Annotated in this window: 48 protein-coding genes (1 of these 48 cut by a window edge); 31 read left to right on the top strand and 17 right to left on the bottom strand. The window is 65.9% G+C overall.

The window, feature by feature from the left end; all coding sequences use genetic code 11:
- Positions 1–262, bottom strand: partial view of a 3-keto-5-aminohexanoate cleavage protein gene (locus ACQE2J_RS13515; RefSeq protein WP_426936475.1) — the 5' end (the start) only. The gene continues 506 nt to the left of window position 1, outside the view; the window shows 262 of its 768 coding nt (coding positions 1–262); it begins with the start codon at positions 260–262; its stop codon lies beyond the left edge, outside the window.
- 68 nt (positions 263–330) lie between these two features.
- On the opposite strand from ACQE2J_RS13515, the gene ACQE2J_RS13510 reads away from it, so the two are divergent.
- The 5 genes from ACQE2J_RS13510 (at position 331) to ACQE2J_RS13490 (ending at position 4,654) form a co-directional block, all read left to right on the top strand.
- Positions 331–1,323: a zinc-dependent alcohol dehydrogenase gene (locus ACQE2J_RS13510; RefSeq protein ID WP_135538039.1), complete on the top strand. Its 993-nt coding sequence runs from the start codon at positions 331–333 to the stop codon at positions 1,321–1,323.
- A 121-nt stretch (positions 1,324–1,444) separates the two neighbouring features.
- Entirely contained in the window at positions 1,445–1,828 is a 384-nt protein-coding gene (locus ACQE2J_RS13505; protein WP_135538041.1) for a 6-pyruvoyl trahydropterin synthase family protein, read from the top strand.
- Positions 1,825–2,835, top strand: coding sequence for a glycosyltransferase (locus ACQE2J_RS13500; protein ID WP_135538043.1), 1,011 nt, complete (start codon positions 1,825–1,827; stop codon positions 2,833–2,835). Before ACQE2J_RS13505 ends, ACQE2J_RS13500 begins: the two co-directional genes overlap by 4 nt.
- Complete coding sequence (locus ACQE2J_RS13495; RefSeq protein ID WP_135538045.1) at positions 2,832–3,791, top strand: class I SAM-dependent methyltransferase; 960 nt, start codon at positions 2,832–2,834, stop codon at positions 3,789–3,791. The genes ACQE2J_RS13500 and ACQE2J_RS13495 overlap by 4 nt, the downstream gene beginning before the upstream one ends.
- Positions 3,788–4,654 carry a lysylphosphatidylglycerol synthase transmembrane domain-containing protein gene (locus tag ACQE2J_RS13490; protein ID WP_135538047.1) on the top strand — a complete coding sequence of 289 codons (867 nt, stop codon included), beginning with the start codon at positions 3,788–3,790 and terminating at the stop codon, positions 4,652–4,654. Before ACQE2J_RS13495 ends, ACQE2J_RS13490 begins: the two co-directional genes overlap by 4 nt.
- Here ACQE2J_RS13490 and ribA read toward each other — a convergent pair.
- Positions 4,572–5,942 (bottom strand): GTP cyclohydrolase II RibA, encoded by a 1,371-nt coding sequence (gene ribA, locus ACQE2J_RS13485; RefSeq protein WP_135538049.1) that lies wholly within the window; start codon positions 5,940–5,942, stop codon positions 4,572–4,574. The two genes, ACQE2J_RS13490 and ribA, sit on opposite strands and share 83 nt — an antisense overlap.
- A 31-nt stretch (positions 5,943–5,973) precedes the next feature.
- Complete coding sequence (locus ACQE2J_RS13480; protein WP_167854353.1) at positions 5,974–6,702, bottom strand: CDP-alcohol phosphatidyltransferase family protein; 729 nt, start codon at positions 6,700–6,702, stop codon at positions 5,974–5,976.
- Positions 6,703–7,007: 305 nt separating this feature from the next.
- Between ACQE2J_RS13480 and ACQE2J_RS13475 the strand changes: the two genes are divergently transcribed.
- The 3 genes from ACQE2J_RS13475 to ACQE2J_RS13465 all read left to right on the top strand — a co-directional run bounded on the left by ACQE2J_RS13475 (position 7,008) and on the right by ACQE2J_RS13465 (position 10,021).
- Positions 7,008–7,151 carry a GPGG-motif small membrane protein gene (locus tag ACQE2J_RS13475; RefSeq protein ID WP_167854354.1) on the top strand — a complete coding sequence of 48 codons (144 nt, stop codon included), beginning with the start codon at positions 7,008–7,010 and terminating at the stop codon, positions 7,149–7,151.
- A gap of 100 nt (positions 7,152–7,251) precedes the next feature.
- On the top strand, positions 7,252–8,385 hold the full coding sequence (locus ACQE2J_RS13470) for a formylglycine-generating enzyme family protein (RefSeq protein ID WP_346763072.1): 1,134 nt from the start codon (positions 7,252–7,254) through the stop codon (positions 8,383–8,385).
- Between the two features lie 130 nt (positions 8,386–8,515).
- Positions 8,516–10,021 carry an acetyl-CoA hydrolase/transferase family protein gene (locus ACQE2J_RS13465; RefSeq protein WP_135538055.1) on the top strand — a complete coding sequence of 502 codons (1,506 nt, stop codon included), beginning with the start codon at positions 8,516–8,518 and terminating at the stop codon, positions 10,019–10,021.
- A gap of 36 nt (positions 10,022–10,057) precedes the next feature.
- Here the strand turns inward: ACQE2J_RS13465 and ACQE2J_RS13460 are convergent, their stop codons facing one another.
- Entirely contained in the window at positions 10,058–11,329 is a 1,272-nt protein-coding gene (locus ACQE2J_RS13460; RefSeq protein WP_135538057.1) for an SLC13 family permease, read from the bottom strand.
- Between the two features lie 425 nt (positions 11,330–11,754).
- On the opposite strand from ACQE2J_RS13460, the gene ACQE2J_RS13455 reads away from it, so the two are divergent.
- The 4 genes from ACQE2J_RS13455 (at position 11,755) to ACQE2J_RS13440 (ending at position 16,410) form a co-directional block, all read left to right on the top strand.
- Positions 11,755–13,122 (top strand): purine-cytosine permease family protein, encoded by a 1,368-nt coding sequence (locus ACQE2J_RS13455; RefSeq protein ID WP_426936474.1) that lies wholly within the window; start codon positions 11,755–11,757, stop codon positions 13,120–13,122.
- A gap of 89 nt (positions 13,123–13,211) precedes the next feature.
- Entirely contained in the window at positions 13,212–14,474 is a 1,263-nt protein-coding gene (locus ACQE2J_RS13450; RefSeq protein ID WP_425120021.1) for a histidine kinase, read from the top strand.
- Complete coding sequence (locus ACQE2J_RS13445) at positions 14,471–15,145, top strand: response regulator (RefSeq protein WP_426936473.1); 675 nt, start codon at positions 14,471–14,473, stop codon at positions 15,143–15,145. Before ACQE2J_RS13450 ends, ACQE2J_RS13445 begins: the two co-directional genes overlap by 4 nt.
- A gap of 113 nt (positions 15,146–15,258) precedes the next feature.
- Positions 15,259–16,410, top strand: coding sequence for a fatty acid desaturase family protein (locus ACQE2J_RS13440; protein WP_426936472.1), 1,152 nt, complete (start codon positions 15,259–15,261; stop codon positions 16,408–16,410).
- A gap of 10 nt (positions 16,411–16,420) precedes the next feature.
- On the opposite strand, the gene ACQE2J_RS13435 is transcribed toward ACQE2J_RS13440, so the two are convergent.
- The gene (locus tag ACQE2J_RS13435) at positions 16,421–17,197 is read right to left on the bottom strand and encodes a hydrolase (RefSeq protein WP_426936471.1); all 777 of its coding nucleotides are present in this window, start codon (positions 17,195–17,197) and stop codon (positions 16,421–16,423) included.
- Positions 17,157–18,518, bottom strand: a complete 1,362-nt coding sequence (locus ACQE2J_RS13430; protein WP_426936470.1) for an ABC transporter permease — start codon at positions 18,516–18,518, stop codon at positions 17,157–17,159. Before ACQE2J_RS13430 ends, ACQE2J_RS13435 begins: the two co-directional genes overlap by 41 nt.
- Positions 18,519–18,610: 92 nt before the next feature.
- Between ACQE2J_RS13430 and ACQE2J_RS13425 the strand changes: the two genes are divergently transcribed.
- Positions 18,611–19,249, top strand: a complete 639-nt coding sequence (locus tag ACQE2J_RS13425) for a TetR/AcrR family transcriptional regulator (RefSeq protein WP_426936469.1) — start codon at positions 18,611–18,613, stop codon at positions 19,247–19,249.
- Here ACQE2J_RS13425 and ACQE2J_RS13420 read toward each other — a convergent pair.
- Together ACQE2J_RS13420 and ACQE2J_RS13415 are read right to left on the bottom strand one after the other, a co-directional pair.
- On the bottom strand, positions 19,246–19,983 hold the full coding sequence (locus tag ACQE2J_RS13420; protein ID WP_426936468.1) for an MgtC/SapB family protein: 738 nt from the start codon (positions 19,981–19,983) through the stop codon (positions 19,246–19,248). The two genes, ACQE2J_RS13425 and ACQE2J_RS13420, sit on opposite strands and share 4 nt — an antisense overlap.
- Positions 19,984–20,070: 87 nt before the next feature.
- Positions 20,071–22,464: an ABC transporter permease gene (locus ACQE2J_RS13415; protein ID WP_426936467.1), complete on the bottom strand. Its 2,394-nt coding sequence runs from the start codon at positions 22,462–22,464 to the stop codon at positions 20,071–20,073.
- 214 nt (positions 22,465–22,678) lie between these two features.
- Here ACQE2J_RS13415 and ACQE2J_RS13410 point away from each other — a divergent pair, with 214 nt between their 5' ends.
- A complete protein-coding gene (locus ACQE2J_RS13410; RefSeq protein ID WP_425120623.1) occupies positions 22,679–23,335 on the top strand; it encodes a TetR/AcrR family transcriptional regulator in 657 nt (218 codons plus the stop codon).
- Positions 23,336–23,435: 100 nt separating this feature from the next.
- On the opposite strand, the gene ACQE2J_RS13405 is transcribed toward ACQE2J_RS13410, so the two are convergent.
- Complete coding sequence (locus ACQE2J_RS13405) at positions 23,436–24,521, bottom strand: Rv2578c family radical SAM protein (protein WP_135538069.1); 1,086 nt, start codon at positions 24,519–24,521, stop codon at positions 23,436–23,438.
- 85 nt (positions 24,522–24,606) lie between these two features.
- Positions 24,607–25,137: a flavin reductase family protein gene (locus ACQE2J_RS13400; protein ID WP_135538071.1), complete on the bottom strand. Its 531-nt coding sequence runs from the start codon at positions 25,135–25,137 to the stop codon at positions 24,607–24,609.
- A gap of 318 nt (positions 25,138–25,455) precedes the next feature.
- On the opposite strand from ACQE2J_RS13400, the gene ACQE2J_RS13395 reads away from it, so the two are divergent.
- From ACQE2J_RS13395 to ACQE2J_RS13370, 6 genes are all read left to right on the top strand, one after another.
- A complete protein-coding gene (locus ACQE2J_RS13395; protein WP_426936466.1) occupies positions 25,456–26,787 on the top strand; it encodes an MFS transporter in 1,332 nt (443 codons plus the stop codon).
- A 55-nt stretch (positions 26,788–26,842) separates the two neighbouring features.
- A complete protein-coding gene (locus ACQE2J_RS13390) occupies positions 26,843–28,222 on the top strand; it encodes an LLM class flavin-dependent oxidoreductase (RefSeq protein WP_426936465.1) in 1,380 nt (459 codons plus the stop codon).
- A gap of 89 nt (positions 28,223–28,311) precedes the next feature.
- Positions 28,312–29,625 carry an MFS transporter gene (locus ACQE2J_RS13385; protein ID WP_425119485.1) on the top strand — a complete coding sequence of 438 codons (1,314 nt, stop codon included), beginning with the start codon at positions 28,312–28,314 and terminating at the stop codon, positions 29,623–29,625.
- Positions 29,626–29,733: 108 nt separating this feature from the next.
- Positions 29,734–31,215 carry an MFS transporter gene (locus ACQE2J_RS13380; protein ID WP_425119484.1) on the top strand — a complete coding sequence of 494 codons (1,482 nt, stop codon included), beginning with the start codon at positions 29,734–29,736 and terminating at the stop codon, positions 31,213–31,215.
- A gap of 199 nt (positions 31,216–31,414) precedes the next feature.
- On the top strand, positions 31,415–32,932 hold the full coding sequence (locus ACQE2J_RS13375; RefSeq protein ID WP_425119483.1) for an NCS1 family nucleobase:cation symporter-1: 1,518 nt from the start codon (positions 31,415–31,417) through the stop codon (positions 32,930–32,932).
- Positions 32,933–32,942: 10 nt separating this feature from the next.
- On the top strand, positions 32,943–33,680 hold the full coding sequence (locus ACQE2J_RS13370) for an aspartate/glutamate racemase family protein (protein ID WP_135538079.1): 738 nt from the start codon (positions 32,943–32,945) through the stop codon (positions 33,678–33,680).
- A 67-nt stretch (positions 33,681–33,747) separates the two neighbouring features.
- Here the strand turns inward: ACQE2J_RS13370 and ACQE2J_RS13365 are convergent, their stop codons facing one another.
- Both ACQE2J_RS13365 and ACQE2J_RS13360 read right to left on the bottom strand, forming a co-directional pair.
- Positions 33,748–34,467, bottom strand: coding sequence for a GntR family transcriptional regulator (locus ACQE2J_RS13365; RefSeq protein ID WP_135538080.1), 720 nt, complete (start codon positions 34,465–34,467; stop codon positions 33,748–33,750).
- An 11-nt stretch (positions 34,468–34,478) separates the two neighbouring features.
- On the bottom strand, positions 34,479–36,155 hold the full coding sequence (locus tag ACQE2J_RS13360) for a DUF885 domain-containing protein (protein WP_135538082.1): 1,677 nt from the start codon (positions 36,153–36,155) through the stop codon (positions 34,479–34,481).
- Positions 36,156–36,274: 119 nt separating this feature from the next.
- Here ACQE2J_RS13360 and ACQE2J_RS13355 point away from each other — a divergent pair, with 119 nt between their 5' ends.
- From ACQE2J_RS13355 to ACQE2J_RS13340, 4 genes are all read left to right on the top strand, one after another.
- Positions 36,275–37,471 (top strand): MFS transporter, encoded by a 1,197-nt coding sequence (locus tag ACQE2J_RS13355; RefSeq protein ID WP_135538084.1) that lies wholly within the window; start codon positions 36,275–36,277, stop codon positions 37,469–37,471.
- A gap of 188 nt (positions 37,472–37,659) precedes the next feature.
- The gene (locus ACQE2J_RS13350; RefSeq protein WP_135538086.1) at positions 37,660–38,457 is read left to right on the top strand and encodes a nitrilase-related carbon-nitrogen hydrolase; all 798 of its coding nucleotides are present in this window, start codon (positions 37,660–37,662) and stop codon (positions 38,455–38,457) included.
- A gap of 210 nt (positions 38,458–38,667) precedes the next feature.
- Positions 38,668–39,375: a TetR/AcrR family transcriptional regulator gene (locus ACQE2J_RS13345; RefSeq protein ID WP_135538088.1), complete on the top strand. Its 708-nt coding sequence runs from the start codon at positions 38,668–38,670 to the stop codon at positions 39,373–39,375.
- Positions 39,372–41,165, top strand: coding sequence for an MDR family MFS transporter (locus ACQE2J_RS13340; protein WP_426936464.1), 1,794 nt, complete (start codon positions 39,372–39,374; stop codon positions 41,163–41,165). The genes ACQE2J_RS13345 and ACQE2J_RS13340 overlap by 4 nt, the downstream gene beginning before the upstream one ends.
- A 211-nt stretch (positions 41,166–41,376) precedes the next feature.
- On the opposite strand, the gene ACQE2J_RS13335 is transcribed toward ACQE2J_RS13340, so the two are convergent.
- Complete coding sequence (locus tag ACQE2J_RS13335; RefSeq protein WP_240689604.1) at positions 41,377–41,790, bottom strand: hypothetical protein; 414 nt, start codon at positions 41,788–41,790, stop codon at positions 41,377–41,379.
- A complete protein-coding gene (locus ACQE2J_RS13330; RefSeq protein WP_135538092.1) occupies positions 41,787–43,367 on the bottom strand; it encodes an acyl-CoA carboxylase subunit beta in 1,581 nt (526 codons plus the stop codon). Before ACQE2J_RS13330 ends, ACQE2J_RS13335 begins: the two co-directional genes overlap by 4 nt.
- Positions 43,368–43,434: 67 nt before the next feature.
- On the opposite strand from ACQE2J_RS13330, the gene ACQE2J_RS13325 reads away from it, so the two are divergent.
- Both ACQE2J_RS13325 and ACQE2J_RS13320 read left to right on the top strand, forming a co-directional pair.
- On the top strand, positions 43,435–44,307 hold the full coding sequence (locus ACQE2J_RS13325; protein WP_135538094.1) for a biotin--[acetyl-CoA-carboxylase] ligase: 873 nt from the start codon (positions 43,435–43,437) through the stop codon (positions 44,305–44,307).
- Positions 44,307–46,058, top strand: coding sequence for an adenylate/guanylate cyclase domain-containing protein (locus ACQE2J_RS13320; RefSeq protein WP_240689605.1), 1,752 nt, complete (start codon positions 44,307–44,309; stop codon positions 46,056–46,058). Before ACQE2J_RS13325 ends, ACQE2J_RS13320 begins: the two co-directional genes overlap by 1 nt.
- A 23-nt stretch (positions 46,059–46,081) precedes the next feature.
- Here ACQE2J_RS13320 and ACQE2J_RS13315 read toward each other — a convergent pair whose 3' ends face one another.
- The 3 genes from ACQE2J_RS13315 to ACQE2J_RS13305 form a co-directional block, all read right to left on the bottom strand.
- A complete protein-coding gene (locus ACQE2J_RS13315) occupies positions 46,082–48,874 on the bottom strand; it encodes a DNA gyrase/topoisomerase IV subunit A (protein ID WP_426936463.1) in 2,793 nt (930 codons plus the stop codon).
- A 148-nt stretch (positions 48,875–49,022) separates the two neighbouring features.
- Positions 49,023–49,577 (bottom strand): TetR/AcrR family transcriptional regulator, encoded by a 555-nt coding sequence (locus ACQE2J_RS13310; protein ID WP_135538098.1) that lies wholly within the window; start codon positions 49,575–49,577, stop codon positions 49,023–49,025.
- 272 nt (positions 49,578–49,849) lie between these two features.
- Entirely contained in the window at positions 49,850–52,522 is a 2,673-nt protein-coding gene (locus tag ACQE2J_RS13305; protein WP_426936462.1) for a GNAT family N-acetyltransferase, read from the bottom strand.
- A gap of 98 nt (positions 52,523–52,620) precedes the next feature.
- Between ACQE2J_RS13305 and ACQE2J_RS13300 the strand changes: the two genes are divergently transcribed.
- The 5 genes from ACQE2J_RS13300 to ACQE2J_RS13280 all read left to right on the top strand — a co-directional run bounded on the left by ACQE2J_RS13300 (position 52,621) and on the right by ACQE2J_RS13280 (position 57,418).
- Positions 52,621–53,208, top strand: coding sequence for a DUF5998 family protein (locus ACQE2J_RS13300; RefSeq protein ID WP_135538102.1), 588 nt, complete (start codon positions 52,621–52,623; stop codon positions 53,206–53,208).
- Positions 53,208–54,386, top strand: a complete 1,179-nt coding sequence (locus tag ACQE2J_RS13295; RefSeq protein WP_426936461.1) for an alkaline phosphatase family protein — start codon at positions 53,208–53,210, stop codon at positions 54,384–54,386. The genes ACQE2J_RS13300 and ACQE2J_RS13295 overlap by 1 nt, the downstream gene beginning before the upstream one ends.
- Before the next feature lie 14 nt (positions 54,387–54,400).
- Positions 54,401–55,603 carry a 5-(carboxyamino)imidazole ribonucleotide synthase gene (locus ACQE2J_RS13290; RefSeq protein WP_426936460.1) on the top strand — a complete coding sequence of 401 codons (1,203 nt, stop codon included), beginning with the start codon at positions 54,401–54,403 and terminating at the stop codon, positions 55,601–55,603.
- 104 nt (positions 55,604–55,707) lie between these two features.
- On the top strand, positions 55,708–56,232 hold the full coding sequence (gene purE / locus ACQE2J_RS13285) for a 5-(carboxyamino)imidazole ribonucleotide mutase (protein WP_426936459.1): 525 nt from the start codon (positions 55,708–55,710) through the stop codon (positions 56,230–56,232).
- A gap of 37 nt (positions 56,233–56,269) precedes the next feature.
- On the top strand, positions 56,270–57,418 hold the full coding sequence (locus ACQE2J_RS13280) for an acyl-CoA dehydrogenase family protein (RefSeq protein ID WP_135538110.1): 1,149 nt from the start codon (positions 56,270–56,272) through the stop codon (positions 57,416–57,418).
- The last annotated feature ends 253 nt before the right edge of the window (positions 57,419–57,671 follow it).

Raw genomic sequence — 57,671 nt, 5'->3', positions numbered from 1 at the left:
TCTCGGCCGCGGTACTCACGGAGATCGGAATCCCAGGGCAGGCGGCACGCACCGCGCGGATCGTGGTCGCGACCGCCGCAGCATCGAAGGTCTGCCGCCCCATCTCATCGAAGGGGTGGAAGTGGACCACCTGCGCACCGGATGCCACCGCGGCAGCCGCCTCGGCGGCGATCGTCTCCGGTGTGCGGGGAGTCACCGGATGGTCGCGATCACCGTTGACAGCGGCGTGCAGCAGCGGTTCGTTCGGGGCGTGTGCGCTCATCTGCCCACTGTCTCGCATTCCCAGCGGGGAGTACAGGCCTGGGGCGGGCTCACCTGTACGATCGGAGTATGGCTTGGCAGTACTGGACCGAAGCCGCCCGACGAGGGGCCTGGCGTGAGGTGCCGACCCCGCACGTCGACCCCGATGCGGCGGCACAGCTGCGGATCCGCACCACCGCCTCGGCGGTGTCGAAGGGCACGGAGACACTCGTCCACACCGGGCGGATCCCCGACCGGGTCACCGCTCTGATGCGCGCACCCCACCAGATCGGGGACTTTCCATTCCCCGTCTCCTACGGGTATCTCAGTGTCGGCATCGTCGACGAAGGACCCTCGGACTGGATCGGCCGCCGGGTGTTCGGTCTCCTGCCGCACCACAGCCACCACATCGTCACGGTCGACGACGTCCACGAGATCCCTGACGGCGTCGATGACCACCGCGCACTGCTGGCCGGGGCAGTGGAGACCGGGATCAACATCCTCTGGCAGCAGCCCCCGCGCTTCTCCGACCGGCTCAGCATCATCGGCGCCGGAATGATCGGCGCCTCCACCGCGCTCCTGGCATCTCGGATGCCCTTGGAACGTCTCGAAGTCATCGACGTCAATCCCGACCGCCGCGCAATGCTCGAGTCCCTGGGACTGTGCGCCCTGGCTCCCGAGGAGGCCTCGGTCGACAGCGACATCGTCATCCACACCTCCGGCCACGAAGCCGGACTCACGCGCGGGCTCGAGATCACCGGCGACGACGGCACCCTCGTCGAAGCCTCCTGGTACGGTTCGTCCAGCCCGACGGTGCCGCTCGGCGCGGACTTCCACGCCCGCCGGCTGACCATCATCGCCTCCCAAGTCGGAGAGGTGGCGGCCGGACACCGGGCTCGTCGTACCCGCGGGCAGAGGCTGCAGGCAGCACTGAGGGCCCTGGCCGATGACCGGTTCGACGCCCTCATCACCGGCACATCCGCGTGGCAGGAGCTGCCCGGGATCATCGACGAACTCGCCTCAGACGGCCACCTCGCCGCCGACACCCTGTGCCACATCATCGACTATCCTCAGCCCGGTTGAGCACCCGACGACCGGCCCCACCGGCCGGCCCATCGACCGGCCCACCGGCCGGCCGATCGACCGGCCGGGAACCGACCGCGACCGCACGCAACGAAGTGACCGCAGCGACAAGGAGACACCGATGTTCAGCCTCACCGTCAACGATCACGTGATGATCGCCCACAGCCTGCCCAACGAGTTCTTCGGCCCCGCCCAGGCCATGCACGGCGCCACGCTTGCCGTCGAGGCCACGTTCTCCCGGGAGAACCTCGACGAACATGCGGTCGTGCTCGACATCGGGGAGGCGATGAGCCTGCTCGATGCGGCCCTGACACCGCTGCGTTATGCGAACCTCGATGAGCATCCGGACTTCCGCGGTCGCCTGAGCACCACCGAAACCGTCGCCCAGTACATCGCCGACCGCCTCGCCGACTCCCTGAGCGGCCGTCCCCATATCGGCATCCGCGTCGATCTGCAGGAGAATCCGCGGGCATCCGTCACCTACACCGTGCCCGACCGCCCATGACCCTCCACCTCATCGAGCCCGTCCTCGGCCGCATCAGCGGGGGACTGGCGTTCAACCGGGCGCTGACCGAGGCATCCGAACGACGGATCGTTCGCCACCCCGTGCCCGGCGACTGGACCCGACCGGGAGAGGCGGAAGCGGCCGCGGTCGCCGACGCCATCCGCGCGGGGGCCGGGCCGATCCTCCTCGACGGTCTCATCGCCGTCGGACTGCCCGGAATCGTCGAATCGGCCGGTTCCGGTCACCCGCCCCGACCGGTGCATGTGATCGTCCATTCCCTGGCCGGAGACAGTCCGGAACCATCGGCAGAGGCCGAGCGGGAGCGACGTGCGCTCTCATCCGCGGCCGGTGTGGTCGCGACCAGCCGTTTCACCGCAGCGCGGCTGTCTTCGCGTTATGGGATCCGCGCCGAGGTGGCCCGACCAGGCAACCGGGTGCGTGCCCAGTCGGTCGGTGAGACCGGAGAGCACCTCCTGTGCATCGGAGCGATCACCCCGAACAAGGGCCAGCTGCTCCTCGCCGAGGCGCTGTGTGACCTCGGCGAGACTCCCCTCGACTGGCGCTGCAGCTTCGCCGGCCCCGTCGCCGACTCCGCCTACGAACAGCGGCTGCGCACCGCGTGCACGCTTCTGCCCACACACAGCACCGAGATCCTCGGTGAGCTGCCCGCTCCTGACATCGACGCGCTCCTCGGCCGAGCCGATCTTCTGCTGCTGCCCTCGCGAGCGGAAGCCTACGGGATGGTCGTCGCCGAGGCGGCCGCGGCCGGTGTCCCAGCATTCGTCACTGCCGGCACCGGTGCCGAAGAGCCTCTGCAGGCGGGCATCGCCCTCCCGCACGAACCCGCTGCCTGGACCCGGGCCCTGCACCGGTGGGCCGAAGACTCGCAGTTCCGGACACGCCTGCAGTCCGAGGCACGCGACCAACGGACACAAGCGGTGCGCAACTGGGCAGAGACCGTCGACGAGGTGATGGCCGCGGTGTCGACCCCCGGAGGAGACCCATGACCGCGGCCGATGCCGACTGGCTGGACCTGCGCGTCCCCGTCGACGACGCAGCCAAACAGCAGTCCCTGCATCTGCTCGACCACGCGGTGAGGGTGCTCACCCCGGCCTCGGCAGATGCAGCCCCGGCTTCGGCCGACGCGGCTCCAACGGATGCCGTCTCACCCGGTGCTGCCCCACCGGACGGCGATCACGAGCCGCTGCTCGTCATCGACATCGGGGCGGGCACCGGGAACTCGGCCCGATGGTTCGACGACCGACTGCGCGAACGCATGCCCGGCCGCGAGCTCGACTGGGTCTTCATCGACGCTGATCAGGCTTCCCTCGACCAGGCGGTTCGAACCATGCCGAAGGCCTCAGCGATCTGCGCTCAGATCTCCGAGTTGCCCGCCCTCACCGCCGACCTCCTCAACACCGCCGAGGCCGGCACCGCCGGTTCCCCAGCTTCAGGGAACGGCGAATCCGGCGCACCGCGACTGCTGCTCACCTGCAGCGCGGTACTCGATGTGCTCACCCGCTCCGACCTGGAGACGATCAGCGACACGCTCGTTCGCTTCCGCGGCATCGGGCTCTTCCTCCTCAGCATCACCGGCGGGTGGACCCTTGACCCGCCCCATCAGCACGACACGATCCTGAACGACGCGTTCACCGCCCACCAGCACCGCTACGGCAGACTCGGCTGCGATGCACCGGAGGCCCTGGCCCGTCTGGCAGCGGATCGCGAAGCGACGATCACGTCCGGGCAGAGCCCCTGGCTGCTGCACGCCCCACACGATCATGAGTTCCTCACCCGCTTCCTCAGCGAACGCATCGACGCTGCCATCGGCGCTTCCCCGCACCTGGCGCAGACAGGCCGGGACTGGCTCACCGCACGGCACTCTCAACTCCGTACCGGCCTGAGTGTGCGAGTCGACCACGCGGACCTCCTCATCGACGCGAGCGGAACCCACCGACCGTGACCTGGACCAAGAGGATCCTCATGGTCCTCATCACCGTCGCCCTGCTCCTGCTGACAGCGCGCGTCGTCGGTGCCCAAGCGCTTCTCGACGGATGGAGAGTGCTCAATGTCTGGACGGTTCCGACGGCACTGGCCTGCGGGTTCGTCATGACCGGGGCCCAGGCTCTGCGCTGGAAGCTGCTCCTGTCATTCAAAGGCACCGACATCGCCTGGCCCACGGCGCTCGCCGACTGCTATTCCTCGAGTCTGCTCAACATGGTGCTGCCCGGCGGACTCGGCGGCGATCTCGCACGCGTCGCGGTCTACCGACGCACCGGGCCCCGCAGATGGCTGTCCCCACTCACCGCCGTCGGCGCCGAACGGCTGAGCACGACGACTCTGCTCTTCGCAACCGCCTCGGTGAGCCTCATCGGAATCTCACCGTCCCTGGCAGGGGCAGCCGCAGCCGTCTCTGCGGCGACACTGGCGATCTCCGTGCTCGGGATGAGGGGGATGGACTGGCGTCTCGGAGTCATCGTGTGGGCATCATCGGCGCTGGGCATGCTCGCACTCTTCCTCCTCTTCCTCAGCGCCATGGTTGCGCTCGGAGGACCGGTGGTGCCGGTGCTCGCCGTCGTCGGTCTCGCCGCCATGAGCATCCCCATCGGCGTCGGCGGCTGGGGTGTGCGAGAACTGGCGATGAGTCTCATCGCCGGCGGGGTCGCAGTCTCGATGGAGACCGCAGCGACCGCGGCGACCGGCTACGGCCTGCTCGCGATGATCTCCACTCTGCCCGGACTGTTCACGGTGTGGACGGCGGGCAGGAACCGGTCCGCACCGGCCGAATCGGATCGTGCTGGGAATGATCGAGCGCGGCAGGACTGAGCAGGTACTCGGTGCAGATGTCCTCACCGAACTCCAGGCGACGGAACGGGGTGCGCAGCGCCTGCGCCATCACCTCAGAACCCTGGAAGCGAATGCCGGGCACACCGTCTCCGATGAAGACCGGTGCGGTGGTGAGGAACAGCCGGTCGAGGACACCGGCGGTGAGGAAACTCGACACGGTGCGGCCGCCGCCTTCGATGAGGAGGGACCCGTCGACCTCGTCGCGGATGAGGGAGACGACCGTGCGGGGATCCACAGGCTCACCGGCTGCGGCCGGCGGCAGGCGGAGAACCCTCACATGAGCGGCGATGCCGGGCGGTACGGCCGCCTCGGTGCCGATCATCCACAGCGTCGGGGTCGGGCCGGTCGCCAACACCGTGGCGGTGGCAGGCACCCGCGCGTGGGGGTCGAGGACGACGCGGACGGGATTCTCACCCTCGACCGCCCGCACCGTCAGCTGCGGATCATCGGCGATGACGGTCCGTGCGCCGACGAGGACAGCGCCGACACTGGCGCGGATGCGATGGAGATGGGTGCGGTCTGCCTGCCCGGACACGAAGCGGGCATCGCCGGTGCTCGTGGCGATGAAACCGTCCTGACTCTGGGCCAACTGGGCCACGACCTCGACCTCGTTCACCAGAGTGACATAGACATCGCCCGAGCCGGCGGACTCGGGCGGGAGATCATGGTTCATCCGCTGCCGCTTGCTGGTCAGGTACGCCCTGTTCTCGGGCCGGTCCTCCACCGGCAGTCGAACCCGGGAGACGACCTCGATGCCGGCGGCTTCGAGCGCATCCTGTTTGCTCGGATTCGAACTGAGCAGGCGCACGCGGGGACAGCCGAGGTCGGTGAGGATCGCAGCGGCAGCGGAATAGTCCCGGGCATCATCGGGCAGGCCCAGGGCCCGGTTGGCGCTGACCGTGTCGAGTCCTCCGTCCTGCAGGGCGTAGGCCTCGAGCTTGGCGGCCAGACCGATTCCGCGTCCTTCGTGTTCGGACATGTAGATGATGATCCCGGTGCCGGCCTCGGCGATGGCGGCCAAAGCGGCCTCCAGCTGGTCACCGCAGTCGCAGCGATGAGAGCCGAGCGCATCCCCGGTCAGACATTCGCTGTGGACGCGGGTCAGAGGAGCACCTTCGGACTCTGGGGAACCCATGCTCAGCACGGCATGAGCGATGCCGCAGTGAGTGAATGAGCGGATGGTGAAGACCCCGTGCTTCGTCGGCAGCGAACTGGGCGGTCCCGCCAGAAGCCTGGTCGTGCCGGTGCGGCCATGCATCGAAGCCATGGTTGCAGTATAGGCAGGTTGCCTGCGGTGATCAGGGATGCCGACCCGGTCCAGCAGCGTCGTGAACAGCAGAGTGGTGGCGTTCGAGCCAGACGATGTCACGCCCGAACGACCAGCTCAGCGCCGTCACAGCAGCACCCGCACAGGCGAAGCCGAACCATGGATGGGCCTGCGCCGGGGGAGAGCCCGCTGCGATGAGCAGAATGCCCTGCGCCGCTGCCACGACCTTGCGCATCCGCGAATACGGAAGCTTCTGCTGCCATTGCGTGCGCACGGCAGTGATCGCAGTGAACACGTAGTAGTACAGTCCCGGCAGCACCGTCCACACACCCCACAGCGGGATGAGGGCGAGGGAGAAGAGGAGGACGAACAGGGCATCGACGGTCTCATCGAAGGCCGCTCCCGCCTCGGTGGCCCGGGTGCGGCGGGCGATGTACCCGTCGAGGGCGTCGAGCGCCAGCGCCGCGGACCCGACGGCCACAGCAGACCAGCTCAAGCCGGGACCATCGGTGAGGAGCAGAGAGACGCAGACGACGGCGAGTCCCAAGCGCGTGGCCGTGACCGCGTCGGCGGGGGTCCACGGCGCACCGCGGCGCAGGCGGGCGACGCCGCCGATGGCCAGGACCGCCAGTGCCGCAAGTCCGCAGAGCAGAGACGGCTCGATGAGTGCGGCGACGATCACCGAGGCGGCCAGCAGCGACCACGGCAGAGGACCGTCCACGACGGCATCGGCACCGGTCGTCGTCCGTGTCCGCAGCACCGTCGTCCCCGTTCTCGTCTGGCGTTCGCCCGTCGGTTCGACCCAGACACTGCGGTCGCAGATTGCGATCGCCCGGGCAGGCTGTCCGTTCTCACCCTAGACGATGGGATGACCCGAATCGGCGCTGCCGAAACGATTGCCGGAGGAGACCGGACCGGTCATTCGCCGGTCACGGCTCAGACACACGACGATCACTGTCGAATGCGACACGGCGTGTTGCCGAAGAGGGGCTGGGCAAGCGTGCTGTGCCGTGTCAGGATGGACGAACCTCGAATGAGGTGTTTCAACAGAACTAGGAGCTCATCATGGCTTTCATCCTCTGGATCATCGCAGCGATCCTCGTCATCTCCGGCATCTTCGCGATCTTCCGCAAACAGCTGCTGTGGGGCATCGTCCTCATCGTCGTCGGCTGCCTCGTCGGCCCCGGCGGAGTCAGCGTCTTCACCTGAGTCGCACACGTCGGACTGTCCCCGGCACCGACTGAAGTCATAGGGTGATCCCAGAACCTGCACCATGTCGGCAGGACCAGAGCGAAAGGGGCACTCACACGTGACGAAGAGCGGAGACCCGCAGGCGGCCGGGGACCGGGTCATCACCCGGGACCCCAGTGCTGCCGAGGAATCGAACGGGGCCGGGGAGCCGAGCGGGCACGCATGCTGTGCCCCAGCCGCCACCCGTCGCGTCCCCGGCACGAACGCCGAGGCGACCGCTCCGTCCGACACAGATGTGGACTCCGCGGCCCGCCATGAGGAGCCCGCACCGGGCGAGGCCCTCGGTGAAATTCGGGGCAGCACCCCAGCTGCGTTCGCCGGGTTCGCCTTCGATTTCGTCAGCGCCGGAGGCGACTTCGACATGGGGGACCCCTACGGCGACGGCCACCCGGCAGACGGGGAGGGCCCGCGCCACAGGGTGAGTCTCAGCGCATTCGCCATCGCCACGACGAGCGTGACGAACGACGATTTCGCCAGGTTCGTCGCCGACACCGGATTCACCACCACAGCTGAGCGTCTGGGCACCTCGGCCGTGTTCGCGATGCTGCTCGAATCGAACCCGCAGGCACACAGCCACGTTCTCGGACAGGCCCCGGGCGTGCCCTGGTGGGTCGAAGTCTCCGGAGCGCACTGGGCGGCACCCGAGGGCCCCGGATCATCGATCGAGGGCCGTGGTGATCATCCCGTCGTCCAGATCAGCTGGGACGACGCACAAGCGTACTGCGCCTGGTCGGAGACTCGACTGCCGACCGAGGCCGAATGGGAATGCGCCGCCCGCGGCGGACTCAAGGGCCGACGCTACCCCTGGGGAAACCGTCTGCTCGTGGACGGACAGTGGAACTGCAACATCTGGCAGGGTGATTTCCCCCGCACGAACACCCTCGACGACGGGTTCATCGGCACTGCTCCGGCCCGCCATTACGAACCCAACGGGCTGGGCGTATTCAACACCGTCGGCAACGTCTGGGAATGGTGTGCCGACTGGTTCGAACGCGACTACTATCGGCGCTCGCCCCAGACCGATCCCCAAGGTCCCGAGACGGGGGAGAAGCGGGTCATGCGCGGAGGCTCGTTCCTCTGCCACGACTCATACTGCAACCGCTACCGAGTCGCAGCGAGGTCATCGAACACCCCGGACTCCTCGGCCTCGAACATCGGGTTCCGGGTGGTGCGCGACATCGATTCGGTCTGAGCGCCCGGCATCGGCACAAGCTGAGCGGCGAACAACGCCCCCTGCCGCCGGGCACCGGCTTCGGTCCCTCCCAGGCAGTAGGAACGACCTCGGCGACGGCCGCGGGAGTGCGCCCGATAGACTGCAGGCCATGTCGAGAATCACCTGCCCCGAACTGAGCACGAAGACCGTCCCCGCTGAGACCGCCGCCCGTCATATCGACAACGGCCAGCGCGTGGCGATGAGCGGATTCACCGGTTCGGGCTATCCGAAGGCGGTGCCCGCAGCGGTGGCCGACCGGGCACGTGCCGCGCATGAACGCGGAGACGACTTCAGGATCGAACTGTGGACGGGCGCCTCGACGGCCCCGGAGCTCGACGGAGTGCTCGCCGAGGCGCAGGCGGTGAGCAAACGACTGCCCTTCCAGTCCGATCCGGCCATGCGTGCGGCGATCAACTCCGGTGACACGGCCTATGTCGACACCCATCTCAGCCACTCCGCCCAGCAGGCCTGGTTCGGGTTCTACGGCAACCTCGATGTCGCGGTCGTCGAAGTCGCGGCGATTCTGCCCAACGGAATGCTCGTGCCCGGCAGCTCCGTGGGCAATTCGAAGACCTGGCTCGACCTGGCCGACAAAGTCATCCTCGAAGTCAACGACTGGCATCCACGCGGATACGAAGGCTTCCACGACGTCTACTACGGCACCCGCCGCCCGCCCGAGCGGCTGCCCATCCAGCTGCTCGAGCCCATGCAGCGCATCGGCGACCCGTACCTGCGCGTCGACCCGGCAAAGGTCGTCGCCGTCGTCGAGACGAATGCGCCCGACCGCAACCTGCCCTTCAAACCCGCGGACGAGGATTCGAAGGCGATCGCCAGCCATCTTGTGGACTTCCTCCGCCATGAGATCGCCGCTGACCGACTGCCGCCGGAGCTGCTGCCGCTGCAGTCGGGAGTGGGCAATGTCGCCAATGCTGTGATGGGCAACCTCGCCGACAGCGAATTCGAGGGTCTGACCGCCTATACCGAGGTCATTCAGGATGGAATGCTCGACCTCATCGACAGCGGCAGACTCGCCTCGGTATCGGCGACGGCGTTCTCCCTGTCCGCCGAGCGAGCCGCGGAATTCAACGAGAAGATCGAATCGTACAAGGGGCGCATCCTCCTGCGCACCCAGGAGATGTCGAATCATCCCGAAGCCATCCGCCGCCTCGGCATCATCGCGATCAACGGGATGGTCGAAGCCGACATCTACGGCAACGTGAACTCCACACACGTGAGCGGTTCGTCGATCATCAACGGCATCGGCGGGTCCGGCGACTTCGCCCGCAACGCCTACCTCAACTTCTTCGTGTCGAACTCCCAAGCCAAGGGCGGGGCGATCACCGCGATCGTGCCGTTCGCCAGCCACATCGACCACACCGAACACGACACTCAGATCCTCGTGACCGAACAGGGGCTGGCGGATCTGCGCGGGCTTCCACCGGTCGCACGGGCGCGCAGGATCATCGACAGCTGCGCCCACCCGGATTATCGTGACCGGCTCACCGACTACCTCGATCGGGCGATCGTCGCGAACCCGACGGGGCGGCACACTCCGCATATCCTCGGCGAGGCTCTGTCCTGGCACGAGAAGTTCCAGACGAGCGGGCACATGTAGGCCGGCGTATCGGTCCCCTCCGACGAGGGGCCGATATCAGCTGCCGATCGCCGTCGGCACGGCTGCGACTGCCCACGCCAGACCGGGCCCGATGAGGCACATGAGTCCGGCGTAGCCGATCATCTGCTTGTAGTAGTGGTCGCGAATGCTCGAATGGACGTTGGCCAGCAGCATCGCGCCGTTCGTGGAGAACGGGCTGATGTCGACGATCGTTGCGGAAATCGCAAGAGCCGCGACAAAACCGCCGACGTGGACCTCGCCTGATTCCAGAAACGGCACAGCAAGGGCAATGACGACCCCGATGATGGCCAGAGACGAAGCCAGGGCCGAAATCAGGCCCGACATATAGAACAGGAGCAGTGCCGCCAGGAGCGGCACGCCGATCGCCGAAATGCCAGCGGACACCCATTCGACGGTGCCGGCCTCCTGCAGCACTTCGATATAGGTGAGCACACCGCAGATGAGAATGACGATCGGCCAGGACACTCGCGTCATCGCGGCTTTGCCTGCGGCCGGATCGATGGCAGCGAGTGCAATCGAGATCGTGATCGTCACGAGTCCGACGTCCCAGCCGAAGACGATCACGGCCAGAGCCATCGCGGTGAGCCCGATCAGCGTCGGAATCTGGGAACGTGTCAGTCGGGTGGTCGGATCGACAACCGTCTGCGCGGTGGAATCAGCCTGGTTCAGGGCGTCGTCTGCCTCCGCGCGCAATCCCGGCCTGCGCCGGAGGACGAGGAAGACGACCACGGCAAAGGCGACGTTGAAAGCCAGTGGGGCAAGGAACAAGGACAGCGGTGTGGCAGTGAGCCCGTTCTTCGCCAGATAGTCGTTGATGAAAATGCCGTAGACGCTGATCGGGGAGAAGGCCCCTGCCAATGCCCCATGCACGACGAGCAGACCGACCATGAACTGATTGATCCGATGCCGGCGTGCGAAGGACAGCGCCAAAGGAGCAATGATGGCTACGGCGAAGAGCGCCCCGAGGGAGATGAGGATCGCAGTGAGCGCGAAGAAGATCCACGGCATGAAACCGACGCGCCCACCGACGAGCTTCACACACCAGTGAACGATCACTTCGATGGCTCCATTGTTCTGCGCGAAGCCGAAGAGGTAGGTCAAGCCCACGAGGGTGAGAAACAGGTCGACGGGAAAACCGGCAAGGAATTCCTCAGGGGCCTGATGCAGGACGAGGCCGCCGACTCCAGCCGCTGCGATGAATCCGAGGAAGCCCATATTGATGTCCCTCCACGTTCCGATGACGAACATCAATCCGAGGACGACCACGCAGATCAGTTCTGGACTCATAGACTCAGCTTCTCCTTCGATCTTCAGCCGGCGAGGGCCGTCCGTCGCCGGGCACCCGGCTCAAATTAGTACATGTCACCTGGCGCGAACATCCATATTCGCCATGTGAACTCATCACGCCAGCTCGGAGGCGGTGCTGCAGCTTTTGAATCACCACTGTGGACAATCAGGAGCCGAATTCATACACGACGGATAGTGCGGTCGATCACAAACTCGTTAGTGTGGCAGTCAGCCTCATCCGAACGTGCGTGAGACCCACCGGATCCGCGCGCTGTCCACTGTCCCTCCGCCTGCGAAAGGTCGCCGTCGACCATGAACGAATCCACACCGGCCTGCGCCGACCGCCGGGACCATGGCCACACAGAACCTCACGAGCACGATGTGCTCACGACGGTCTCGGCCACCGGCACCGAGGAGGCTGCACAGTGAGCTGGTACCGCCGACTCGAGAACCGCCTGGAGACCGGGCAGGATTCCGGTGTCATCCGCGGCACCCTGAGCGGGAGACGGATGTTCATGATCTGGCTGGCCGCGAACCTCGTCGTGACCACGATGCTCACCGGCACGCTGTTCGTCCCCGGCGTCGACTTCTCCACCGCGGTCGTCGTCATCGTCCTCGGCACGGTCCTCGGCACGATCGTGCTCACCCTCATCGGCAACATCGGCACCCGCACCGGGCTCGCCACTATGGCGATCACCCGCGGAGCCTTCGGCGCCAAGGGCAGCTATCTGCCGGTGGCGGCGAATGTCATCATCCTCATGGGGTGGAGCTGGGTGCAGGCCATGCTCGCAGGAATCAGCGTCGACTACGTCGTCGCTCAGACCACGGGATTCTCGAACCCGATCCTCTTCTCCGTCCTCTGTCAGGCGCTCGTCGTGGGCCTGGCGATCCTCGGGCACGAAGGCATCGAGAAGGCCGAGCCCTGGTTCGCCCTCCTCATCCTCCTCGTCATGGCCTATGTGTTCGCTGTCGCGTTCACCGGCCATTCGACCGCAGAGTATCTGCAGATCGAGAAGGACCCGGGCCTCGGCTTCACCCCGGTCCTCGCCCTGGACATCGTCATCTCCACCGCGATCTCATGGACCGTGCTCTCCGGCGACCTCAACCGCTTGGCCGGCAGTCAGCGCTCGGGGATCGTCGGTTCGGGACTCGGCTACATCACCTCGACCGTGTTGGCAATGCTCCTCGGCCTCACGGCCTTCACCTTCATCCTCATCGACGAGGGTGCGCCGGCACCCTTCGACCCCACGGCGCTCGCCGAAGAGTTCGGATGGGCCCTGGCGATCGTCATCTTCCTGTCCGTGATGGCGACGAACACCATGGTGGTCTACGGAATGGTCAACTCCGTCGTCGGAGCGCAACGCAGGACGAAGCTGAAGTTCCTGCCGGTGGCACTCATCCTCGGCGCGATCTCGGTGATCGGGTCGACCTGGCTGGCGCTGCTCGACCAGTACACGGACTTCCTCACCATGATCGGCGCCTTCTTCGTCCCCGTGTTCGCGATCCTCATCGTCGACTACTACATCATCAAACGCGGGGTCTACACCCGGGACATCCTCCGCGACTCCGGGGGACTCTACGCCTATGCCCGCGGAATCAACTGGGTCGCCGTCGGCGTGTGGGTCATCGGCGCGTGCGTGTCCTACCTGCTCACCTACGTCTTTCCGAGTCCGACCGGGGCGACCATCCCATCGTTCTTCATCTCGTTCCTCCTCTACCTCGGACTGTCATGGTCGAGTCGCGCCCGGTTCGCCGGCGCCGAGGCGGGACACCTGGCACGCATCAGCGGCTGAGGTCCGCTGTTTGCTATTGTCTGTGACAAGAGCGCGCCAGGTTCGCTGATCACAGCAGTCGACCGGAAGCACGGAGGGAGCCGCTGCCTATGGTCGTCAACCAGATGTTCGGTCGGTTCCTGCCCGCGAACCGCCGGCTCAACCCTGCGGCTCTGGGATGGATCGCCGTCGTCATCACCGCGATCGGCATGGTCGCCATCGAATCCTCGATCGCGGTCGGCATCTACGAAGCGCCCGTGGCCCTGGCCTTCGGCCTCAGCCTCATCCATGCCGGCACGATGCCGTTGTCGATGCTCCGTCCGCTCTTCGGGGCCATCCTCTCGTCCTTCGCCTGCGCCGCCCTGCCGCTGGTCGCGTCCCACATCTCCGGAGCTCCCTGGCCATGGATGGTGCCCGCGCTGATCACGCAGATCCTCGTCATCCTCATCATCGGTCTGCGCGCGCACTGGGGCATCGCTCTCTCCGCCGTGCTCGGCAGCATCGGCGCATCCGTCCTGGCTGTGGTGATCGGGCGCTGGCTGTTTGGCCACGAATCCTCCGATTCCGCGATCATCAACATCATGATCTACGCCTGCATCGCCGGGGGAATCTACGTCGCGGCCGTGGTCGTTCAGCAGTGGAATCTCATCCGCTCCCAACTCCTGCAGGAGCAGGAGAACACGGCAGCAGAGCACTCGAAGCGCGTCACCATCGAGGAGAAGGCCCGGATCGCCCGCGAGCTGCACGACATCGTCGCCCACAGCATGTCCATCATCAACATCCAAGCCTCCAGTGCACCATTCCGCCATCCCGGCATCGACGCGGACGTGACAAAGGAATTCGAAGACATCTCGACCTCGGCCCGTGCTGCGCTGACCGAGATGCGCGGTCTGCTCAGCGTGCTGCGCAATGATGATTCGACCCACGAGCTCGCCCCGCAGCCGAAACTCTCCGACGTCGAGGCCCTCGTCGACCATGCCCGTCACGCCGGGGTCCACGTATCCCTCGAACGCAGCGGAGAACCGGTCGAGGCTCAGCTGCGCGAAAGCACCGGACTCGCCGGTTATCGCATCATCCAAGAAGCGCTGAGCAACGCCATCCGGCACGCTCGGAACTCGCACATCACCATTCGCATCGGCAGCGGCGGCGGTGCGGTGCGGATATCGGTGACCAACACTCGGGGCGACGGTCCCAGCGAGGTCGCCCAGCACGAATCGCACCGCGGGCAGGGACTGGTGGGGATGCGCGAACGCGCCGGCTCCGTCGGCGGCGAGATCCGCAGCGGCGAAACCGGCACGGGCGGGTTCGAAGTGGAAGCGGTGCTGCCCCTGAGCCTGACCGAACCCCAATCGAAGAGAGACGAGCGCGCATGATCCGCATCATCATCGCCGATGACCAGGCCATGGTCAGGGCGGGGTTCGCAGCGCTGCTCGACGCCCACCCCGACCTCGATGTCGTCGGCCAGGCCCAAGACGGTCGCGAATGCGTGGCGCTGGTTGCCGAGCAGCGGCCGGACATCGTCCTCATGGACGTGCGGATGCCGACGATGGACGGCATCGAAGCGACCCGGACGATCGTCGCGGATTCCCCGGCCACCTCGGCGACGGGACCGCGGATCATCATGCTCACCACCTTCGACATCGACGACTACGTCTTCGATGCGATACGGGCCGGCGCCAGCGGATTCCTGCTCAAGGACGCTCCACCCGATGAACTCGCCGAGGCAGTCCGCATCGTCGCCTCCGGCGAGGGCCTGCTCGCCCCGAGCGTGACGAAACGGGTCATCGAACACTTCGCAACGATCCCACAGACGCCTCAGCCGCCGAACCTCGCAGAACTGCCGGACCTGACCGATCGCGAGCGGGAGATCCTCGTGCGTGTCGCCCGCGGGGAATCCAATACCGAGATCGCCGGTGCACTCGTCATCGCCGTGCAGACCGTGAAGACGCACGTCTCCCGCATCCTGTACAAACTCGACGCTCGCGACCGGGCCCAGGCCGTCATCGCAGCCTACGAATCAGGTCTCGTCGTTCCCGGCAGCTGAGTCCGAGTTCCGAGGTTCCACAGTCCCCTGCTGTCACCCCCTACCCGGGTAGGGGGCCGAAACGGCACCGTAGGGTGACGCGCAGGCAGGCAGCGCACTATAGCGTTGAGGATATGAACTCCTCCGACATGCTCACCACCTCCCTCCCGACGCCGGCCGCGAATCCCGCCGCCCGCGCCGAGGTGCTCGAACGGAGGCGTGCCAAGCGCGGCACCGCGGAGCAGGAATTCACCAGCGACTTCAGCGCGCTCATGGCCCAGGTGAAAGAGGCCGGACTGCTGGCCCGGCGCCCGGGCTGGAACGTGCTGCGATTCAGCCTCCTCGCAGTGGCCTACATCGTCGGCTTCGCCGTGCTCTTCCTGCTCGGCGACAGCTGGTGGCAGATCGCGACCGCGGTCTACTTCGGCGCGCTGTTCACCCAGACGGCCTACGTCGCCCACGATGCTGCCCACCGTCAGATCTTCACCAACGGCAAGGTGGGGGAGTGGGTGTCGACGATCATCGGCAACCTCTTCATCGGGCTGAGCTACGGCTGGTGGCTGAAGAAGCACAATGCTCTCCACCACGCCAACCCGAACAAGGCCGGTGTCGACGGCGACATCGCACCGGGAACTCTCGTGTTCGTGGCCGAAGATGCGCAGAAGCGCACCGGCTTCGCCAAATGGTTCGCCGCTCGGCAGGGATGGGCCTTCTTCCCGCTGCTGACTCTGGCTGGACTGCAGCTGCATGTGCAGTCGGTCCAGGCCATCCTCAAGGGACAGTCATCGATCAAGCGTCGTTGGACAGAGGGCATCCTCATCGCCGTTCGGATCATCGGGTTTCCCGCCCTCGCGATCTGGGCCGCCGGTCCCGTGGTCGGCAGCGTGTTCTTCCTCGTCCAGCTCGCGGTCTTCGGCATCCACATGGGCGGTTCCTTCGCCCCCAACCACAAGGGCCAGCCGATCGTTCCCAAAGACGTCAAGATCGACTTCCTGCGCCGTCAGACACTCATGTCACGCAACATCTCCGGTGGACGCCCGATGGGCTTCCTCATGGGCGGACTCAACTACCAGATCGAACACCACCTGTTCCCGAGCATGCCGAGCGTCAACCTGCACAAGGTCCAGCCCATGGTTCGCGAGTACTGCCGTGAGAAGGGCATCAAGTACACGGAGACGACGCTGTTCGAGTCCTTCGGCATCATCGTCCGCTACCTCAACCGAGTTGGTCTCGGCCAGGCGGATCCCTTCGACTGCCCGGTCACCGCGCAGTTCCGCTCACGTTGAGCACCCGGCCTCAGGTGAGGTCGTCGTGGGCGCCGGAGACCCACGCGGCATAGCGCTGCGCCGAGGTCTGGACCGCAGAATGCGCCCCGGCCGAGATGACTTGGCCGAAGTTGCCGTACATCCGATCGAAATCGAGATCCGCCACCGAGGCGGCGATGCGTCGGACGACATTCGCCGACAGCGGCAGATAGTTTGGGAAGCTGCGCATGAAGGTCACCCATCCCTGCTTGGCCACGGGACCGATCGAATCGCCGCTGAGCATGACCCCGACACCGTCGTGGCCGCGCCATAGTGCGATCGCGCTGCCGGCGAAATGTCCGCCCACGCGCTGCAGAGTGACTGTGGGCAGTGGTCGGGTCTCGTGATAGTACTTCCAGATCCTCTCATCTGTGCGCTGGAGCCACTCGGCATCGGCTCGGCAGACGAAGACGGGTGCCGCACCGAACGCGGCACTCCACTCGAGCTGGAGTCCGAACATGTGCGGGTGGCTGGCCGCGATGGCCTGCACTCCGCCGAGCTCGGCCACCGCAGTGACGGCCTCGGCGTCGATGTACGGAGGGACATCGAAGAGGAGATTCCCCTCAGCGGTCTGCGCGAGGTAGCAGGTCTGGCCGATGCCGAGCTTCGGCTCGACCCGCAGCGCATAGAGTCCGGGCTCGCGTTCGGAGATGGAGACGCGGTGGCCCTCGGACTCGAGCTGTTCACGGGTCGTCCAGATCTGTCCCTGATCGGGCATCCATTGGCGCTCATCGGCGCAGATCGGACACTGCTGCGGCAGAGGAGTCATCGTCTCCACCCCGCAGGTCCTGCAGATCGTCACATCGGTCAGTGCGCTCATCTCCGTGCCACCTCCTGTCTCGAGGATAGTCCCCGTTGCCGCTGTCCACGAGGATAGTCCCAGGACCGCTGAGCTTCTTCGCATGCGCGCGGAGATGGCCGACGATGATGAGGACGATGCCGAGGGCGAACCATCCGAGGAGCACCCACCACTGCGTCGCCATGGGCGAGTCGGGGAAATAGGAGAGATCGCGCAGAAGCGTGCCCGCCGCACCCGGTACGAAGAACTGCCCGATATCGCCCCAGGCGCCGACGAGAAACTCCTTCGGCTGCTGCAGCGATGAGATCGGGTTGCCGATGAACATCGTGAGGATCGCACCCACAGCGATGCCGGTCGTCCCGATGAGTGAGACGAATCCGTTGATGAGTGCTGCAGTCGATGCGACTGCGAGACCGGCGGCGAGGACATTGAGCCCGAAGCTGCCCTGGAGGATTCCGAACCACGACTGGAGGATGAGGGTCAGTGCCAGACCGCCGACGGCTCCGTAGACGACGACGGCGACCGCCCGCATCCGTCGCGAGTGGACGAGCATGCAGGTGAGCACGCCTCCGATGATGCCGCCGATGGTCAGCGGCAGCCCGGCGATGGCCAGTCCCGCCCCGGTCGAATCCTCATCGGACAGCGGCACGACATCGGTGACTTCGACCTGAGGAACCTCGATCGCCGAGGCATCGGCGGGCTGCCGGTCGGCTTGCGGCCCCTCACTCGGCTGTCCGGGCTGTGTTCCGGCGCCAGGCTGTGAGGCCGCCTTGAGTGCGTCCTGCATCTGCTCAAGCCCGTGCTGCATGCCCGAAATCGCCTGCTTGTCGATCTGCTGCTGCATCGTCGAGGCCATCGCCCGCAGCTGCTGCGCGACAGCGGGCGAGGCCGCTGATGAGACGAGGATCTCCGGCTCGTCGCCGAGGACGAGGGCGCCGTAGACGTCCCGGTCTCGGATCATCGTCTCGGCCTCGGCCCGGGTATCGGCGTCCTTGAGATCGAGCATCCCGTCCGGTGCGTTTTCGGTCACTTCGTCGATCTGCTCCTGATCTCCGACCGCGGCGATCGGCAGATCCTTCGGATCCGAGGTGACGGTCGGCCAGCTGAAGGCGAGGAGGATGAGGCTGACGATCGCCGCGGCGAATACGGCGATACCGATCGCGCGCCCGATGCTGTGCTCGGGCAGCCTCGAATCGGCCTCGGCGGACAGGCGGTCGGAAGTGTCGTCATCGCCGCGGCCAGCGGCGGGGAGGCTCGTGCTCTCCGAACTGCGGAGAATTCTCGTGGCCATGAGAGTGTCCAATCATCGAAAACGAATGCTCGTTCTTTTTACGCCTTCCGGTATGATTTATCAAGAATGGTCGTTCGTTTTTGGGGGGAGCAGTGCCGAAGGTCACCGAAGAGCACAGACAGGCGATGCGCCTGCGGATTCAGGATGCGGCGTTGGCGTGCATCGCCCGCAAGGGGTTCAGCGGGACCTCAATGGCTGATATCGTCAAGGAGGCGGACCTCTCCGCCGGCGCTGTCTATGTCTACTATTCCTCGAAGGCCGAGCTCACGACCGACGTCGGGCGTCGCGTGATGGAGCAGCGTGTGGCAGAGCTTGAGGACTTCGGCGATGCCGCGGAGGTTCCGGCACCCCGGGAGGTGTTTCCGCCCCTGCTCGACTCCCTTCTCGACGACAACCCCCTCGCCCCGACCCTGCTTCAGATATGGGGCGAGTCCGCCCATGACAAGGAATTCGCGGAGATAGCAGGAACGATCTTCGAATCTCTGTTGGGGTTCTTCACGGACTACCTCCGAGCCTATTTCCGGCGCTCGGCAGCCATGGACGGCGACGCTGCGGAGCTCAGGGCCCGTGAACTGGCTCCCGCCATCCTGGCGATGATGCAAGGCGCCGTCGTGCAGACCACGGTCTTCGGGCCGAGCGCGCGGGCATCTGTCGGCGCCGGGTTCAGGGCGATGCTCGCCCACCTCGAATGCAGTGCATCACCGGAATCCCTCGACCCCGGTCTGCGCTAGACGGAGTCGCCGTCGGCATCGACGGAGTGCACGCGGTCTTCGCGCATGCTCACCTTGTCCACCCCCGGCAGCTCGATGAGCTGCGGAACGAGGAGGTGCAGCGGTGGTTTGCCTTCGAACTTGCCGTCGATCTGGACCATCCGCACTCCGTTCTCGTCCTCGAAGCGCTTCGTGTCGACGATGGTGTTCGAGAATCCCATCGAGCTCGCTACCCCGAGGATGTCGCGCAGCACTCCGGATCCGTCTTTGTAGGTGATCCGCAGCAGCTTCTTGTGGTCGCTGTCGGGGATGCGCCGGATGAGTGGGGCGATGACGAAGAGGGTGAACAGATGGAGAGCGGTGAGCATCGTGGCCAGTGACAGCATGCCGGCACCGCAGGCCATGCCCACGGCGGCGGTCACCCATATCGTCGCGGCGGTGGTGAGGCCGCGCACCATGTTTCGACCCTTGAAGATCACCCCGGCACCGAGGAAGCCGATGCCCGAAACGATCTGCGCCGCGATCCTCGACGGGTCGAGCCGGATATCGTTTTCGAGCACTCCTGCGAACCCGTAGGCCGAGACCAGGGTGAATGCGCAGGTGCCGATGCCCACCAGCACATGCGTGCGGTAGCCGGCGCTCTTCTGCCGGAACTGCCGCTCGAATCCGATGAGGGAGCACAGGACGAAGCTCACCAGAAGGAACTCGGCTTCCTGCAGGCTCGTGGAGCCGAAGAAATCTGAGACACTCATCATTCACCTCACATTAGTCGGGTACGAACACGACCGACAGCCCGGGACTGTCGGTCGTGTTCGATGAGGCGCTCGTGGGCGGTCCCGAGCTCAGACGGTGGAGGGGATCCGCTCCTGCTCATCGGCCGCCTCGGAGGTGGGGCGTTTCAGGCCGTCACCCGCGGTCGGCGCGTGCGAGGGGCCGGGCTCGGGTGCTGCCTCGTCCTCGACGATCGAGCCCTGCACGGTCTCGGATTCCCACTCTCCTGGGTGCTGCCCCGACTCGAGCGCACGCTGGCGGCCCTCCTTGTTCCTCTCCCTTTCGCGTTCCAGGTGCAGGTTTCCGAAGTCATGCTCCGTGCGCGGGGGGTTGATGCCGTCGATGAGGAACACCAGAGCCAGGGATACGAGGCCCCAGAGGCCGAGGACCTGCAGATGCTCGGCGACGACGTCGCCGTCGAAGTAGAGGACCGAGCGGATCGTCTCAACCGACGCGGCCATCGGCAGGAAGTCGTGCAGGGTCGCGAAGAACGAGGGCACCATGTACTTCGAGAGGGCCCCGTTCGACGCGGGCACACCGGCGAACATGAGGGTGCCGATGACGGGGATGACGGCGAACATCCCGATCAGCCGTTCGAAGACCATCGCGAACATCGAGATGCACGGAATCGCGACGATTCCCGCACCCCACAGGGCCGCGAAGTGGCCGTCGACCGCGCCGGTGATCGGGCCGGCGATGAGAGCGACGACCAGTGACATGAAGGGGGCGTAGATGAGGATGATCGGGATCATCCGTTTGAGCGGGCGGGTCCAGGGGTTCGCGTTCGCGGCCACGATGATGACCATGAATCCGGCGAGGATCCACCCCATGGCCACATACATGACGACCACGCCGTTCTTGTCTCGGTCGGGCAGCGGCTTGACGTCGTCGACCGTGAGGTCCATGTCCTGCGCCGAGGCGACCTGCTCGAAGATCTGGTTGACCACCCGGAAGGACGCATTGTTCCCGGCCTGATTCGCGATCAGGCCGAATTCCGGAGTGTCCTCGGACGGCAGTACGAGAGCGGCGACGTCCTCCCGGTTCTCCACCAGCGCCCGTGCCTCGTCCTCGTCGGTGAGTGCTGTGAAGTCGAACATTCCCTCCATCTGCGCATTGAGCTCATCGATGGTGTCTTCAGCCTGCTCGGTCGACGAGCCGACCACGGCCACGGGCATGTCCTTCGGGGACGGGGAGTGCATCGCGCCGAGCATGAACGAGATCATCATGGTCACCATCGCCAGCGGGAAGATGATCAGTGAGATGTACCGGATGACCTTCGAATCGGGGCGACGTCCGCCGTGGATCGACGGGATGTTGACGTCGAGCGGTTCGGGATTCGGGTTGCGTCGGTGCGAGAGGAAGTCATAGCCCTTCGTCAGCAGGAGACCGACGACGGCTCCGATCGCGAGCACGAGCAGGTGTCCGGTGACTCCGCTGCCGTTGAAGTAGAGCACGGAGCGCAGCGACTCTCCGATCGCCGGCATCGGGAGGAACTCGTGGGTGAAGCGGAAGAACTTCGGCATCGTGTATACGGGCATCGCCATATTCGATGAGGGCATTCCGAGGACCATGAGGAAGAGGATGCCGAAGATCACACCCATGGCTCCGACGAGACGGGTGATGAACAGCTGCACGCAGGAGATCGCGAACACGCCCAACCAGGCGATGCCGAGCACCGCGACGGTGTCCTCGGCATCGACGACGTTGAGGATCGGGCAGGTCACCGTCCAGACGAGTCCGGCGATGAGGGCCGCCCAAGCGCCGAGGATCGGGACGATGCGCTTGAACTTGAGCAGCTCGGGGGAATTCGACCGCAGCACGCTGAACGGCAGATAGCCGGCCATGACGATCGCGGTCATGAGGAACATTGCGGCCAGTCCGGATGGGTCGCTGTCCGGCAGCGGAGCGAGATCCTCGGTGCTCACCGTGAGTCCCTCATCCTGGAGGGCGGGCATGATGAGGTCGGTGACCAGCGTCGACTGCTGCATGCCTGCTCCGCTGGCCGTGTACAGGGTCGCCTTCTTGCCGTCGACGACGACGGCCGCCGAGGCGTCGCGATCGGAGACCATCTGGCGGGCCGTGAATGAGTCGTCGACGACGTCGACATCGAGAGCATCGGGTTCCGAGCCGTTGAGTGCGAACTTCACATCCGAGGCCTTCGAGGGGGACCCGGCCACGACGACCGGCTTGTCGTCGGCGGTGGGGGAGTGCATGGTGCCGAGATAGCTCGTGATCATCATGCCCACGAAGATGAGCGGCATGATGAAGATCGCAAGTGTGCGGCCGATGAATTCGGCCTTGGCGCGCTTGGCCGCTGCCGTCGCGTCCTGATCCGACGCCGAGGCGGAGGGAGCGGCAGAGTCGTCGTTTCCAGACTCAGAGGGTTGAGCGGAACTCCGGTTCGAATCCTCGAGCGCGTCGAGTTCGCGAGCCTCTCGGCGCGTGCGCGGCGGTGGGGTGGTCACTGTCGTCCTCCTGATGTGTGGAAGTCGCGTGATCGCCGTTGACCACCTTGAACTCGACTAGTTTAAGACACGTGACTTAGAATTGTGAAATCGCCTCCCGTTTGCCACAGTGATGGCAGTACTCGCCGAGCCGGGTCCCTCCCTCGGCGGCGCACCGATTCCTTCGGAAGGGCGATTCGGCTGAGGGACGACGACGCTGATGAAGGACGGGTTGATGGGCAGGCAGAGTGACAGGGCACGCGAGGCGCTGCTCAATGCGGCCGAGGAGCTGTTTGCTCGGTACGGCATCGATGCGGTGTCGAATCGGCGGATCGTCGATTACGCTGGAGCCGCGAATCATTCGGCGATCGCCTATCACTTCGGCGGGCGCGACGGTCTGCTCGGTGCGCTCGTCACCCGCCACCTCGACGAGATGGCGGAGCGCAGGGACGCGCTCTTGGCCGAGCTGGGAGAATCGCCCGGAATCCGTGAATATGTTCAGTGCCGTCTGCGTCCGCTGTTCGAACTCCTTGACGACCAGCCCCGTCCGAGCTGGCGTGCGCAGTTCCTCTCCCAGCTGCGATCGGTGCCCTCGGCGGTCGATGTCGCGAAGGCGGTGATGGACGAGTTCGGCGTCCCCGATGACATCAGGTTCATCAACGGCGAGGTCGAGGGCATCCCGGAAGGCGTTCTGCGCGGACGCGCCTATCTGCTCGCGCACATGGTCATCGGCGTGTGTGCGGACCAGGAGGAGAAGATGGCCGAGGGATCTCACCAGGGCACCTGGGAGCAGGTCGGGCGCTTCCTCATCGATGCGGCTGCGGGCATGCTCGCCGCCCCCGTGACCGCCCCCGACGGGCTCGTCCGCTATCCTGCGAAGCCCTTGATCTGACCGGGACGAAGTTCGGCAGGAGCCCTCGGGTGACGGCTGTGCGGTGCCTGCCGGTGACGCAGGTGGTCGTGGAGGCCTGCGCTCCAGGGGCGGTTTCCGATTAGAAGAGCGCTTCCTGCGGCGGGGGAGTCCAGCTCGCCGGTGAAATCGCGAGTCTTCTCCCGGGCGCGGATTGCGTCTCCTCGTGTCCGCGGGTCCCCGTCGTCTGTGCCTTCTGCGTCGCGGGATGGTCATCATCGCTCGACCCCCGCAGTCGGTAGTGGTCAATGAGTGGGTTGATGCGCTCGGCGAGCCACCGACGGTAGTCCTTCGACGCGTAGGAGGACGTGGCGTACATGCGCCGGTAGCGGGGGAGGAGTTCGGGATGTTCGCGTTCGAGCCACTCGAAGAACCATTCGCGTGCGCCCGGCCGCAGGTGCAGTGCCCCGTAGACGACCCGGGCGGCACCGGCGTCTCGGATCGCTCTGAGCGCCGCGTCCAGATGGTCCAGCGAATCGGTGAGTTTGGGCATCACCGGCATGAGGAAGACGGTGACGTCGAATCCGAGTTCGGCTGCCGCCCTCACTGTGGCCAGCCGGGCGGCGGTCGTCGGGGTGCCCGGTTCGATCGTCTGCTGCAGCGCGTCGTTGTGGACGGCGAAGGACATGCTGATCTCCACGGGGACGTCTTCGGCGGCGCGGGACAGGAGCGGAAGGTCTCGGCGCAGCAGCGTGCCCTTGGTGAGGATCGACATCGGGGTGCCGTGCTCGGCCAGCCCGCTGATGATTCCGGGCATCAGACTGTATCGGCCCTCGGCGCGCTGGTACGGATCGGTGTTCGTGCCCAGAGCGACGAGTTCGCGGGTCCACTTCGGCTTCGCGAGTTCTGCGGTGAGCACCTCGGGGGCATTGATCTTGACGATGACCTGGCGGTCGAAGTCCGTCCCGGGGTCGAAATCGAGGTAGCGGTGGGTGTTGCGGGCAAAGCAGTACACGCAGGCGTGGGAGCACCCGCGATACGGATTCACCGTCCAGGCAAAAGGCATCGAGCTGGACTTCGGCACCTTGTTCAGAGCCGACTTCGCGAGCACCTCGTGGAAGGTGATGCCGGCGAACTCCGGTGTCCGCACGCTGCGCACGAGTCCTTTCACTCCGAACAGGTCGGGAGCACTCGGGCCAGCGTCATCGGTCAGTTCGTTCCACCTCATGGCCCAATTCGAACACGAGTTCGAATGAGCGTCAAGAGTGAGGCCCGGCGAGCGGCCCGGTGAGGCCGGTGCCGCAGGGGAGGTGTCAGGGAGTGCGCATGCCCTTGAAGGCGCTGCGGTGGAAGACCAGTGCCTCGGGGCCGTCCTCGTTGGAGGTGCCGAGGATCTCGAGCAGCGCGATGGTGTGGTCGCCGGCTTCGACTTCGTTGTAGAGGCGAGTCCAGAGGAATGCCGAACTGTCCGGGATCGTCAGCCCGCCGGCGGCGGTGACTTCGGGGTCGACCCCGGCGAATCGACGGCTGCGATCCTTCGAGGCCAGTTGCCGGGCCAAGGATTCCTGGTCCGTGCCGAGCAGTGAGATGCCCAGTTCCGGGGCGCGGCGCAGGGTGGGCCAGGTCGTCGAGGAGTTCTGCACGGCGATGCTGACCAGCGGGGGAGTCAGCGAGACGCCGACGGTCAGGGTGGAGGCGACGAGCCCGAGCGGGGTCCCGTCGACTTCGGCGCCGAGGAAGGCGACCCCCTGCGGGAAGTGGGAGAACGTCTCGCGAAGTGCTTCCGGGGTGACCTGGTTCGCCCTCGACGGATGTGTGGTGGTGGGGTCTGCCAGGATCGTCATTCCTTCACCTCTGCTGCTCTGTTGAGCAATGCTCATCGGAGTTTCCCGCGAGTGCGGGCTCCGGCGCGGATCGCTCGGTTGACTGTCGGTTCTGCGTGACGGCCCCTGTGTGAGGCCGTCGGAGACGATCATCGCAAACTGTGACGCCAGATGCAGCGGTCGAGGTCATATGACGACGACGTGTGACCCCATGTGACGGACGGTGTCGGGTCGTGACGACGTGCACGGCGGACCCCGAGCCGCAAAGCATAGATTGCTCAGCGAAACCGACACTGAACACCGATACGACATGCCCATTCGGGCGCACAGGAGCAGGCCATGACACAGAGTCCGGTCACCGAGCCGATGACGCAGGCCCCGCCTCGGCGGCTGCTGGCGGGAAAGAAACGGGTGTTGGCTTCGGCCTTCGCCGGTACGACGATCGAATGGTACGACTTCTACCTCTACGGCACCGCTGCGGCGCTGATCTTCAATGTCCAGTTCTTCCCCTCCGACAGCGAACTCGGCAGTCGCCTGGCCTCCTTCGCCACCCTGGCGGTCGGGTTCTTCGCCCGTCCGTTGGGCGGCATCATCGCCGGCCACCTCGGCGACCGGGTCGGACGCAAGGCCCTCCTCGTCGTGTCCCTGCTGTCGATGGGCATCGCCTCGACTCTCATCGGGCTGGTGCCGAACTTCGCGACCATCGGCTGGTGGGCGGCCGGGGCCCTCGTCGTGCTGCGTATCGTCCAAGGTCTGTCGGCCGGAGCCGAATGGGGCGGATCGGCGCTGCTGTCGGTCGAACATGCACCGGCACGCAAGCGCGGACTCTTCGGCTCATTCACCCAGATCGGCTCGGCGGCGGGAATGCTGCTGGCGACCAGCGCCTTCTTCCTCGTGCAGAACCTGCTGAGCACGGAGCAGTTCGAATCCTTCGGCTGGCGCATCCCGTTCCTCGCCTCCGCCCTCCTCGTCGCCTTGGGACTGTGGATCCGCCTCGGCGTCTCCGACGCCCCGGAATTCCAAGAGCTCAAGGACTCCGGCCAGGTTGCGAAGGCACCGCTGCGTGAAGTCCTCACCGCCCACCCGCGCGTCCTGCTCGTCACGATCGGACTGCGACTGGCGCAGAACAGCGTCTTCTACCTCATCACCGTCTACATGCTCAGCTACCTGACCGAGAACCGCGGCGACTCGACCTCGGGGGTGACGGCCGTGATGATCGCCTCGGGCGTCGGACTCGTCACGGGGCCGGCCTGGGGCTGGGTCTCCGATCGACTCGGCCGGAAGCCGGTGACCATCGGCGGCATCATCGGCGTGGCCGTCTTCGGGTGGCTCTTCTTCGCCTACCTCGACGCAGGTCCGCTGAGCCTTCTTCCCCTCATCGTCATCCTCGGCATGAACCTCGCCCACGATGCGATCTACGGGCCGCAGGCCGCATGGTTCGCTGAGCAGTTCCCCATCGAGGTCCGCTACTCGGGCGTGAACATGGGCTACCAGCTGGGCACCGTCATCGGCGGTGGAATCATGCCGATGGTCGCAGCCCTGCTCTACGTCGCCGGCGGCTACACTCCGTGGCTCATCTGCGGATACCTCACCCTGCTGTGCCTGCTCTCGCTCATCGCCGCCGTGGCGGCGAAGGACCCGGCCCGAGAGCTCTCCCGCACCCCGGCCTGAACAGGCGACACACATCTGCACCAGCACCACGAATCACCGACACAGGAGACTCTCGATGACGAAACCGATCCAGCTCAACGCCTTCGACATGATGACCCCCGTCCACCAGTCACCCGGACTGTGGCGCCATCCGGAATCGCGCGTCGAGGACTTCACTCAGCTGTCCTACTGGACCGACTTGGCACAGACCCTCGAAGAAGGCGGGTTCTCGTCCCTGTTCCTCGCCGACATCCTCGGCGTCTACGATGTCTACGGCGGCAATGCTGATGTCACCAACCGCGGGGGAGTCCAGTTCCCGCTGCTCGACCCGCTGGTCGCCGTGCCCGCCATGGCCGCAGCGACGACGACGCTCGGCTTCGGCATCACCGCATCGGTGACGTATGAGAAGCCCTACCTGCTCGCCCGCACCCTGACCACTCTCGACCACTTCACGAACGGACGAGTGGCATGGAACATCGTCACCAGCTACGTCGAATCTGCCGCCCGCAACCTCGGGCTGGACGGGCAGATCCCGCACGACGAACGCTACGACCGAGCCGATGAGTTCATGGAAGTCATGTACAAGCTCTTCGAAGGCTCGATCACCCCCGAGGCGCTCACGGCCGACGCCGAGGAGAACGTCTTCGTCGACCCCGCCGAAGTCCGCGACATCGGCCACGACGGCAAGTTCTTCACCGTGCCCGGTCAGGCGCTCGCCGTCCCGGGCCCGCAGGGCACCCCGCTGCTGTTCCAGGCCGGAGCCTCGAAGCGCGGACAGGAGTTCGCCCTCGACCACGCCGAGGCGATCTTCTTCTCCGGTCCGACACCGCAGATCCTGCGCAGCTGGGTCGACAAGGTCCGTGACGGACTCGAGGAACGCGGACGGGACCGAGACGCCGTGAAAATCTTCGCCCTGGCCACCGTCATCGTCGACGAAACCGATGAAGCCGCAGAGGCTCGGCTGGCCGACTACCGCCGCTATGTCGACACCGAATCCGCGCTCTCCCTCTTCGGCGGGTGGACCGGCGTCGACCTCTCCGGGGCCTCGCCCGACGACACCCTCGAATATGTGGCCACCGATGCCAACCAGTCCGCGCTCGCCTCCTTCACCACCATGGCCGGAGACAAGCCGTGGACCATTCGCGACCTCGCGGAGTTCGTCGCCCTCGGCGGCCGCGGACCGGTCATCACCGGATCGCCTGCCACGGTCGTCGACGAATTCCAGCGGTGGATGGACGAAGCTGATATCGACGGCTTCAACATCGCGGCCGCCGTCCGACCGGCCGACGCCGAACGTTTCACGAAATACGTCTCACCCGAACTGCGCCGCCGCGGCCTCCTGCCCGAACCCGTCGCCGGAGCCACGGTGCGTGAGCAGCTCACCGGGTCCGGGCCACGACTGGCCGACGATCACACGGGAGCTCGGTACCGCCTCGGGGAGGGTGCGCGCGTCTGACCGCGACGGAGTGAGCCGGGTGCCGGAAGCGGCCGTGGGGCATAATGGTCTGCGGCCGTTTTCCGATCCGTCGACCGAACAGAGACCGCATGAGTGCATCGACGCCGCTGACCACCACCGACAACGCCGAGGATCGCGGATACCGACGCAAGGCGCTGTTCGCCGCCGCCGTCGGCTACGGACTCGACGGCTTCGACCTCCTCATCCTCAGCTTCGCTCTCTCCGGCATCATCGCCTCCTTCGGACTCAGCGACGTCGAAGCGGGATCTCTGTCGACGATCACTCTGCTCGGCGCCGTGGTCGGAGGAATCGTCTTCGGCGCGCTGGCCGACCGACACGGTCGAGTCAGGGTGCTCACGTGGACGGTGCTCATCTTCGCCGTGTTCACCGGGCTCTCAGCCCTGGCCCAGGGGTACTGGGATCTTGCGGCGTACCGGTTCGTCGCCGGAATCGGCATCGGCGGTGAGTTCGGCATCGGGATGGCCCTGGCCGCCGAGGCGGTGCGAGCCGACCAGCGTGCCCGGGCCACCTCATGGGTCGGGGTGGGATTCCAGCTCGGTGTGTTCGCTGCCGCTGTCGTCTCTGCTCCCGTCATCGCCTGGTGGGGGTGGCGGGCGCTGTTCGTCATCGGACTCTTCCCCGCCGTCTACGTCTTCTTCGTCCGCCGCGGCGTCGGCGAACCCGAGGCCTTCGTCCGGGCGCAGGAGCAGACCGCCGAAGCCGACGTCGATGAGGAGGCAGGTTCCGGGGCGGGGCCCGCGGCCTCCTCGCGGGAATCCTCGGCAGCAGTCCGAGAGTCCTTCGCCGCGAAGATCGGCGCCCTGGCGAAAGACCGGGAGACAGTGACGATCACCTTCGCCCTGACGGTCCTCACCAGCGTGCAGAACTTCGGGTACTTCGGCATCATCACCTGGCTGCCGAACTACCTCTCGGAGCAGATGGGACTCGGCATCACGAAGGGCTCCCTGTGGACGGGCGTGACCGTGATGGGCATGCTCGCGGGAATCCTCATCTTCGGACAGTTCGCCGACCGCCTCGGGCGTCGACCCGCCTTCTGGATCTTCCAGTCCGGGGCGATCGTCACGATCCTCGTCTACAGCCAGCTCAGTGACCCGACAGCGCTGCTCGCGGGAGGGTTCTTCATGGGCGCTTTCGCCAACGGCATGCTCGGCGGCCATGGGGCGCTGCTCGCGGAGATGTACCCGACCGAAGTCCGCGCCACGGCCCAGAACGTCATCTTCAACATCGGCCGAGCCCTCGGCGGCCTGGCCCCCGTCGTCATCGCTGTGCTGGCCGGATCCCTGGGCTTCGGATTCGCACTGGCGCTGCTGCCGACCATCTACGTCATCCAGTTCCTCGCCATGTTCCTGCTTCCGGAGAAGCGCGGGCACGCTCTCGTCTGAGCCGGCGTCGGTGAAGAACCGCGGGGGCCGGCCGTGCTCGTCGCATCGGTGACGAAGTGTGACGGCCGGAACCGACCCTCAGCGACGACGGAGTCATACTTGGCGACTGTGACTTCGACAGATCCCGCCGCCGACGCGGCTCAGACAGCATCAGCAGCTCCGGCGCCATCGGCCGCCCAGCCCCCGCGGATCGTGGCCTCCGCCGCCGACATCCACTCGGTCCTCGCCGAATTCGGGTCCCAGGGCACGAAGACGACGGCGGTCATCATCCTCGCCCTCGGCGGCATCTTCATGGACGCCTACGACTTCTCCTCCCTGGCCTTCGGGATCACCGCGATCCAAGAGCAGTTCGGTCTCAGCGGCTTCATGACAGGTCTCGTCAATGCCTCGATCATGGTCGGTGCTGTCATCGGCGCGCTCTTCGGCGGATACCTCGTCGACCGGTTCGGACGCTACAAACTGTTCATGGCCGATATGGTCTTCTTCGTCGTCGCGGCAATCGGCTGCGCGCTGGCGCCGAACGAGTGGGTGCTCATCGCCTTCCGCTTCGTCATGGGAATCGGCGTCGGACTCGACCTGCCGGTGGCGATGGCCTTCCTCGCCGAATTCTCCAAACTCAAGGGCAAAGGCAACCGCTCACAGCGCGTCAACGCCTGGTCTCCGGCCTGGTACTTCGCCACCGGCGTCGGCTATCTCGTCGTGCTCATCATCTTCATCACCCTGCCGTACGACCAGCACACGATCCTGTGGCGCATCGTCGTCGGCTTCGGTGCCGTACCGGCCCTCATCGTGCTCCTCGTCCGTCGCCGCTACCTGGCCGAATCGCCCGAATGGCTGGCCAATCAGGGGGATCTGCGCGGAGCAGTCGAAGTCATGCGCAGCCACCACAACCTCAATGTCGAGCTCGCTCCCGCCGAGGATCGCGAGGCCGCGACCTCGACCGACACAGTCAAGGGCGGACGGTGGAGTGGCTTCGCCGAACTCTTCTCTCCTCGCTACCGTGTGCGCACCATAGTCGCCCTCTGCGTGTCCGTGTTCTCGACGTTCGGCTACAACGCCGTCGCCTACGGCACCCCGCTCATCATCACCACGCTCTTCCATCAGACGCCGCTGATCACGATCATCTCCTCGCTGATCATCAACCTCGGCTTCGGCACGATCGGCGGTCTGCTGGGGATGAGCATCGTCAACCGCTTCGGCACCCGCAGGATCACTCTCGTCGGATTCATCATCCAGGCGGCTTCGCTCGGGCTGCTGGCGATCGTCGGCATCCCGAACGGGGCACTGGTCATCGTCGCCGTCGCCATGCTCTCGGCCTTCGTCTTCGCTCAGGCCGGCGGTCCGGGAGCGAACCTCATGAACTACGCGACGCTGTCGTATCCGACGCGGCTGCGAGGAATCGGCATCGGCTTCAACCAGTCCGTGCTGCGTGCCTTCTCGATCGTCTCGCTCATCATGTTCCCGATCCTCGCCGCTTCGCTGGGCACCGGCGTGTTCTGGATCGTCGCCTGTGCCCCGCTGGCCGGTGCGATCGCCGTCGGCGTCGTCGCCTGGGACCCGACGGCCAAGGACGTCGAAGACGAAGCCTGAAGCCAGTCCGCGCCGCCGAGGCAAACGGGAATGGTATGCCATTCCCGTTTGCCTCGGCGGCACACTTCTCTTTGTGATCTGCATTGCCAATCGCGTGTGAGCCAGGTTACGCTGAACGAGTCAGATTTCGGCACTACAGCGCTGTGTTCCCACTTTTGGTATCCCAGCGTGGGGTGCGTTGGAACCGAGGAGTGGACGCATGAGGAAAACCGAGACGGCGGAGGCGGCAAAGCCCGCACGCCTGGGGCCCAGCCCCGAACAGCTGACAGCGCATGGGATCAGCCCTCGGTTCTACAATGCCGACCTTGCTCCGGCGCGGAAGGAAGGGCGCAGCTGGACGGCGTACAGCGTCTTCAGCCTGTGGGCCAACGACGTCCACTCGCTCGGCAACTACGGCTTCGCGCTCGGACTCTTCGCCCTCGGCCTCGGTGCCTGGCAGATCCTCGTGGCTCTGCTCGTCGGTGCCGCACTGCTGTTCTTCCTGCTCACCCTCTCCGGGTTCATGGGATACAAGACGGGCGTGCCCTATCCGGTGATGAGCCGGATCTCCTTCGGCGTCCACGGCGCGCAGCTGGCCGCCTCGGTGCGCGGAATCGTCGCCATCGCCTGGTTCGGCATCCAGACCTATCTGGCCTCGAGCGTGCTCAACGTTCTGCTGCTCACGATCATCCCGGGCCTGCAGCCGTGGGCCGATGCCGAGTTCCTCGGTCTGTCGGGCCTGGGCTGGTTCTCCTTCTCCCTGCTGTGGATCGTCCAGGTCATCATCGTCAGCTACGGCATGGAGATGATCCGACGCTACGAAGCCATCGCCGGACCCATCATCCTCGTCACCTTCCTCGCCCTGGCGATCTGGATGCTCGTGCGCGTCGACTTCTCCATCGCCTGGTCGACCGATGACGCCCTGTCCGGGTGGCCGATGTGGATGCACATCCTCGGCGGCGGCTCCCTGTGGGTGGCCATCTACGGCACCTTCGTGCTCAACTTCTCCGACTTCACCCGGGCTGCGAAGAAGAAGGGGTCGATCGTCGTCGGCAACTTCTGGGGCATCCCGGTGAACATGCTCGTCTTCGGTCTCGTCGTCATCTCGCTCGCCGGAGCCCAGTACAAGATCGACGGCACCGTCATCACCTCACCGGCCGATATCGTCCAGTCGATCGGCAACCCCGTTCTGCTCGCCCTCGCCTCTCTGTCTCTGCTGCTGCTCACGGTCGCCGTCAACCTCATGGCGAACTTCGTCGCCCCGACCTACGCACTGACGAATCTCTTCCCGCGCCACCTCGATTTCCGCAGCGCGGCGATCATCTCCGCAATCATCGGATTCGTCATCCTGCCGTGGAACCTCTACAACTCACCGGTGGTCATCGTCTACTTCCTCGGCGGGCTCGGGGCGCTGCTGGGACCCCTGTTCGGCGTGATCATGGTCGACTACTGGGTCATCCGCAAGACCAAGGTCAATGTCCCGCAGCTGTACACGGAAGCCAAGGACGGTGAGTACTTCTACCATCGCGGCGTCAACTGGCGAGCCATCGGCGCGTTCATCCCGGCCTCTGTGATCTCACTGGTCTTCGCCCTCGTGCCCGCCTTCGCCGGATTCTCGGAGTTCTCGTGGTTCTCCGGCGCCGCGATCGCCGCCCTCATCTACTTCGTCATCGCCCGCCGCGACTTCACCTTCCGTGAGGTCGACGGTGAGGAGATCGCCGTCCCCACCCAGCACTGATCGGAGCGCCATGAGAATCCTCGTCGTCAACGTGAATACGACGCAGACCATGACCGAAGGCATCGCCGAGGCGGCCCGGCAGGCCGCTTCGGCAGGCACGGAGATCATCGGCCTGACCCCCGAATTCGGGGCGGAATCCTGCGAGGGCAACGTCGAGAGCTATCTTGCCGCCCTCGGCGTCATGGATGCCGTGCTCAAATACTCCGGCCAGTTCGATGCCGTGATCCAAGCCGGGTACGGAGAGCACGGAAGGGAGGGTCTGCAGGAGCTCCTCGACGTGCCCGTCATCGACATCACCGAGGCGGGGGCGGCTCTGGCGCTGTTCCTCGGCCACCGCTTCTCCGTGGTCACGTCGCTCGATCGAACCGTCCCGCTCATCGAGGATCGGCTGCTGCTGGCCGGGCTCGATGCGCACTGCGTGTCCGTGCGGGCTTCGGGGATGGCCGTGCTCGAGCTCGAGGAGAATCCCGATGCTGCGGTCTCCGCGATCGTCGATCAGGCCGCCGCGGCGGTCGAGAAGGATCGTGCCGAGACCATCGTGCTCGGCTGCGGCGGCATGGCCGACCTCGGCGAGACGATCCGCGAACGCTGTGCAGTCCCCGTCGTCGACGGCGTCGCCGCGGCCGTGCGTCTGGCCGAATCTCTCGTCGGTCTCGGTCTGAGCACCTCGAAGGTGCGCACCTATGCCCCGGCCCGGAAGAAGCGCCTGAGCGGTTGGCCGTTCCCTGAAACGCCCTCGGCCTCCTGAACGCCCTCGGCCTCTCAGCGACCCCGGCCGCCTGTTCGGCAACGGTCTCCTGACTGACCTCGGCCGCTCAGTCGGTCGGGTCCGACTCCTGCGGTGCGGCGGAGGGATCGGCCGGAGAACCGTCAGCTGAGTGGCCGGCCTGGGCCAGCCGTTTCGACTTCTTGTCGTGCTGCTCCTGGCTCGTGCCCAGGTGGCGGGCCGCCAGCGCGCCGGCGAGCTCCTGATCCCGACGGGCGATTGCGTCGAAGAGTTCAGCATGCTCGGTGGCCACGACGTCCAGGTCGTCATGCTGGCTCAGCTGCCAGCGCATCCGCGAATCGAGCAGGGTGCCGATCTCTGCCAGCAGCTCATTGCCGGAGAGTTCGACGACGATGGCATGGAATTCCGCGGCGCACCGGTGGGCTCCGACGACGTCGCCGGCGTCCGAGAGCTCACGGCCTTTGAGCATCGTCGCCTCGAGCCGTGCCAGACCCTGGCGAGTGTGCCTCTGGGCGGCGAGCTCGAAGGAGAGCACGTCGAATACCGTGCGCACCTCGTTGAGATCGGCGATGTCGCTGGGGGAGAACTCCCGGACCGTCGACCACGTGTTCGGCCGATTCGTCACGAGCCCTTCGGAGGCGAGCTTCTTCAGCGCCTCTCGGACCGGTACGCGTGAGACACCGAGCTCGGTCGCGAGATTGCGTTCGACGAGCTTCTCACCCGGTGCCCGGTCGCCGTCGATGATCTCATTGCGCAGCACCTCGGTGACCCGCACGGTCTCCGAACGCGGAGTTTCAGCAGACGTCATCTCACCTCTTCTCACTGCGTGCGCTTCATCGCACGGCCGAGAGCGTCGAGGCCGACCGAACCGAGACCCAGCGCACGAGTGTGGAACTCCTTGAGGTCGAAGTCAGCACCGGCGGCGGTCTTCGCCTCGTCCCGGTACTGCTCCCACAGCCGCTGACCGATCTTATAGCTCGGAGCCTGACCGGGCCAACCGAGGTAGCGGTCGAGTTCGAAGGCGAGGAAGGACCGGTCCATGGCGACATTGTCGGTGAGGAACTGCCAGGCCTTCTCTCGGTTCCAGATTCCCCCGCCGAGGCTGGAAGGGGCCTCGAGGCCGAGATGGAAGCCGATGTCGAGAACGACGCGAGCCGCCCGCAGACGCTGCGAATCGAGCATGCCGAGATAGTCGCCGGGATCGTCGAGGAAACCGAGATCGGCCATGAGCTTCTCCGCGTACAGTGCCCAGCCCTCACCGTGACCGGACACCCAGCACATGAGCCTGCGCCAGCGGTTGAGGGTGTCAGAGACGTACGTGGCCTGGCCGACCTGCAGGTGATGGCCGGGCACACCTTCGTGATAGACGGTCGTCTTCTCCTGCCAGGTGGCGAACTCCGTGACGCCTTCGGGCACCGACCACCACATGCGGCCGGGTCGGGAGAAGTCATCGGTCGGGCCCGTGTAGTAGATGCCGCCGGTGGCTGACGGTGCGATCATGCATTCGATCGTGCGCACGGGTTCGGGAATGTCGAAATGGGACTTGCCGAGTGCGGTGATCGCTTCGTCGGCCACCCCCTGCATCCACTCGCGCAGAGCATCGGCGCCCTTCAGGGTGCGGTCGGGATCTCTGTTCAGCTCCTCCATGACCTCGAACAGGTCTGCGCCGGGCAGGATCTTCGCAGCGATCTCGCGCTGTTCGGCATCGATGCGGGCGAGCTCTTCGAGCCCCCAGGCGTAGGTCTCGTCGAAGTCGACTTCGGCGCCGAGGAAGTCCCGGGAGTCCAGCGCATAGGCTTCGCGTCCGCAGGCTTCATTCTCTCCGCCGGCGGGCAGCAGCTGCTCACCGAGGAAGTCGGCAAGACCGGCGGCGGCTTCGCGGGCCGCCTCGGCGTGGGACTTCAGCTCGCCATGCAGAGTCTCGGGGACATCGCCTGCGCCGGTGGCGAGGCGGTCGAAGCTGCTGCCGGGCTCAGCGAGGGCACGAGCCTGTTCGATGACCTTCTCGATCTGTATCCGAGCGGCGACCTGACCGTCCTCGCGTGCCATCGCCAGCGACTCCTGATAGCCGGCGAGCGAGGAGGGCACCGCGGCCAGCGTGGTCGCGATGGTCTGCCAGTCGGCGACGGTGTCGGTGGGCATGAGGTCGAAGACGTCGCGGACCTGCTGGAGTGGGGATTCGATGACGTTGAGGCTGGAGTGCTTGAGTCCGGCTTCGTAGCAGTCCCGGTCGACACCGAGGCGATCTCGCATGGCATCGATGGTCACGAGATCGACCTCGTCGAGCTCGGATTCGGCCGCGGCCTCATCGAGTCGGGCCAGGGTCGCGACGGTGACATCATTGAGCGCGGCGAGCCCGGCGGGGGAGAAGTCATCGAGTCCCTGCTTGCCGTCGAGCCCGAGGTAGAGGGCCAGGGACGGGGAGAGGGCGAGCATGTCATCGACGTAGGCTTCGGCGACCGCGTCGACGGCGGACGGGGTTCTCTTCTGGGTCATGTCCTCCACCCTATCGCGAGCTGAGTCACATCCGCGGTGGACCCGAGCACTGTCGTGCTCTCGAACCCGCTAGTGTATCTAAGGTCCCGACGCACAGCAGAAAGAGAGGCCGAACTCCCGTGGCACGAGCGAAGCTGTGGACGAAGGACTTCATCGTCGGGATCGGTCTCAATCTGTCGATGTCGATGGTGTTCTACCTGCTCATGACGTCCATGGCCGGATACGCCGTCGCCCGGTTCTCCGCCGGGGAGGCTGCCGCCGGCTTCGCGTCCTCATCGTTCGTCCTCGGTGCCGTGGTCGCCCGTGTGCTCACGGGCAAGTATCTCGACTTCATCGGCCGTCGCACTCTGCTCATCATCACCATGGCGGTCTCGGTCCTCGCCTCGCTGGCGTATATGGCCGCCGACGGTCTCACACTCCTGCTCGTCCTCCGCATTGTCCACGGCATCGCCTTCGGAGCCGGGAACACCGCGATCATGACCGCCATCCAGAGCATCATCCCCGCCTCTCGGCGAGGTGAGGGGACCGGGTACTTCGGGACCGCGACGACTCTGTCGACGGCCCTCGGTCCGTACCTGGGGGTGATCATCCCCCGCGAATTCGACTTCGCGATGCTCTTCATCGCCTCGGCGATCATGTCCGTGTTCGCTCTCATCTCCTGTGTGCTCATCCGCCTGCCGGTCCAGGAGCTCAGCGACTATCAGCGCCGGACGAAATGGCAGCTCACCCTCGGCACGCTCGTCGACCGGGACGGTCTGCGCATCGGTTCGGTGATGCTGCTGGCCGGAACCGCGTACGCCGCGGCGCTCGTCTTCCTCGCCGGGTACGCGGCCGAACACGGAGTCGCTGCGGCGGCTTCGCTGTTCTTCGTCGCCTTCGCTGCGGCCTCACTGGTCGCCCGCCTGTTCGTCGGCCGGATGCAGGACGCCTTCGGCGACAATGCGGTGATCTTCCCCGTCTTCATCTGCGATATCGCCGGCAATCTCCTCCTGGCCCTGTGGCCGACGATGCCGGGAATCGTCCTCGCCGGTGTGCTCATCGGATTCGGCTTCGGTTCGCTCATGCCGTGCATGCAGGCGATCACGGTCAAATCCGTGCCGATGAGCAGGGTCCCCGTGGCCACCGCGTCGTTCTTCCTCCTCCTCGACGCGGGCTCGGGCATCGGCCCGGTGGTCCTCGGTTTCCTCTATCCGCTGACCGGAGGCAATGGCATGTTCCTCGTCTGCGCGGGACTCGTCGTCGCGGCCATCGTCGTCTACGTGTGGGTCCACGGACGTCGCCGAGGCGGTCGACCGGGCCGGGAATTCCTCGCCTGACAGGCACATGCCGCCACCGGGACCCCGTTCCGGGCTGCGTCGGCAGCCAGGTGGCTCCGCATGGTTGGGCTGTTCCGACGGCCAGGTGAGCTCCGCACGGTTCCGCCGGCGCGAGGGAGGAGATAGCCTGAGAGTGAACCGCAGGGAGGGCGCACCCTCCTTCGCACGCCCGTTTCCGGAGGATGAGAATGAAGTTCGCTCTCGCTCAGATCAACTCGACCACCTCGGTGTCCGACAACCTCGAGAAGGTTCGCACCTATGCGCATGAGGCGGCCGCTGCGGGCGCCCGGTTCATCGTCTTCCCCGAAGCCACGATGTCGGCCTTCGGGTCGGGACTGCGCGCCATCGCCGAGGAGAACTCCGAAACCTGGCGGACAGCGCTGCAGGAACTCGCCGTCGATTCCGGCATCACCGTCATCGTCGGCGAATTCGCCACGGCCGCGGACAAGGTCATCAATCTGCTGGCCGTGTACGCACCGAGCGGCGAACGCCGTGACTACGCGAAGATCCATCTCTACGACGCCTTCGGCTTCAAGGAGTCGGACACCGTCGAGGCCGGAGAGGAGCCGGTCGTCATCGACATCGACGGCGAAGACATCGGGCTGGCCCTGTGCTATGACATCCGCTTCCCCAAACTCTTCGCCGAACTCAGCCGACGCGGTGCCCGCCTCGCGCTTGTCGCCGCTTCCTGGGGCGCCGGTCCGCGCAAGGTCGAACAGTGGGAGATCCTCGCCCGGGCCAGGGCCTTGGACTCGAATATGTTCATCGCCGCCCTCGGCCAGGCCGATCCCGAAGTCACCGGAGTCGAGGTGCCGAAGAAGGGGCCGACCGGTGTCGGGCACAGCCTCGTGTCCGACCCCTTGGGCAAGGTGCTGGTCTCCCTCGACGGGGCCGAAGGCCTCGAGATCGTCGACCTCGACCTCAGTGCCGCGGACTCCGCCGCCGAGACGGTCCCTGTGCTGGCCAACGCGAAGCTCGGCTACTGATGCGCATGTCGACCGTGCAGCTCATCCGCTGACGGTTTCGGCCCGTCCCCGAGGCTCAACTCGATGACCGAATGGCCCGACCGGATTCAGCGGCGTCCCCGTTCGTCGACGGCGCACTGAATCCGGTTCGCTGCGGGAGCGATAGGAATGTGCCTCAGAACACGGTAGTTGCACTTGAGGCAAAAATGCACTGAGTGCAATACTGGGACCATGAGTTTCAGTTCCGACAAAGAGGAAGCGGCACCGTCCGAAGGGCTGCGTGAACGCAAGAAGCGCGAACGCGGCCAGGCCCTGCGCCGTGCCGCGATCGATCTGGCCCTGGAAAAGGGCTATCACAACGTCACCGTCGAAGACATCTGCGAACGCTGCGGAGTCTCCCGGCGCACCTTCTTCAACTACTACTCGTCGAAGGAAGAGGCCCTGCTCGGTCGCGCCGACACCGTGTTCGACGAAGAGGACCAACCGGCGATCGAGGAATTCGAAGCCGGCGGACCCCACGGCCGTCTCGTCGCCGATCTCGAACACCTGCTGTCCTTCATCGTCGCCACTCGGATGAGCAAACGCGAAGAGATGCACCAGTACCATCTCATGTTCAAACAGGACCCCTCGCTGCTGCAGCTGCAGATGGCGCGGATGGGCAACAACGAACGTCTCTTCCGACGGATCATCCAACGTCGCCTCGACGGCCGGCCCGGCACCGCCTCGGCGTCGGAATCCACAGGCACCGACGCGATCTTCTCCTGTTCGGAGACCGAGGACCAGGACGTCTCGGTGAGAGCCGAAGCCGTCGCCGCCCTGGCGATGATGGCGCTCAAGGCGACCTTCACGCGGATGCGCCGACTCGAAGGGGATCCGGGCCCGGTGGTCGACCGGCTCTTCGATGAACTGCGTGAGATCTTCAAGGAGGACGAAGAATGAGCACGAACGTGCAGCCGGCCGAGAAGTCCCCGATCGTCCTCACGAAGAAGACGATCGTCCTCATCTTCGCAGCCCTCATGGCTGCGATGTTCCTGGCCACCCTCGACCAGACGATCGTGTCCACAGCGATGCCGACCATCGTCGGCGAACTCGACGGTGTCGAACATCAGGCCTGGCTGGTCACCATCTATCTGCTCGCGATGACCATCGTCATGCCGCTCTACGGCAAGTTCGGCGACATGTGGGGACGCAAGATCATCTTCCTTGTCGCCATCGCGATCTTCGTCGTCGGCTCCTTCGGCTCCGGCATGTCCCAGTCCTTCTGGGAGCTCATCGCCTGGCGCGGATTCCAGGGCCTGGGCGGCGGCGGACTGATGATCCTCTCCCAGGCGATCATCGCCGACATCATCCCCGCCAGCGAACGTGGAAAGTACATGGGCCCGCTCGGCGGCCTGTTCGCGCTCTCCAGCGTCCTCGGGCCGGTGCTCGGCGGATTCTTCACTCAGCACTTGGACTGGCGCTGGTGCTTCTGGATCAATGTGCCCATCGGCATCATCGCCTTCCTCATCGCACTCTTCGCTCTGCGCCTGCCCAGCCACCGCTCCGACCAGAAGGTCGACGTCCTCGGCATCGTGTTCATGATCGCCGCGACCTCGCAGCTCATCCTCGTCACCAGCTGGGGCGGCCACGACTATGACTGGGACTCACCGACGATCATCGGCCTCATCATCGGCACCATCGTGGCCGCGGTGATCTTCGTCATCGTCGAATCCAAGGTGTCGAACCCGATCATCCCGATCCGGCTGTTCAAGAACCCGACCTTCGTGCTCTCCACGACGATCGGTCTGCTGCTGGGCCTGGGGATGTTCTCCGCGATGGCGTTCCTGCCCACGTTCATGCAGATGGCTGCGGGCACCGATGTCACCGGGTCCGGGCTGCTCATGCTGCCGATGATGGCCGGCGTCATGCTCACCTCGATCGTCTCGGGCATCATCGTGTCGAAGACGGGCAAGTACAAGATCTACCCGCTGCTGGGCACCCTCATCGCCGGGGCCGGGCTCGCGTGGATGACGACGATGACCGCGGACACTTCGATGGTCCTCGTCGGCACGATGATCTTCACCATGGGCTTCGGACTCGGCTTGGTCATGCAGATCATCGTCCTCATCATCCAGAACTCCGTCGCCCCGGCGATGGTCGGCACGGCCACCTCGACGAACAACTACTTCCGGGAGATCGGTGCGTCGGTCGGCACGGCACTGTTCGGATCGATCTTCACCTCCCGACTCTCGGACAAGATCGCCGAGGCGATGGCAGGCCTGCCGGCGGATGCGGCCAATGCCGCGGCGGGCGCTCCCACGACGGATTCGCTGACGCCCGAGTCGGTGGCGAGCCTGCCCGGTCCGATCCACGACCTCGTCGTCAACGCCTATGCCGATGCGCTGGCGCCGTCGTTCTGGTACATGGTTCCGGTCTTCCTCCTCGCCTTCGTCCTCGCCTGGTTCCTCCCGCAGCTCAAACTCTCCGATGTCGCCGGGATGGTCGCTCGCGGTGAGGCCGTCTACGGAGAGGACATGGGCGGAGCCGCACGTGGGGACTCCGAGCCGCAGGGCCAGCAGCGACTGAGCACGATCTCGGTCGAGGAGCAGTCCCGTCCCGCACCCGGGGCCGAGACCGGCACGATCCGGGTAGCACCCGACACCGGTGCGCTGGGGACTGAGCCCAGCACGACCCGGGTGGCACCTGAGACCGGCGCGGATCCGGCTAAGGAACAGTACCGCCTGCGATAGTCGCGGAGTGTCGGCCCTGGCCGACCGGCGGCACCGAAAGGACCGCTGCGCGTCGAGCGGACCAGTTGCAACCGGTCCGCTCGACGCGCAGCGGTCCTTTCGGCGAGGCTCGTTCCGAGATGCGGTGCCGGCGGAGACACTGAGGGCACCGACAGTCGATCTGTCGGCGCCCTCAGCGAGCTCCTGCGGCGAGTCGTGTTCTGCCGAGAGGTCAGCGTCCCAGTTTCTGGGTCCAGGTCTGGGGGAGACGTCTGCGCACATTCCGGCGGGGAGCCCGGAAGCCTGCCAGGTCGCCCTTGCGGGTCTCGGATTCGGCTGCGGCTTCGGCCTGCTGCGCGGCGTAGGCGGTCGCCACCTGGCGGATTGCGACGACGGCGGCTACGGCCGCGGCGCTGGCCATCTCATCGCTGATCGGCTCTCCGTCATCGGCATGCACCCGTGATCGACTCTCGACCGAGGGCACCCGCAGCGTCTCCGGAGACTCCGCCACCGCCTCGGCGGTGTGGTCCGCTTCGATGGAGGTGGTCACTCCAGCTGCGGGGTCCGCTTCGGTTGAAGTGCTCGCCCCGGCGGTGTGGTCCGCTTCGGGCACGGCTGCGGAATCGGTGTGTGCATCCTCGCTCATAGTGGGATGTTACCGTGCTTGCGCGCGGGGGCGTCGACATGCTTGTTCTTCAGCGCCCGCAGGGAGCGCACGATCCGGTTGCGGGTTTCGCTGGGTTTGATGACGGCGTCGATGTACCCCTCTTCGGCGGCGAGGTACGGGTTGAGCAGCGCATCCTCGTAGTCCTGGATGAGTTCAGCGCGTGCGGCCTCGACGTCCTCACCGGCCTCTTCGACGGCCTTGAGCTTGCGTCGGTAGACGATGTTCGCCGCACCCTGGGCGCCCATCACGGCGATCTGCGCGCTCGGCCAGGCGAGGTTGATGTCGGCACCGAGCTGTTTCGAACCCATCACGCAGTAGGCACCGCCGTAGGCCTTGCGGGTGATGAGCGTGACGAGCGGGACCGTGGCCTCACCGTAGGCGTAGATGAGCTTCGCGCCCCGACGGATGATGCCGCCGTACTCCTGGTCGGTTCCGGGCAGGAACCCGGGCACATCGACGAAGGTGAGGATCGGGATGTTGAAAGCGTCGGCCAGGCGCACGAAGCGAGCGGCCTTCTCCGAAGCGTCGATGTCGAGGGTTCCGGCCAGCTGCATCGGCTGGTTGGCGATGACGGCGACACTGACCCCTTCGACTCGGCCGAAGCCGGTGACGACGTTGGGAGCGAAGAGTTCGGAGACCTGCAGGAACTCGCCGTCGTCGAGGACAGCGGTGACGACGTCGAGGATGTCGTAGGGCTGCGACGGAGAATCCGGCATCAGCGTATCCAGCGCCTCGTCTTCGGCCGTGAGCGTGAGATCGGATTCGAACTCGTCGGCATCGGCCGGATCGAGGTTGTTCTGCGGCAGGAAGGAGAGCAGATCGCGCACATAGTTGAGTGCGTCGTCCTCATCGCTGGCGAGGTAGTGGGCATTGCCCGAGACCGTGTTGTTCGTCCGGCCGCCGCCGAGCTCTTCGTGGCCGACCGACTCACCGGTGACGGTCTTGATGACGTCGGGGCCGGTGATGTACATGTGGCTGATCTGATCGACCATGATCGTCACGTCGGTGAGCGCGGGGGAGTAGACCGCACCGCCGGCCGAGGGCCCCATGATCAGCGAGATCTGCGGGATGACGCCGGAGGAGGCGACGTTGAGGCGGAAGATCTCGGCGAAGAGGGCGATCGAGCCGACGCCTTCCTGGATCCGGGCGCCGCCGGAGTCGTTGATGCCGATGATCGGGCAGCCGAGCTTGAGCGCAAGCTTCTGCACCTTGACGATCTTGCGTCCGTTCGCTTCGGCGAGCGACCCGCCGAGGACCGTGAAGTCGTGAGCGAAGACCGCGACGGTCTTGCCTTCGATCGTGCCCAGGCCGCAGACCACACCGTCACCGTCGGGACGATTGTTCTCCATCCCGAACTGGTGGTTGTGGTGGCGGGCGAATTCGTCGATCTCCTGGAAGGAATCGTCATCGAGGAGAGCGTCGATGCGTTCACGGGCGGTCTGCTTGCCGCGCTTGTGCTGATTGTCCACCGAGCGCTGGTTGCCGGTGTGAGCCGCGTCCCGGCGCTGGATGAAAGCGTCGATGCGTTCGGCTGTAGTCCGTGGGGTATCCGTCATGCCTCCACAATAACGATGGAAGAGGCGATCATTGTGCACTCTCACCAAAAGAATCTAGAGTGGACTGGTGAACAGCCAACACCTTCCTCTTCTCGTCGACGCCGACTCCGTGCTCCGCGCAGCGGCGGACCGTGGGTTCTCGCTTCCGCCTCTGATCTGGGACGATGACTGTCCGTCGACGAATGACGACCTCGCTCGGCTGGTTCGCGAGAACGCAGCGAACGGCACCCCCTTGGCCGAGTTCACCATCCGCGGCACCGATTTCCAGAACTCCGGGCATGGTCGACTCGGGCGCACCTGGACTGTGCCTGCCCGTCGCTCGCTGACTTGGTCGATCCTCCTCACGCCCCCGGCCGGATTCACCCGCTGGGGCTGGATTGCGCTCATCGCAGGAGAGGCCGTGCGCTCTGCCGTCGCCGAGGTGGGGGTGCCCGCCGTCATCAAATGGCCCAATGATGTGCTCACCGCCGAAGGGAAGAAGCTGTGCGGGATCCTCGCCCGCATCGAACCCCTGGCCAGCGGTCCGCAGATCGTGCTGGGGATCGGGCTGAACACGCGATTGGAACCGGCAGACCTGCCGCGTGCCGATGCGAGCTCGATCGCCATAGAAACCGGCAGACACGGTTCAGAAATTGATCATGAAGCGTTGCTAGTCTCAATTCTGAGCACCTTGATTCCCTGTTTGAGAGAGCTGGCTGAGTATGGCGAGACGGATTTCCGTTCCAGCACTGCGGCGCAGAGAGTACGTGAGCACATGGTGACGCTCGGGACGCGAGTCCGAGTGGAGAAACCCGACGGCTCGGACCTCATCGGCATCGCCACCGGCCTCGACTCCGACGCTGACCTCATCATCGACGACCGCGTGTCCGTCAGCGCCGGCGACGTCCACCACCTGCGTCCCGTCGCACCGCCGACGGCTCCGACCGAAGGCGAGCGGTGATGGCGGTCTCCGATTTCACGGCCGGCTTCGACATCGTCGACCCCGAAAAGCTCGGCACCGCAGAAGTCGGGGCCGCCGACAGCCGGGACGAAGTCTCACAGTCGCAGAACACCGGAGGGCAGGCGGAGGACCGCGCAGCGAGCCCTTCCGACATGGAAGCTGATGTCGACGAGGCGGCAGCGGGCGCGAGCGACTCGACCAGTGCAGAGCCCCGTGCCGCCGAGTCCGGAGAGTCCGACCCCGATGTGCCGGTGGACGAAGCCCCTGCGTCGTCGACCGAGAGTGGGAACCGATCCGGCACCCGCGCCGAGGCCGATTCCGCCACCGATTCCGCCAGCGATTCCGCCAGCGAGGCGGGAGCCCCGTTCGAACCGAACTCGATTCCCGTCATCACCGAAGACCGACCGCCGACTCACTCGGCCGACGACTCGGGGCCGCAGGGCAGTGCAGCAGCCGCCTCGGTGCCGGGGATCGAATACGGCGATGACGATCTGGTCCGCGGAATCGAGACCACCGACGCAAGCGACTCCGCAGGCCGGGGCGCAGGCGAGACGAACACGCGGGCCGACGACGAGGAGGACTTCTTCAGCGGACTGCGGGAGGACCCGCGGACCTCGGCGATGCCGACCGTCGAGGACGACGACGGGAGCGCATCGGTCAACGTCGATGCCGACGCTCCGGACTTCGATGACACGATCTATGAGACGCGGACGGCGGCTGAACGCCTCGAAGAGATCCTGCTCGACGGCAAACGCGTCCTCGACCGGCGTGAGGCCGCGAAGCTCGGCGGGATCTCGACGGTATCGGCACGCAAGATGTGGCGCGCGCTGGGCATGTCTCAGGCGAACGAATCGGACAAGGCCTACACCGTCAGTGATGCTCATGCGCTGCGGATCTGGGCGAAGCCCGTCGCCGACGGCCTCATCGACCAGACCACTGCGCTGTCGCTGGCGCGTGCGATCGGACAGACCACGGACCGTCTCGTCGTCTGGCAGATGGAGACGCTCGTCGAGTTCCTCACCGAGGAGAAGGGACTGACCGATCCGGAAGCCCGACGTGATGCCCTGCAGGTCGTCGAGGACATGATCGACCCTCTGCAGAAGATGCTCACCTATTCATGGCGACGCAACCTCGCCGATGTCATGGGGCGACTCAACGTCAACGTCTCCGACGGGCTGGCCATGGACAACCGTCAGGGCTGGTACGACTCATCGATGCCCTTGGCCAGGGCCGTCGGATTCATCGACCTCGTCTCCTTCACCCGTCTCTCGCAGAAGATGGAACCGCGGCAGCTGGCGAACATGGTCCAGGAGTTCCAGGGCATGGCCTACAACATCGTCGCCACCGGCGGCGGCCGCGTCATCAAGACCGTCGGGGATGAGGTGTTCTTCGCCGCCTCGACGCCGCTGGCCGGAGCCGAGATCGCGATGACGCTCATGGAACGGGTCACCGCGGCCGAAGACCTGCCGCAGGCGCGGGTCGGGTTCGTCTGGGGACGTGTGCTCTCCCGCCTCGGCGACATCTTCGGTTCCAGCGTCAACCTCGCGGCACGGCTGACGGCCGTCGCCGATCCCGGCACGATCTTCACCGACGAAGAGACGGCGCGGGTGCTCTCGGCCTCCGACGACTATGTCTACGAACCGCGTGATTCGATCTCGCTCCACGGTCTCGGGGAGACCTCGATCGGTGAGATGAAGCGCGGCACCGCGACGCGGATGCGCCTCGATCTCGACGACGAGGGAGAGGGCTGAGCGCCCCGAGATGTTCGACGGACTCAGAACAGTGCTGAGCCGTCATCGTCCTCATCGTCGTGGGAGACGATGACGGCGTCCTCGTCATCGAACTTCGCCCGGGCGATCTCGTCCTTCGCATCATCGAGATCGAGTTCGAGCCCATCGAAACTCGTCGCCAATCCCTGCTGACCACGCTGTCCCCTGCCCGCAGGCTTCTTGCCCCCGGACTTCTTGCCTGCGGGCTTCGCCTTCCCGGCGCGCGGGGCAGAACCGGAACTCGCCTCGGCGGTCGATTCTGCAGTATCGGTCGTCGCCTGGCCACCGGTCTCGGCGTCCTCCGCCGCGTCTGCTGCGGAATGGTCGATGCTCTCGGCCCCACCGAGGCGGGGCAGAGTGCCGATGACGTCGATCTTCGACTCCAACGGGGATCCCGTGCCGTCACGCCGCGACAGTTCCGCGGGCAACGTGCGAGCACCGCCGGCCGAGGCTGCGGCCTGCGGCGAATCCCCGACCCATGCCAGAGACAGCTCGGTCTCTCCCTTGAGGAACTTGTGCGCCCGCACACCCGAGGTGGCCCGGCCCTTCGTCGGGAACTCGGAGAACTCACTGACCTTGATCGATGAGGACGGGGCGCCGTAGAAGTTCTCCCCGCTGGCGATGGTGACGACGGCGAAGCTGCCGAGTTCGGCGTCCGCAGCTCCGTCTTCATCGGTCTTCGCGGCCTTCGGCGTCATCCCGAAGAACACCACCCGGGCGTCGGCTGCGACCTTGATCCCGGCCACGCCCGAAGCATTCCATCCCTGCGCCCGCAGCCCGGAGGCGTCGAAGGCGAGCAGCTGAGCATTCGAGGTCACGAACACGGCCAGAGAATCATCGATGTCCTCCGGCTGGGCGACGCCGACGACGGTGTCCTTGCCTTTGAGAGTGATCGTCTCCCACTCGTTCTTGTTCGGTCGTCCGGCCACCGACACGCGCTTGACCACGCCCTGGGCGGTGCCGACGACGAACTCGCGATCGAGGTCGATGAGCCCGAGGATCTTCTCGTTCTTCTCCAGGGCCGCATACTCGGCGATCTTCACACCACCGGCGACATTCGGTCGCGCGGCGGCCGGAGGCAGTGCCGGAAGGTCGACGACATCGACCATATGCAGGCGTCCGGCCGTGGTCACCGCACCGACCTTGCCCTGGGTTGTGGTCACGATCTCCGAGGTCAGCGCATCATGGCTCGAGCGTCGGCCCTCTCGCGCCAGGGGTGCGGCATCCGAGGTGCGCGCGATGCGTCCGGAAGTCGACAGCAGCACCCGGCAGGGGGAATCGGCGATCTTGAGGTTCGTCGGCGCCTTCCTGCCCTTGGCGGTGAGCTCCTTCATCGACCCCTCGATGAGGACGGTCCGCCGCGGCGTCCCGATGATCTCAGCGGTCGCTTCGAGCTCGGTGGCGACGAGTTCGCGCAGCTTGGCCTCATCGGCCAGCAGCGACTCGAGGTAGTCGATGCGCTTCTTCAGCTCGTCCCGCTCGGCTTCGAGCTCGAGGCGGGAGAACTTCGTGAGCCGGCGCAGCTGCAGGTCGAGGATGTAGGTCGCCTGCAGCTCGGAGAGCTCGAAGACGTCCATGAGCCGGGTGCGTGCCGTGGCCGCATCATCGGAGGAGCGGATGAGCTGGATGACCTCGTCGATGTCGAGGATCGCGATGAGCAGACCCTCAACGAGGTGGAGCCGGTCCTTGGCCTTGCGCAGCTGGAAGACCGTGCGCCGACGGACGACGTCGATGCGGTGGCTGAGGTAGACCGTGAGCAGCTCCCGCAGCCCCAGCGTCGAGGGCTGGCCTTCGACGAGGCAGACGTTGTTGATGCCGAAGGACTCCTCGAGCGGAGTCTGCCGGTAGAGCTCGGCCAGCACCGCCTCGGGGTTGAAGCCGTTCTTGATCCCGATGACCAGACGCATGCCGTTCTTGCGATCGGAATAGTCATCGATCGAAGCGATTCCCGTCAGCTTCTTCGCACCGACGGCATCCTTGACCTTCGAGACCACCTTCTCCGGGCCGACGAGGTAGGGCAGTTCGGTGACGACGATGCCCTTGCGGCGGGCGCTGATGTTCTCGATCGAGACGGTGGCGCGGGTCCGGAAGGTGCCGCGTCCCGTCTCGTAGGCCTCACGCACACCGTCGAGGCCGATGATCCGACCTCCGGTGGGCAGGTCGGGTCCGGGGATGAAGCGCATGAGCTCGGCCAGACCGGCCTCTGGGTTGCGGATGAGGTGCGCACAGGCGGCGATGACCTCTCCGGGGTTGTGCGGGGCCATGTTCGTGGCCATGCCCACGGCGATGCCCGAAGCCCCGTTGATGAGCAGGTTCGGGAAGGCGCTCGGCAGCACTTCGGGCTGGGTGAGCGTGTTGTCGTAGTTCGGAACGAAGTCGACGACGTCCTCGTCGAGACCGGCGATCATCTGCATCGACGCTGTGGTCAGGCGGGCCTCGGTGTAGCGGGGTGCGGCGGGACCGTCGTCGAGGGAGCCGAAGTTGCCGTGCCCGTCGACCAGCGGCACCCGCATGATGAAGCTCTGGCTCAGACGCACCAGTGCGTCATAGATCGCCGAATCGCCGTGGGGGTGGAGCTTGCCCATGACATCGCCGACGATGCGGGAGGACTTCACATGACCGCGCTCCGGGCGCAGCCCCATATCGCCCATCTGGTAGACGATGCGACGCTGCACGGGTTTGAGGCCGTCACGAGCATCAGGCAGTGCGCGTGAGTAGATGACCGAATACGCATACTCGAGGTACGAGCTCTCCATCTCTGAGGAGACGTCGACATCGATGACTCTGCCTTCGGGCATGGAACTCCTTTGACACACGAACTGTTCGATTCGGACGCCTGCCCGCTCCGAAGCCGTGCCTCAGCGTGGGCGTGCACCTGTCGATTCTAGCGTTCGATTTGCGTTCTCCGGTTCAATCGGGAGTTCCCGGAGGTTTCGTGTCGGAAGTTCAGGCTTCTTCGCGCGTTGAGCGAAGCCAGACGAAGAAGTCCTTGAGGTAGGCTTCGACGTGGGAGCGTTCAGCGGTTCCGGCAACGAGTTCGCTGAGCATCATGCCCGCGACCGAGCTGTTGACGCGCCGCGCGTATTCGGCGTCGATGCCGGCGAAGCGCATGATGAAGTCCTGGATTGCGCGGAGGTTCTTCTCCTTGGCGATCACGGCCTCCGGCGGCAGCGCCGGATCGAGGCTGAGCATCATCATCGTGTAGAAGCGGTTGCGGTCGGTGGTCAGCCAGTTCATGCAGAAATCGATGGCGACCTCGATCGGATCGGCGTCCGGAGAGCGCATCAGCTCGGGAATGCGTTCGAGCTGCTGGGAGTTCAGTTCCCCGATGCGTTCCATGATTCCGGTGATCAGGGCGTCCCGGGTGCGGTAGACATTCGAGGTCGATCCGACCGGCAGCTCTGCCAATGCGTCGACTGCCCGGTGGGTGAGTCCGCGGACACCTTGTTCGGCGACTACGGCGATCGCGGAGTCGGTGACGACGTCTCTGCGCGAAATCATGACTGTGAGGTCTCGCTCTCGTGGGACACCCGCAGGTCGCCGGTGCCGTGGACGGTGGATGGTCAGGATGCTGACCACAGATGGTGGCCGCCGGAGCGGCCACTCATGGAAAACACGAATTCATAACTATTCGTGTCGAACGGATACAGACACTACCCGTCAAGTCTGCGAATTGGTATAGGACTCGCCAATCTGAGAGTCGGTTCCCGAAATTCGGAGCCGGTCTCGGGCCGGCGCAGATTCCGCGTTCAGTTTTCGCCGCCGTTTCGGGCTCAGCTGAGGAGCCGTCGAGTCCCGTCGATGCGGGTGGGATCCGGCAGCAGATCGACGTGGGCGCTGAGCACGTGGGACTCGGTTTCCGTGGCGACCACGGGGTGGATGACGAGCTCGAGGATCTGCGGGTGATTCTCCACCAGCACCGAGAGCCTCTCGATCACCGTGCGCAGAGGTTCGATGTTCATCGGCGGCAGGCCCCGGTAGCCGAACAGGCGTGGGGAGGACTTGATCGAGCGGATCATGTCCTCGGCCTCTTTGTCCGTGATCGGGGCGACCCGGTGCTCGACGTCTCCGAGGAGCTCCGTGGAGTCGCCGGCCAGAGAGAAGGCCAGCAACGGACCGAGCAGCGGGTCCTCTCCGGCTCGGATCACGCAGGGCACACCGTGTGGGGCCATCGCCTGCACGTCGACGAGCGGTTCGTCCTCATCGGTGAGCTGACGGATGGTGTCCTGGACGGCGGCGAAATCCTCGGCGAGCTCTTCCGGAGAGTCGATGTTCAACCGCACACCGCCGAGCTCCATCCGGTGCCGCAGCATCTTCGTCACCGCCTTGAGGGCAACGGGATAGCCGATGGTCTCCGCCGCGGCGAGCCCCTCTTCGACCGAGGACGCCGCAATATAGGGCAGCACCTCGATGCCGTAGGCGTTGAGCAGGGCGCGGGTGTCATCGCGTTCGAGCCGTACCGGAGCGCCCGGCTTGGCGCCGTCGAGCGCCGAGTCGATGATCGAACGCACCTTCTTGTCATCGATGTCATCGAGTTCGACGTACGTGCCGTGATCGGCGGCCCGCCAGCGGGCATAGTCCGTCGCCCGGGCCAGCGCCCACACCGCGTCCTCCGGACCGATGTAGCTGGGCACGGTGTGGGAGACGCGGTTGCCCTCGTCATCGGTGAGGAAAGTGGTGAGTTCGTCGTGGACGCCCTGGATGCCGAGGAAGCACGCGACCGTGGTCTTGCCCGACCTCGCAGCCGATTCGGACAGCAGCGCGGCGATCTCCGCTTCCTCGGCCCCCGCCGACGGGGTGAACGTGACGATGACCGAATCGACGTCGTCGCGGTCGTACATCGCATCGAGTTCTGCGCGGAAGGTCTGCGTATCGACCTCCGGGTGCAGGGAGACCGGGTCCGTGTCGACGCGCAGACCCTCGGATCGGGCCCGTTGCATGATCAGCGTGCCCATCGCCGCGGAGTTGCCGATCACACCGACCCGGCGGCCGGCGGGCAGCTTCTGCGAGGAGAAGACCTGAGCGAGGTCGAAGAGGCGGTGGACGGTGTCGGCGCGGATCACGCCCGCCTGTTCGAGCACCTGATCGAGCGTGTTCGGGGCCAGGGAGGAGGTGCGCACGATATGCCCGGGCGGCAGCTCTCGCCCAGTGAGGTCGGACTTGATGACGATGACCGGTTTGACGCGCGAGACCCGGCGGGCGATGCGCGAGAACTTGCGCGGATTGCCGATCGATTCGAGATAGAGGCCGACGGTCTGCGTGGCCGGGTCCTCCTCCCAGTACTGGAGCAGGTCGTTGCCCGACAGGTCGGCCCGGTTGCCTGCGGACACGAAGGTGGAGATGCCCAGGCCGCGGTTCTTCGCCGCCGCCAGCAGCGCGGTGCCCAAGGCCCCCGACTGGCTGAACAGTCCGAGTGTGCCCGAAGCGGGCAGGAACGGTGCGAGCGAGGCATTGAGGGAGATGTCTTCGGCCTCATTGACCAGGCCGAAGGAGTTCGGCCCGACCACCCGCATGCCGTAGGCGCGCGAGGTCGCGACCATCCGCCGCTGCAGCTCGGCGCCCTCGGGGCCGGTTTCGGCGAAGCCGGAGGAGATGACGAGCACGGCCTTGACCCCGTGCACGGCACAGTCCTTGACCACCTCGGTGACGGAATCGGCCGGAACGGCGATGACGGCGAGGTCGGCCTTGCCGGGCAGATTCTCCAGGCTCGGGTAGGCCTGGACTCCGGCGATCTGATCGGCCTCGGGATGGACGACCCAGAGGTCGCCGGCGAATTTTGCGGCCGTGATGTTGCGGATGAGCAGATGACCGGTGGAGTTGCGCTTCCGGCTGGCGCCGATGACCACCACCGAGGTGGGGTGGAGGACCGTGCGCACGCTCAGGGCCTCGGCCCTGTGTTCGCGGGAGGCCTGGACCTCGATCGAACGCGCCGTCGGGTCGATGTCGAAGTTCACGGCCACGACGCCGTCGTCGAAGCCGCGGGAGACCTCGTAGCCGGCGGCCTGGAAGACCTGAAGCATCGAGCGGTTCTGAGGCAGCACCTCGGCGGTGAACCTCTGGATCCCCGCCTCACGGGCGGCCGCGGCGAGGTGCTCGAGGAGGATCGAGCCGATGCCGCGTCCCTGGTGGGCGTCGGCGATGTTGAAGGCCACCTCGGCGTCGGTGTCGGAGATCTTGTCGAACCGGCCCACGCCGATGATGTCATCGCCGATGAGCATGATCAGGGCGACACGGTCGTGGTGGTCGACGTTGACGAACCGGTCGAGGTCGCGCTGCGGCAGCCGCGGCAGCGGGGCGAAGAAGCGCAGATACACGGACTCCGGCGACTGGGCCTCATGCATCCGGGCCAGGGCATCGGCATCAGCGGGAGTGATCGGGCGCAGATGGGCGGTGCCGCCGTCGCGGAGGACGACATCGGCTTCCCACCCGGCAGGATAGTTTTCCATGTTCCCAGCATATGCGTCTGCTCACGTTTGTGGCCGACCGTCCTCGCAAGTGTCGGGGGCGCTGGGAAGTGTCAGGGGAGTGGGGCACAATAGTGGGCATGGCATTACCCGAGGTTCTCGTTCACGATCTGCAGTCGGCCGGCTACTATCCGCAGCTGACCCAAGGCATACTCGCCGACTCCCTCTTCGACGAACCGGTACTGGCCCACTTCGTCCACATCGACACTCATGTCGACATCGAATCCATCCACCGCCACGTCACCGCTTTCGTCCTCACCGAGACCCGGCTGCTGCTGGCCCACGTCGATGACGATCCGAACGCCGAACCAGGATCCAAACCGCGGGCGGTCACGAGCAGCGAGGACATCGACCTCGACCGGCTCGGAACCGTGATGGTCGGCCGCACCTTCGCCGATCCGGCCGCCTACAAACCCGGCGACAAACCCGTCGAGGTCTCCCTCACCCTGTCCTGGGGAGCGTCGAAGCGGATCGAAGCCTTCCCCGAGACCTGCGGGGATCCCGACTGCATGGGCGACCACGGCTACGGCGGATCGATGTTCGCCGAGGATGTCATGCTCCGAGTCTCCGCCCAAGCCGAGGGCCAGGCCGCCGTCGACCGGATCACCGAATTCGCCGGCAAGCTGCGCGCCGCGGTCTTCCACGCCCGGCTGCGGTCACGCCGCTGATGGGCGACGCAGCCGCGCAGACACCCGCAGGCAACGATCTCTTGGGCCCACCGGACTATTCGGGGCCCATCCTCTCCGACATCGTGCCCGCCGCCGCGCTCAGCCTCGGCGCCGGGGACATCTTCGACGCCGAGGCGCGTGAGCGGGCTCGGGCCCTCGGGCTCGACCGGGACTCACGGACCACGATCGTCGTGCTCATCGACGGCCTCGGTGAGCAGCAGCTGCGTCGCTTCGGCGGATACACTCCGTTCTTCCGGTCGCAGGCAGAGGCCCGCCGGACTCTGTCGGCCGGGTTCCCCTCGACCACCGCGAACTCCCTGTCCTCCTTGGCCACAGGTCGGCTGCCCGGTGCCCACGGGGTCGTCGGCTATCGCGTCCTCGACCCGGAGAAGGACGCGGTATTCAACCAGCTGACCTGGAACCTCGACGTCGATCCAGTCGCCTGGGTCCCTGATGCCACCCTGTTCGAACGACTCACCGACGTCGGCGTCGATGTGGTCAGCCTCGGTGAGAAGAAGTTCGCCGGACGCGGCCTCAACCGCGCATCTCTGCGCGGCGGCCGGTTCCGGGATTCGAAGACACTGGAGGAACGCTGCGCGCAGGCCCTCGCCGAAGCGAAGGCTCCGGGCCGGCGCCTCGTCTACCTCTATTGGGGAAACCTGGATAAGACCGGTCACGTCCACGGTTCGGATTCGGCGGCCTGGACCGAAGAGCTCGAACGCGTCGACCTCGCCCTGTCCCGGCTCGCCGCGGACCTGCCCCACGATGCGACGATGCTCGTGACCGCCGACCACGGCATGGTCGACATCGATCATGACCGACGCCTCGACCTCGCCTCGGCTCCCGAACTCAAGTCCGGGCTGCGCCACGTCGGAGGTGAACCGCGAGCTCTGCATCTCTATGCCGAGCCCGGCGCCGAGGCCGACGTCGAATCCGCGTGGTCTGAGACGCTCGGCGACCGGGCGCTGGTCATCCCGAAGTCCCGGGCCATCGCCCGCGGATACTTCGGTCCCGTCTCCGCACACGTGAACCCGCGGATCGGGGACTTCGTCGTCATCTGCTCCGACGGATTCGCCGTCGTCGATTCGGACGTGGAGTCCGCCTCGGCGCTGGCGCTCATCGGCCATCACGGCTCGACGACGGAACGCGAACTCCAGATCCCGCTCCTCGTCCTCTGAGATCGACAGTTAGGATGACAGACGTGACTTTTCCTCGAATCGGTGTCATCGGCGGCGGCCAGCTGGCACGCATGCTCGCCCCCGCCGCAGAAGCCCTCGGTGTCCGCTTCTCCGTCCTCGCGGAGACCGCCGATGCCCCCGCCACCCAGGTCATCAATGAGGTGACCGTCGGCGACTACACGGACTATCCGACGCTCAGGGCCTTCGCCGAGACCGTCGATGTCGTGACCTTCGATCACGAGCACGTCCCGCCCGAGCACCTCGAAGCCCTCGTCGCGGCAGGCCATGCCGTGCGCCCAGGACCGCAGGCGCTCATCTTCGCGCAGGACAAGATCCGAATGCGCACGAAGATGGACGAGCTGGGACTGCCGAACCCGGCCTGGGCAGACATCACCTCGGAGGCCGACATCGCGGCCTTCGCCGATCGCGTCGGCTATCCTTTCGTCCTCAAGACGCCGCGCGGCGGCTACGACGGCAAAGGCGTCCGCGTCATCGAGAGCTTCACGGAAGCCTCCGAGTGGCTCGCCGAAGTCGGGCAGCTGCTGGCCGAAGAGAAGGTCGACTTCGCCCGTGAGCTCGCCGTCATGGTCGGACGCTCCCCGATGGGCCAGACCGCAGTGTGGCCGGTCGTCGAGACCTGGCAGCAGAACGGCGTCTGCAAAGAGGCCCTCGCCCCGGCACCCGACCTGTCGGCAGAGAAGGCCCGGGCCATCACCGAGGCGATCCTCACCGTCGCCGGAACCCTCGAGGTCACCGGAGTGATGGCGATGGAGATGTTCGAGACCGCCGATGGATTCCTCATCAACGAGTTCGCGATGCGCCCCCACAACACCGGGCACTGGACCCAGGACGGGTCGGTGACCAGCCAGTTCGAGCAGCATCTGCGTGCCGTCCTCGATCTGCCGTTGGGCAGCCCCGCGGCCAGAGAAGACGTGTCTGCGATGGTCAACATCCTCGGTGCCGAGCACGAGGACCTCTACCAGCCGTACCTGCACGTCATGGCCCACGATCCGGCGGTCAAGGTCCACCTCTACGGCAAGAGCGTGCGTCCAGGCCGCAAGGTCGGCCACGTCAACGCCTACGGTGACGACCGCGAGCTCGTGCTCGCTCGGGCCCGCCATGCCGCTGACTTCATCGCCGGGGTCGATGTCGACCCGCACCCGCGGATGCCCACCCCGGAGAATCTCCTGGCCGACCGGGAGTCGAGCACGGGCTGAAACCCAACCGGCTGTCACCGAACTGGTGCCGAACCACATCGGCAACCGCCGATCCGGACGGCAGCGAACGAGATCCCGCACCGCCTGCGACGAAGGAAGCACAGATGACCACAGCACACGACTCCACAGCAACAGCGGCTCCGGTCGGAATCGTCATGGGCTCGGATTCGGACTGGCCGACGATGAAGGCCGCTGCCGAGGCACTCGACGGACTCGGCATCGCCTCGAGTGCCGAGGTCGTCTCCGCCCACCGCATGCCCGAAGACATGGTGGCTTGGGCGAAGTCCGCGGCCGACCGAGGCGTGCGTGTCATCATCGCCGGAGCCGGGGGAGCGGCCCACCTGCCGGGCATGATCGCATCGATGACCTCTCTGCCGGTCATCGGCGTTCCCGTGCCGCTGAAATACCTCGACGGAATGGACTCCCTGCTGTCGATCGTGCAGATGCCCGGGGGAGTGCCCGTGGCGACCGTGTCGATCGGCGGAGCGAAGAATGCGGGTCTGCTCGCCGCACGCATCCTCGGCGCGGGAGACGGCGACGAAGCCACCGCTGTGCGGCAGCGTTTGGACGGCTACCGAGACGAACTGCGGCAGGTCGCTCTCGACAAGGGCCGGGCTCTGCAGGGATAATGGTGTTACTGAACGTCCGATAAACACTAGGAGAAGAATGTTCGACCTCTACCAGCCCAGCGAAGAGCATGAAGAGATCCGTGCGGCCGTACGCGATATCGTCGAGAAGAGGATCACGCCGTTCGCGGCGGAGGTCGATGCGGATTCCCGCTACCCGCGAGAAGCTCATGAGGCGCTGGTCGAGACCGACTTCTTCGCCGCCCACATTCCCGAAGAATACGGCGGAATGGGTGCCGACGCGCTGGCCGTGGCGATCATCATCGAAGAGGTGGCCCGAGGCTGCGCCTCGTCTTCGCTCATCCCGGCCGTGAACAAGCTCGGCAGCATGCCCGTCCAGCTCGGCGGCAGCGAAGAGATCAAGAAGAAGTACTTCCCCTCGGTCGCCTCCGGCGAGGCCGGCTTCTCCTACGGCCTGTCCGAGCGGGAGGCGGGCTCGGACACCGCATCGATGAAGACTCGCGCCGTCGCCGACGGTGACGACTGGATCCTCAACGGAGTGAAGACCTGGATCACGAACGCCGGGGAATCCGACTACTACACGGTCATGGCCGTGACCGACCCCGACGGCGCCCGCGGTCGCAACATCTCGGCCTTCGTCGTCGAGAAATCGGATGAGGGCTTCACCTTCGGCGAGAAGGAACGCAAGCTCGGCATCAAGGGTTCGCCCACTCGCGAACTGCTCTTCGACAACGTCCGGCTGCCGGGGGACCGGATCGTCGGACAGCCCGGAGAGGGCCTGAAGATTGCGCTGCGCACCCTCGACCACACCCGTGTGACGATCGCCGCTCAGGCTGTCGGCATCGCCCAGGGCGCGCTCGACTACGCGCTGTCCTACGTCAAGGAACGTCAGCAGTTCGGCAAGTCCATCGCCGATAACCAGGCCATCCAATTCATGCTCGCCGATATGGGCATGAAACTCGAAGCCGCCCGTCAGCTGACCTACACCGCGGCCGCCAAGAGCGAACGCGGCGATGACGACCTCACCTACTTCGGGGCGGCGGCGAAGGCCTACGCCTCGGATGCGGCCATGGAGATCACCACGGACGCCGTGCAGCTGCTCGGCGGCGCCGGCTACGTCGTCGACCACCCGGTCGAGCGGATGATGCGCGATGCGAAGATCACCCAGATCTACGAGGGCACGAACCAGATCCAGCGGATGGTGATGGGACGCCAGCTCCTGCGCTGAGCCTTCAGCCCGCGTGCGAACCCCGGCGAGGGTGCTGCGACTCGACGAAGATGGTCGGGACGCAGCACCCTCGCCGTCGTCTGTGAAGAATCGCACAGCAGCGCAATCCGACATGCACGGCGCGGATTTGCCGGAATCCACGGCCCGCAGGCGACACAATGGATGAACACAGTGGACTCTGAAGAACGTTTGGCACAGTTGTCTTCGCCGCACGTCCGGTCAGAGACCGTGTCGCTCGTCGTCGAGGCGCGTG

The sequence above is a fragment of the Brevibacterium sp. LE-L genome, assembly GCF_050214925.1.
Taxonomy (GTDB): domain Bacteria; phylum Actinomycetota; class Actinomycetes; order Actinomycetales; family Brevibacteriaceae; genus Brevibacterium.
This window is presented reverse-complemented; position numbering and strand designations above follow the sequence as displayed.

Excerpts from the sequence above, each read along its gene's own strand:
- ACQE2J_RS13330 (WP_135538092.1), bottom strand. The coding sequence starts at position 43,367 with ATGACGGATACCCCACGGACTACAGCCGAACGCATCGACGCTTTCATC.
- ACQE2J_RS13315 (WP_426936463.1), bottom strand. The coding sequence starts at position 48,874 with ATGCCCGAAGGCAGAGTCATCGATGTCGACGTCTCCTCAGAGATGGAG.
- ACQE2J_RS13445 (WP_426936473.1), top strand. The coding sequence starts at position 14,471 with ATGATCCGCATCATCATCGCCGATGACCAGGCCATGGTCAGGGCGGGG.
- ACQE2J_RS13400 (WP_135538071.1), bottom strand. The coding sequence starts at position 25,137 with ATGACGATCCTGGCAGACCCCACCACCACACATCCGTCGAGGGCGAAC.
- ACQE2J_RS13505 (WP_135538041.1), top strand. The coding sequence starts at position 1,445 with ATGTTCAGCCTCACCGTCAACGATCACGTGATGATCGCCCACAGCCTG.
- ACQE2J_RS13370 (WP_135538079.1), top strand. The coding sequence starts at position 32,943 with ATGAGAATCCTCGTCGTCAACGTGAATACGACGCAGACCATGACCGAA.
- ACQE2J_RS13390 (WP_426936465.1), top strand. The coding sequence starts at position 26,843 with ATGACGAAACCGATCCAGCTCAACGCCTTCGACATGATGACCCCCGTC.
- ACQE2J_RS13290 (WP_426936460.1), top strand. The coding sequence starts at position 54,401 with ATGACAGACGTGACTTTTCCTCGAATCGGTGTCATCGGCGGCGGCCAG.
- ACQE2J_RS13435 (WP_426936471.1), bottom strand. The coding sequence starts at position 17,197 with ATGACTCCTCTGCCGCAGCAGTGTCCGATCTGCGCCGATGAGCGCCAA.
- ACQE2J_RS13320 (WP_240689605.1), top strand. The coding sequence starts at position 44,307 with ATGGCGGTCTCCGATTTCACGGCCGGCTTCGACATCGTCGACCCCGAA.
- ACQE2J_RS13365 (WP_135538080.1), bottom strand. The coding sequence starts at position 34,467 with ATGACGTCTGCTGAAACTCCGCGTTCGGAGACCGTGCGGGTCACCGAG.
- ACQE2J_RS13440 (WP_426936472.1), top strand. The coding sequence starts at position 15,259 with ATGAACTCCTCCGACATGCTCACCACCTCCCTCCCGACGCCGGCCGCG.
- ACQE2J_RS13345 (WP_135538088.1), top strand. The coding sequence starts at position 38,668 with ATGAGTTTCAGTTCCGACAAAGAGGAAGCGGCACCGTCCGAAGGGCTG.
- ACQE2J_RS13495 (WP_135538045.1), top strand. The coding sequence starts at position 2,832 with ATGACCGCGGCCGATGCCGACTGGCTGGACCTGCGCGTCCCCGTCGAC.
- ACQE2J_RS13500 (WP_135538043.1), top strand. The coding sequence starts at position 1,825 with ATGACCCTCCACCTCATCGAGCCCGTCCTCGGCCGCATCAGCGGGGGA.
- ACQE2J_RS13295 (WP_426936461.1), top strand. The coding sequence starts at position 53,208 with ATGGGCGACGCAGCCGCGCAGACACCCGCAGGCAACGATCTCTTGGGC.
- ACQE2J_RS13410 (WP_425120623.1), top strand. The coding sequence starts at position 22,679 with ATGGGCAGGCAGAGTGACAGGGCACGCGAGGCGCTGCTCAATGCGGCC.
- ACQE2J_RS13460 (WP_135538057.1), bottom strand. The coding sequence starts at position 11,329 with ATGAGTCCAGAACTGATCTGCGTGGTCGTCCTCGGATTGATGTTCGTC.
- ribA (WP_135538049.1), bottom strand. The coding sequence starts at position 5,942 with ATGGCTTCGATGCATGGCCGCACCGGCACGACCAGGCTTCTGGCGGGA.
- ACQE2J_RS13310 (WP_135538098.1), bottom strand. The coding sequence starts at position 49,577 with ATGATTTCGCGCAGAGACGTCGTCACCGACTCCGCGATCGCCGTAGTC.
- ACQE2J_RS13430 (WP_426936470.1), bottom strand. The coding sequence starts at position 18,518 with ATGGCCACGAGAATTCTCCGCAGTTCGGAGAGCACGAGCCTCCCCGCC.
- ACQE2J_RS13350 (WP_135538086.1), top strand. The coding sequence starts at position 37,660 with ATGAAGTTCGCTCTCGCTCAGATCAACTCGACCACCTCGGTGTCCGAC.
- ACQE2J_RS13395 (WP_426936466.1), top strand. The coding sequence starts at position 25,456 with ATGACACAGAGTCCGGTCACCGAGCCGATGACGCAGGCCCCGCCTCGG.
- ACQE2J_RS13375 (WP_425119483.1), top strand. The coding sequence starts at position 31,415 with ATGAGGAAAACCGAGACGGCGGAGGCGGCAAAGCCCGCACGCCTGGGG.
- ACQE2J_RS13305 (WP_426936462.1), bottom strand. The coding sequence starts at position 52,522 with ATGGAAAACTATCCTGCCGGGTGGGAAGCCGATGTCGTCCTCCGCGAC.
- ACQE2J_RS13405 (WP_135538069.1), bottom strand. The coding sequence starts at position 24,521 with ATGAGGTGGAACGAACTGACCGATGACGCTGGCCCGAGTGCTCCCGAC.
- ACQE2J_RS13385 (WP_425119485.1), top strand. The coding sequence starts at position 28,312 with ATGAGTGCATCGACGCCGCTGACCACCACCGACAACGCCGAGGATCGC.
- ACQE2J_RS13280 (WP_135538110.1), top strand. The coding sequence starts at position 56,270 with ATGTTCGACCTCTACCAGCCCAGCGAAGAGCATGAAGAGATCCGTGCG.
- ACQE2J_RS13340 (WP_426936464.1), top strand. The coding sequence starts at position 39,372 with ATGAGCACGAACGTGCAGCCGGCCGAGAAGTCCCCGATCGTCCTCACG.
- ACQE2J_RS13475 (WP_167854354.1), top strand. The coding sequence starts at position 7,008 with ATGGCTTTCATCCTCTGGATCATCGCAGCGATCCTCGTCATCTCCGGC.
- ACQE2J_RS13335 (WP_240689604.1), bottom strand. The coding sequence starts at position 41,790 with ATGAGCGAGGATGCACACACCGATTCCGCAGCCGTGCCCGAAGCGGAC.
- purE (WP_426936459.1), top strand. The coding sequence starts at position 55,708 with ATGACCACAGCACACGACTCCACAGCAACAGCGGCTCCGGTCGGAATC.
- ACQE2J_RS13450 (WP_425120021.1), top strand. The coding sequence starts at position 13,212 with ATGGTCGTCAACCAGATGTTCGGTCGGTTCCTGCCCGCGAACCGCCGG.
- ACQE2J_RS13300 (WP_135538102.1), top strand. The coding sequence starts at position 52,621 with ATGGCATTACCCGAGGTTCTCGTTCACGATCTGCAGTCGGCCGGCTAC.
- ACQE2J_RS13360 (WP_135538082.1), bottom strand. The coding sequence starts at position 36,155 with ATGACCCAGAAGAGAACCCCGTCCGCCGTCGACGCGGTCGCCGAAGCC.
- ACQE2J_RS13465 (WP_135538055.1), top strand. The coding sequence starts at position 8,516 with ATGTCGAGAATCACCTGCCCCGAACTGAGCACGAAGACCGTCCCCGCT.
- ACQE2J_RS13510 (WP_135538039.1), top strand. The coding sequence starts at position 331 with ATGGCTTGGCAGTACTGGACCGAAGCCGCCCGACGAGGGGCCTGGCGT.
- ACQE2J_RS13420 (WP_426936468.1), bottom strand. The coding sequence starts at position 19,983 with ATGATGAGTGTCTCAGATTTCTTCGGCTCCACGAGCCTGCAGGAAGCC.